Raw genomic sequence first — 54,653 nt, 5'->3', positions numbered from 1 at the left:
CGGCGTAGGCCGAGCCGTGACCGCGGTGGTGTTCGGGCTCCAACGAGAGTTGGGCCAGGTGGCGCACGGGGGTCGGGGTGCTGACCAGGGCTTCGCAGACCTCGAAGAGGGCATCAGCGCGTGTGGTCAGGCAGGCGTGGAACTGCGCTCGGAAGCGGGACAATTCCGGCAGTGGCTCGACAGGGGCGTGGTGGTGCAGCAGACTCATGGTGACGGTCTTCGTTGTGATCAGGTGTGTTCGTGGTTGAAGCACATGATCACGCGAAGACCGTTGTTGTGTACGGGAAACGACGAAGCCCGTGACCAGGCCGGTATCCGGTCACGGGCTCCAGGTTAAACGCCAAGCTAGGCTGTCGGTCCCTTCGCCCGCCGGGGCCGCGGACCGGTCGCGGCGGGGCCGCGGGGGCTTGGTCCCCCCGGAACCGGCTTCGTCTCCGGCCTTCGGGCGACCGGCGCGCAAGGTACGATGAGGTCGCCATGTGAACGACAAGAACACATCACGTCAAGGAGCGCCGGGGTGGACATCCAAGCGGTAGACCGGGTGGGAATGATCCTCGCACTGTTCGGCCCCCATCGTGAAGCGGTGACCTCCTCGGAGGCCGCCGACCTCATCGGGCTCAACCGCACGACGACCTACCGCTACCTGACCTCGCTGGTCAACGCCAACGTGCTCGCGCTGCGCGAGGACCGCACGTACGCCCCGGGACCGGCGCTCGTCCAGCTCGGCGCCTTCGCCCTCGGCCGGCGCGACATCCTGCGCCTGGCCGTGGAGCCCATGCAGACCCTGGCCCGCGACACCGAGATCACGGCGGTGCTGTCGCTCTGGGGCGCCTCGTCCCCGGTCGTCGCCCACGTCGAGGAGCCCCCGCGCCGGGAGATCGTCGTCTCCGTGCGGGTGGGCATGCAGCTGTCGACCGCCGCCGCCCAGACCGGCATCTTCCACACCTTCATGGCCGACGCCCCCAGCGTGGCGCGCGCCGCGCGCCAGCTCCCGTCCGAGGAGCGCGAGCGGATCGCACGGCTGGTGCGCGAGACGGCCGAGCGCGGGTACGCCGCGCAGGTCAGCACCCGGGGCATCGCCGTGCTCGCCACCCCCGTGTGGGACGAGCACGGCCTCGCGGCCTCCCTGGCGCTGCTGAGCACCCGCGACGTCCTGGACGTGCACGCCGAGAGCGCGGAGCTGGCCTCACTCCGCGGGGCCGCCACGACCATCTCACGGTCGCTCGGCGCCGCGGAGTGAGGCGGTCAGGCGTCCCGCGGTGACGCCGCCCGGGCCGGCCCCGGGGCGGCGGCGCCCTCGACCCGCTCGATGCCGCCCAGCCGCGCGTAGGTCGGTCCGGCCAGGCGCGACGCCGGGTCGATCGCCGCGGTGTCGATCTTGAGGCCGTCCAGCGCCGACGAGAGCACGTGGAACCGCACGACCTCGCCCACCGTGAACTGCGCCCCGGCCCGCCCGAACTCCACCACGCGCGCCAGCCTGCACTCCAGGCTCACCCGCGCGGCGGCCAGCCGGGGCACGCCCACCACGTCGGCCGGGACCGTGGCCAGGCCCAGGAGCGCGGCCTCGTCGACCTCCGGGGGGTGGACCTCCCCCGACCGGTGCACGTCGCGCCACAGCTCCCATCCGGGGATGTTCACGACGTACTCCCCCCGCTCGGCGATGTTGCGGGCCGTGTCCTTGAACCCGCCGTCCCGGCGGCCGATGTTGATGCCCACCATGGGCGGATCGTTGGACACCATCGTGAAGGCGCTGAACGGCGCCAGGTTGGCCGTGCCGTCGCCGGCCACGGAGGTCACCCAGGCGATCGGGCGCGGAACGACGCAGCCGGTGAGCAGCCGGTAGTTCTCCGGCCCGCTCAACCCCGCGGGGTCGATCGCCGTCATCTCACCGGGCACCGTCTCCTCAGGCATGGTCGGCGGCCTCCTGGCGGACGGCCTCGCGGTCGAAGTCGTTGATGTCGGAGATCAGCGAGTCGTCGTACAGGTCGTCGGGGTCGACCTCCTCGGTGAGCTCGCCCGCGTCGAGCAGGAAGTCCACGTTGGCCTGGAGCGCCGCCGGGTCGATCGCCCCGTACGGGTCGTCCTCGGCGCCGAGGTTGGCCAGCCGCGCCTCCAGGACGGAGACCGACGAGGCCACGGCGGCGTCGTCCTCCAGCCCGGAGGGCCGCGCCTCGGGGTGGGCCGCGAAGAGCAGCTCGATGGCGGCCTCGGGGTTGGCCTGGCTGAAGACCACGCCCTTGGCGATCGCGCGGCCGAGCTTGACGTACAGCTCGCGGTCCGCCTCCAGGTCGGAGGTCCGCGCCGCGAGCCCGCCGCTGGTGAGGGCGTCGGTGCCCGGGACCTCGATCTCCCGCAGCTCGATGCCCTGGTTCTCCAGGACCTGGAACGACGTGTCCAGCAGGGCGAGCGCGTCGACCTGGCCGTTCTCCACCGCCGCCGCCTGCTGGCCCCCCGTGCCGATCGCGACGAACGTCACCGAGTCCTCCGGGACGCCGGCCTCGCGCAGGCCCACCTGGGCCTGCGTCACCGAGGCGCTCGCGAGGCTGATGGCGCCGACCGTCTTGCCCTGGAGGTCCTCGATCGAGGTGATGTCGCTGTCGGCGGGCACGCGCAGGCCGTAGATGTTGTCCTTGTAGTACGACATGAAATAGGTCAGGTCGAGGTTGCGGTCGGGCTGGTGCCCGAGGATCACCGGCTCGGGGCTGACCGCCCCGGTCACGACCTGGCCGGTCGCGATCTGCTGGGCCTGGGTCGTCGCGGAGTCCGCGAGGATGACCTCGACCTCCAGGCCCTCGTCCTCGAAGTAGCCCATCTCCTGGGAGACGGCGATCGACGCGATCCCGGCGTTCCAGGTCGGCGTCGCCAGCGTCATCGCGACCTCGCGGGTGTCGCCGTCTCCGGTGTCCGACCCGCCGCAGGCCGCGAGCGGGAGGGCCAGGGCCAGGACCGCGCCGCCCTGCAAGACCTTACGAAAAGCATATGAAACGGACATGGGTTCACCTTCGGTTCGGGAAATCAGTTGGCAACGGAGCGGGCGCGGTTCTCTTCGGACCAGAACGCGAGCCGCCTGCCCCCGAGGACGACCGCGTAGTGCAGGACGAGGCCGATGACCGACAGCACGACCAGGGCCGCGAACATCGTGGCCACGTCCAGCGAGGTGTTGCTGGCGATGATCAGGTAGCCGAGTCCGGCCTGGGAGCCCACGAACTCCGCGACGATGGCGCCGATGACCGACAGCACGACCGCCACGTCCAGGCCGGCGATGATGCTGGGGACGGCCGTGGGCAGGCGCAGCCGGGTGAGGATCTGCAGGCGCGTCGCCCCGAAGGAGCGCATCATGTTCACCTGGTCGCCGCTGGTGGAGTTGAAGCCGAGCGTGGCGTTGACCAGGATCGGGAAGAACGCGATCAGGGCCGTCGTGAGGATCTTCGACTCGATGCCGAAGCCGAACCAGACCAGGAACAGGGGCGCGAGCGCCACCTTGGGCACGGTCTGCAGCACCACCACGATCGGCAGGACGATCTTCTCGGCCAGCCGCGAGGAGCTGACCCACACCGCGACCAGCAGACCGGCCACGACGGCGATGCCGAAGCCGTAGATGATCTCCTGGAGCGTGACCCACGTGTGGCGCAGGAACGGCCCCTGGGTGAAGCCCTCCACGAGCGCCTCGACGATGCGGGTGGGCGCCGGGAACAGGATCACCGAGACGTCGAACGTGCGGACCGACACCTCCCAGATCGTCAGCAGGATGAGCACCGTGGTGCTCGACAGCAGCCATCCCGGCAGGTCGGAGAGGCGGCGCCGGTTGACGGTGTCGCCCGCCTCGCGGCGTACCGTCAGGGTCCGCCCGGGCGGCGGGGAATGGGGCGACGGGGCGGTCATGGAGCGGTCACCACTTCGGCGTTGTCGAGAACGGATCGGATGCGACGCGTGTACTCGCCGAACGCGGCGGTGCTCACGACGTCGAGGGTGCGGGGCCGGGGCAGGGTGATGTCGACGACGTCGCCGACCCGGCCCGGACGCGGCGTCATCACGACGACGCGGTCGGAGAGGAGCACCGCCTCGGAGATGCTGTGCGTGATGAACACGACGGTCTTGCGGTCCCGCTCCCAGATCTCCAGCAGGTCCAGCGTCAGCTGGTCGCGGGTCATCGCGTCCAGCGCGCCGAACGGCTCGTCCATGAGCAGGATCCGCGGGTCGTGCAGGAGCGCCCGGGCGATGCCGACGCGCTGCTGCATCCCGCCGGACAGCTCGTAGGGGTGGCTGCCGGCGAAGTCGGTCAGCCCGAGCATGTCGAGGAGTTCGCGCGCCCGGCCCTCGTCGCGGCGCCGCTGCGCGCGGCCCTGGAGCGTGGAGGGGACGAGCACGTTGTCCAGGACGGTGTTCCAGGGCAGCAGCAGGGGCTGCTGGAACACCATGCCGGTCATCGCCGACTCCTTGCGGGCCTGGGCCCGGTACTCGATGCGGCCCCCGGTCAGCGGCTCCAGGCCCATGATGAGCTTGAGCAGGGTGCTCTTGCCGCATCCGCTGGGCCCGACGATGGAGACGAACTCCCCGTCGGCGATGTCGAGGTGGAAGTCCTCGACCGCCACCGTCCCGCCGCGGTAGTGCTTGCTGACGTGGTCGAAGCTCATGACCGGCTCATGCATGGATCGGCGCCTTTCCTGTGGGGTCCTGTGCCCGCATGCGCTCGACGGCGCCGACGGCCGCGTTGGCGAGCAGGGTGGTGTCGGCGGCACCGACGAAGAAGTCCAGTGCCAGTTCGCGGGCGCGGGCGGCGCCGCCGGGGCCCCCGGCCGCGCCCGCGGCGATCCCGTGCGCACGCGCGGCGGCGGCGACGGCGGCGTCGGCGTCCGCGACGGCGCCCCCGGCGTCGAGCGCGAGGTCCGCGGCCCCCAGGAGCAGCCCGGTGACCCCGTCGACCGCGGCGATCTCCGCCACGGACTCCAGCGCGGCCAGGGACTCGATCTGGGCGATGACCTCGACCGGCCGGGCCAGGTAGTCGGCCCGGGGGCGCCGCCCCCACGCCCCGGCGCGCGAGGTGGCGCCGGAACCGCGCCGCCCCTCGGGGGCGAAGCGGGTCGCGGACACGGCCTCGGTCGCGTCGGAGGGGCCGTCGACGTGGGGGACGACGATCCCGTCGGCCCCCGCGTCCAGGACGCGCTGGACGAAGGAGGCCCCCCGGTCGGGGACCCGCACCAGCGCCCGCATGCCGTGCGCCTGGCCGACGGCGATGTGCCGGGCGATCGCCGACGGGTCGAGCATGGTGTGCTCGGCGTCGATGACGATCACCTCGATGCCGGCGTGGGCGAGGATCGCGGTGGACTCCCAGGAGTCGAGCTTGACCCAGGCGGCCCACCGGGGGCCGCCGGTGCCGTCCGTGCCGGTCATCGGGCCTCCTCCCACGGCGGCGCCGGGTAGTCGTCGGCGTTGAGGACCCAGCCCGGCCGGCGGGAGAAGTCCTCGCGCGGTCCGGCGAAGATGTCGATCATGCGGTTCTCGCCGTCCCCGACCGCCTCGCTCGTGTGGACCAGCGGCGGCGGGATGACGGTCAGCGACGGGCCGCCGATCTCCCGGTGCTGGTCGGGGCGCCAGGCGGTGCGGTCGTTGCCCCACTCGCGCCGGATGTGGTGCACGTAGCGGCCGGCGTCGACGAAGCTCAGCTGCTCGAAGTCGTCGTGGGTGTGCGGGGACAGCGTGCGCGGGTCGCGCGGGCCCGAGCGCGGGTAGAGCAGGTTCACCATGGCGTGGCGCCCGCGGAAGATGCGCCCCAGGCGGCCCTGCCGCGGGGCGATGTCCCCGATGGCGCCGTAGACGCGGATCGCGGCGTCGCCGACGGGGGGCGGCCACGGGACGGCGGGGGCGCTGAGCCCGGGGCCGTCGGCATAGGCCGCGGTGTTGGCCGCGCGGTCGAGCACGTCGGAGGTGGCCGCCGTGTGCAGGCGCAGCAGCCGCGGCGCCCCCTCGGCCTCGTACCGCCAGGGGCCGGGCCGGACGGTCACGAGGGCCGTCGGCTCGACGGTGGCCGACTCCCCGCCCGCGTGGACGGTGAGGCGGCCCTCGGACGGCAGGACCACGAGCATCGTCTCGTCCGCGTCCTCGCGGTCGAGGGTGTCGCCGTCGGCGTGTTCGGCGTAGACGACCGCGGCGTTGGCGGACCGCACCGTCCACAGGCGTCCGCCGTTTCCGGTGGTGTCGGTGGGGTCCAGGGCGCCGAACTCGAAGTACTGCGGTTCGAGCGCGGCGTCGGCGTCGGGCCCGGTACGCGCGGCCAGCTGGCTGCGCGGGTCGCTCGCGAGGTAGGCCATGGTTCAGCGCCCTTCGACCGGGGCGGGCCGCTCGTCGTCCAGACCGAGCAGGAAGGCGGCGTTGTTCTGGGTGACCTGGCGCAGCTCGGCGACCGACAGGCCGCGTTCGAGCAGGGCCTCGCCGACGCGCATGTAGGCGTCGACGGGCATGGGGCGCCCGCGCTGTCCGAGGTCGGAGGAGAGCACCGTGCGGTCGGGGCCGATGGCGCGGATCCACTCCATCAGCAGTCCCGGGTCCCACTTGCGAAAGCCCTGCGGGTCGTACATGCCGACCTCGTGCTCGATGTAGCCGCCGAGGGCGGCCAGCTGGCGGCAGCGCTCCACGTCGGCGTCGACGACGAAGTTGGGGTGGCTGAGGATCATGCGCCGCACGCCGCGCTCGGAGGCCGCGGCGAAGAGCAGGGCGGACTGGGCCGGCTCCAGGTGTCCCGCGGAGAGGAGCACGTCCGCCTCCGCCACCAGGTCGATGACCTCGTGGGCGGCGTCCAGGAGCCGGCCCTCGCCGTCGACCACGTCGACGATCCGGTTGGGGATGTCGTAGTCGGACTCGGGGAAGCCGTGGTGCTCGTTCTCGCAGTGGCAGCGGCTGGAGAAGGTGGGGAACCACACCGCGCGGCCGCCCATCTGCAGCGACATCGCGACGGCGTACGGGTTGAGGCCGCCCACCTGGGCGTTGAGGGCGACCCCGCCGAAGATCGGCGTCGCGATGCCGTCCAGCTCGCGGTGCATCGCGAGCAGGTCCATGACGGTGTTGTGGTGGTGCGACTTGACCAGGATCCCCCGCATGTTCAGGCGCTCGCCGTCGCGGGCCGCCTCCGCGTGGTCGAACTCCCGGGAGAAGGGATTCGGGCCCGAGTGGCAATGCAGGTCGACGGCTCCGTCGAGAGCCTCCGCGACGGGCGGGAGGGACGTGACAGTCATAGGGAGCACCTCTGAGATCAGGGTCACATGTTCGGATTGAATCATCCATGTTCATATTGCGACTGTCAAGTCCGACCGCGATCACGGCCCGGACACGGCCCTTCCACCCCCCGCGAGGTGGTCCGCGACCGCGTCGTCGCAGCGTGGAGCACACGCGGCGACCGGACCGGCACTCTCGGCACGGGACGGGTCCCCCGGCGGTCGCAGCGCGCGGCCCGTTCGCCCGGGGGCGCACGCCGCACGCCCCCGACACGGCACACGGAACCGGACCGATCCCACGGGCCGCCCTCGGCCGGACCAACGCTCCACCAAGACCGGCGCGTCACTTTTGTCGGTTATGCGCATTCGGATGTGGTCGGGGTCCGGGCATTCGGACGAGGAGGTCGCATGGTGGTGGCACAGGAGACGGCTTCCGGGCGGGCCGCACCGCGCTGGATCGCGGTCGGGATCGCGGTCGCGATGATCGCCCTGGTGACGGTGGGGTGGTCGCTGGTGAACGCGCTGGTCCCCGGCAGGACGGCGCTGACCGCCGGGGAGGAGCTGGCCCTGGGCGGCGACGGGACGACCCGCGCCGTGCTCGTCCTGCCCGACGACGGGTGGGAGGCGGACGTGGCCGCCTCCCACCCCGACCGGTCCTACCGGCTCCACCGCGGCCCCCTGGTGCTCGACGTCGAGCGCCCCGGGGAGGCGGGGGACGAAAGCCCCGGCACCGACCTGCGGTGGGAGGGGACCCGCCGGGTCCTGCTGTCCCAGGACCCGTCCACCCGGGTCGGCGAGCCCTCGCCCGTCGTCTCCGCCGACGGCACCGAGGGGCTGGCGGCGGACGTGAACCGCGCACGCGGACCGGGGACCGTGGTCCTGCTCCCCTCGCCCGACGGCGGCTACGCGGTCCGGATGCTCCTCCAGGGCACGGACGGCGGCCCCGGCACGGCGCCGGAGGACCTGGCGCGCATGATCACTTTCTCCGAGGAGGCAGAACATGGGTAGACCGCGGCACGAACCCGGGTCCTCCGCGACCGCGGCGGACGGGGTCCCCGCACCGAGGGGCGGCGCGGCCGGGGCCCCGGCCCCCGTCGACCGGGGACGGGGCCGGCCGGCGGGGCCCGTGCCGGCCGCGCGCGTCCTCATCGTCGCGGGGTGCGCGGTCGCCCTCGTGTACGTGGCGCTGCTCATGGCCGGCGTCGTCGCGGCCTTCCCCGCGGTGTGGGCGGGCGCGTTCCTCATCGGCGCGGCCACCCTGGTGTTCGGGTACTGGCTGCTGCGGCGCATCCGGCCCGTGCGGGCTCCCGGAAGGGCCGCGTCGTCGGCGGCCGTCGCCTGGGGGCTGTTCGCCGTGACCGGGGCGGCCCTGGTCGCCAACGCCGCGCTGGACGGGGTCCTCGCCGTGGCGATGGGGCCGCGGACGGCCGACCTGTGGGGCGCGGCCGTCTCGGGGCCGGTCGACGAGGAGCTGCTCAAACTGGCGGGTGTCGTCCTCGTCGCCGTCGCGTTCCCCTACGCGGTCCGTGGTCCCGTGGACGGGTTCGTCATCGGGGCGCTCGTGGGCCTGGGCTTCCAGGTGATGGAGAACCTCTTCATGGCCGTGCAGGAGGTGACCGGCCGCGGCGGCCTGGGCGGAGTCGAGATGGTGGTCCAGTCGGGGCTCACACGGGTCCTGCTCACGGGGCTGGGGACCCACTGGGCGCTGTCGGCGGTGGCGGGCACGGCGGTGGGCCTGGTCGCGGCGGCGGCCTGGCGCCCGCGGCCGCGCACCGTCGCGGCGGCCGTGCTCCTGGTGGTGCTCGCCATGGCGATGCACGCGTTCATCAACCTGCCGGTCCTCCAGGGGATCGGGGTCGTGGTCAAGGCCCTGGTCAACTTCGCGGTCGCGATGGCGCTCTACTTCGCCCTGCGCCGCGCCCACCTGCGGCGCTTGCGCGACGCCCTGGAGGAGACGGGGGCCGAGAGCGGGATGGACCGCGCCACCTCCCTCGCGCAGGCCACCCGGGGCGGACGCCGCAGGGCCCTGCGCGGCGTCCCCGCGGACGAGCGGGCCGCGCTGGGCGCCGAACAGGACCGGCTGGTGGGCGAGGCGGAGTCGCGGGCCTTCGAGCGGGGGTCCCGGGCCGGCGGATAGCCGGGGGCGGCGGTCGGCACGACGGGCCTGTACGGCCGCGTCCGACCGCCGCGGCGCGCCCTGGGCGGACCGGCCCCCGGCACGGGCGGCGACCCGCGGGAGGCGGACGCCCCCGCCGGCAGGCCGGGAGCACAACGGCGCGGTACAGCGCAGGCGCCCCCGCCGGCCCCCGCCAGTATCCGGGTGCGACCGGTGGACCCCGCCGGGCGCACCCCGTCTCCGACGGGTCAGCGCTGCTTCCTGTCGTAGTCGGTCCGCATGGCCTGGAAGACGATCCCCTCGACGAACTCGGGCAGGTTGTGGAACCGCCTGTTCCGGTCCATCAGCGCGATCCGGTCCATCTCCTCGGACGTCAGCGCGAAGTCGAACAGCGCGGCGTTGGACCGGATGTGGTCCGGGTCGGTGGACCCCGGGATCACGATGCCGCCGTCCTGGACGTGCCACCGCAGGATCACCTGGACGGGCGACTTCCCGTACTTGCGCCCGAGTTCGGCGAAGAGGGGCTCCGCGAGCAGTCCCGCGTCACCGTGCCCGAGCGGGAACCAGGCCTCCACGGCGGTGCCGAGCGGTTCGAGGAAGGCCCTGAGCTCCCGCTGCTGGAAGTAGGGGTGGCGCTCCACCTGCACCACCGCGGGCACGGTCCGCGCTCGGCCGATGAGGTCGGCCAGCCTCCTGGGGTTGAAGTTGCTGACGCCGATCGAGCGCACCTTGCCCGCCGCGACGGCCTCCTGGAACGCCCTCCAGGCGCCGTTGTAGTCGCCGTACTGCTGGTGCAGCAGCAGGAGGTCCAGGTAGTCGGTGCCGATCCGCTTCAGTGTGCGGTCGATCGCGGCCCGGGCCCTGGTGTACCCGGAGTCGGTCGACCACAGCTTGGTCGTCAGGAAGACCTCCTCCCGTGCGAGCCCGCTGTCGCGGACGGCCCGCCCGACGGCGCGCTCGTTGAGGTAGGTGTTGGCGGTGTCGACGGAGCGGTAGCCGGCCTCGAACGCGTGGGCCAGCGCGGGACCGACCTCGGCGGACGGCACGTGGTTGACGCCGATGCCGAGTACGGGCATCCGGAGGCCGTTGTTCAGGGTGAGGGTCTCCACGGTTCTTCCTCTCGGGTCGTCTCTCGCGGAAGGTGCGCCGCGCTGGACGCCGCCCCGGTCCCGGGCCCCCGCTCCGGGACCGGGGGGAGCGCCCGCCGCGGCACGGCCGGGCGCGGGGTCACCGGGTGTGCGCGGCACCGGAGGCGTGGGCGGCCGGGTCGGCGGCCATGCGCCGCATCACGCCGGAGAGGACGAGCGGCGGCAGCCGGCCCAGGCCCGGCCGCGCGCGCCGGGTCCCCCGCCAGGTGATGGCCGTGCCGCCCCCGGTCTCCGGCTCCACCTCGATCACCGCCCGGTAGTCCTTCAGCGCGGGGTTGAACACGTCCTCGTACGCCGGCCGCCGGTTCTCCGCGAGCCCGGTGATGCGCTCGCCGGTGACGGTGCGGCCCGAGCGGAAGGCGCGGACCGCCCCCACCCCGTCGCTCCCGCCCGGGTCGAGCCCGGCCGGGCGGTCCTCCACGAGTTCGTCCAGGCCGGAAGCCCACCGGGGCCGGGAGCGGCCGTCGGCCGGCAGGCGCCGGACGGCGTCCGGCGGGGCGGATGTCGTGGCGCGGACGGCATAACGGGGCATGGGCGGGGCCTTCTCCAGAGGTGTGCGGAACGGGCTGAAGGGGTGGGGATGGAGGAGCGGGGCAGGGGTGGGGCGCGGGACCGCCGGGAGCGGCCCGCCGGTGGGGCGGGGGCTCAGGCGGCGGGGATGGCGGTCCCGGTGAGCCGCTCGGAGACCTCCCAGACGCGCCGGGCCTCCTCGGCGCTGTCCAGGCGGGAGTAGAGCCTCTGCTCGGCGGGCGGACCGCCGACGCGCCCGGGCCAGGCCGGCCCGTAGAACCCGCCGGGCCTGGCCGCGGGGTCGGTGGCCGCCATGAGCGCGGGCAGCTTGGCGGTCTCGACGGTCCCGACGAGCACGCCCTTCTCGGACAGGACGCGGATCATCCTCCGGCCCGTGACCTCCTCGCCCCGGCCCAGCTCGGGGCGGGCCGCGAGCAGGTTCGTCGGGGCGAGGCCGGGGTGGGACAGGTTGCTGGTGACACCCCAGCCGCCGTCCCGGCTGCGCCGGTCGAGTTCGAGGCCGAAGAGCCCGAACGCGATCTTGGACTGGCTGTAGGCGCCCTGCCCGGAGTAGCGGCGCTCCCAGTTCAGGTCGTCCCAGTTGATGGACCCCCGGTTCGCGGCGATGCTGACCTGCGAGGTCACGCGCGCCCGGCCGGCGCGCAGGAGGGGCAGCAGATGCGCGACGAGGGCGAAGTGGCCGAGGTGGTTGGTGCCGAACTGCAGCTCGAACCCGTCGGCGGTGGTCTGCCGGTCGGGGGGCATCATGACGCCGGCGTTGTTGATGAGGAGGTGGATCGGGTCGCCCTCCTCGCGCAGGGTCTCGCCGAGGGCCGCGACGGAGGCCAGCGAGGACAGGTCGAGGCTGCGCAGGGAGACCTTCGCACCGGGCACGGAGCGCCTGATCTCGGTGGCCGCGGCCTCGCCCTTGGCCGGGTTGCGCACGGGCATGACCACCTCCGCGCCGGCCCCGGCCAGCCGGGCGGCCATCCCCAGGCCCATCCCGTCGCTCGCGCCGGTGACGAGCGCTCGTTTTCCGGACAGGTCGGGGATGCTGATGTCGATCGGGCGGCGCGCCATGGTGTCCGTTCCTCGTGGTGGTGCGGGGTGACGGCAACGATCATCCGCGCACGGCGCATCCCCATCCAGGACCTCCCGATCCGAGGATCACCGGGCCGCCCGTGCGCCCCCGTCGGGGGCCACACGGCGAACCGGACTCCGGCCCCGGGGCCGGTACCGGCCGCACGGCCGTCCGGCGCACCGGTCCCGCCTCCGGAACCGACACGGCGCCCGACGCCCCGCGCGGGTCGGGTCCCGGCGCACCGGACGGACCGGGTCTCGATCCCAGGTGCCGCACAGACCCCTGGCCCCGGACCGGCCGGGTCCTGCCCCGGGGCCGACACCGGCCTCCGGCACCCCGCGCGGACCGGATCGCGGACTCCGGCTCGGACCGCCCGCACGTGCCGAGGGGCGCCCGTCTCGGGCGCCCCTCGGCCGACCACGGTGCGCGGGCCCGCCCGTCCCCCGGGCGGGCCCGGCGCGTCAGGCCTCGAACTCGGTGATCGAGGTGGCGATGCCGTCGACCATCTCGACCGAGGCGAGGATGACCGTGCCGTTGGCCAGGGTGGCGTCGAACTCGTCGAAGTCACAGGTGACGTTCCCCGTGTCGGGGTCCTGGACGCCGTCGGCGCAGGCGTAGATGCCCGCGGTGATCACCGTGTCCTCGGCGACGTAGAACGCCGTGCCGTCGACGATGTACTCGCCGGGCGCCACGTACTCCAGCTCGCCCGAGGCGGTGCCGGTGAACCCGCCGGGCTCCTCCGCGGCCCCGTCATCGCCCCCGGGCCCGTCCTGGTCCCCGTCGTCAGGGATGCCCGGGCCCTCCGGGTCGTGCTCGGTGATCCAGGTGGCGATGCCGTCGTCGTTCACCTCGGCGCCGGCCAGGATGACCGTGCCGTCCTGGAGCGCCTCCTCGACCGTTTCGAGGTCGCACTCCACCGTGCCCTGGCCGTTCTCGTCCATGCCGTCCTCGGCGGGACAGGCGTAGATGCCGGCGAGGATCTGCGTCTCCTCGGAGACGAAGAAGGCCTGGTCGCCGATGGCGAGCTCACCCGGGGCGATGTACTGCAGCTCACCCGACAAGGTCTGCGGCTCCGCCGCGGAGGCGCTGCTCACGTTCTCCGCCCCGGGTTCGGGTGAGGCCCCCGCGCACGCCGCAGAGCCGACGACCACCACGCCCGAGGTGGCCAGGGCCAGGAGGGTGGAACGGATGTCGCGCTTCATGATGTTCCTTTCTTTCCGCGGTCGGGAGGGAGGGGGGATGTCGGGGGAGGTTCGGTGTGGTCACGGCCGGTCGGTGGACCGCCCGCGTTCCCGGGGACCCCGCGGAGAACCGGGGCGGGGTCCGCGGAAGGTCTGCGAGGACGATCCCTGGGAACTCTTCGTGTGCTCTCGGCTCCTTTACGTAGGGTCCGATGGCGGATGGGGCTCCCGGGTTCTCCGGGACGGAGGATTTTTTCCGGGAACGCCCCGGGAGCCGCCGCGGGGCACTCCGCGGACCGCAGGGCGGGGAGAACGGCCGCACCGCTCCCGGCGCGGTCCGGGATCCGGATCCCGATGCGCGTCCTCACCGCCTCCCTGCGCTCCGCCCTCCCCCCGCGGGGAGGGACACCGCCGCCCTACCCTCCTCGGAGCGGTTCACCCGCCCCGGGTGACGGAACGCCCCGGAGGGCCCGGTCCGAGCCTGCGGCCCCGGGGGCACCCGAACAGGCCCTGCGGCGCTCCCGCTCCGCGCTGGGGGCCGGGACACGCCTGCCGCCGAAAGGGAACGGCTTCGAGAATGGCCGGCTGGGTATCGTTCGCCCATGAACCTGACCGACCACCTGCTGGAATCGGCTCGGCGATGGGCCGCCGGTTCGCTTGAATCGCACATTTCAACCCCGCCCGACCACGCCTTTTCCGTTCACCACATGGGGGTGGCCGCAGAGCACGCGTCCAAGGCCTACCTGGCCTCCATCTCCCCCGTACTCCTCGCTCCGGCGATACCGACGACCGACGACCTCCTGGTCCTCAGCGGGAACGGCGAAAGGGCCTCGAAGCAGATCTCCGACATTCGTACCGCCGCCGGGGAGACCGCGGCCGCCAGGGTCGCCGAGCTGCTCGGGAGGCCCGGTGCGGCGTCGGGCTCCACACGGATGCTCAGGGAGGCCCGCAACGGCATCACCCACCTGGGAATGTGGGACCGGGAGGCGGACCCGAAAGAGATACTGGCTTCGGGGATCGGGTACATCAACGAAATCCTGGACGAACTCTCGAAGGAAAGAGAAGGGTTCTGGGGCGATCACGCGGCCCTTTCCCGCCTCATTCTCGAAGAGGCGGAGGCGGAAATCGTCCTTCGCTACGAGGAGAAGGTCCGCAACGCCGCGAGGGACTTCGAGGAGAAGGTCTCCGGGCTCACCCGGGAGCAGAGGAGCCGGACGATCGCCTCCCTGGAGGCGCTCCCCGTCTCCGGGCACGGGCCCGTGTCCGCCGCGGCCCGCTGCCCGGCCTGTGGTTCCCTGGGTGTGGCCGGCGGGCGCGACCGCCGGGACGGGTCCGGCTCCTGGTTCGATCCCCGGCACTTCGGCTGCCGTGTGTGCGACCTGGCCCTGGACGGCTTCGAGCTGGATCTCGCGGGCTTCACGGGCCGCCCGCTGGACGGCGCCGGGGACACCCCGGGCAGGTGACGGCCCCGGGCCCGCGCGGGCACCCGGGGCACCGGCCCGGGGCGCCCGGCCACCTCCCGACCCCCTGAGATCCACAACACATCCCTTCCCGATCGGAAAAACATGGAATAGGACCGGGCCCGGGCGGGTTCCCTCTGGCCACGCGGCGTATCCACGCCGACCGTTCGCCACGACCGCAGCACGCTCCCCGGAGGAATCCATGACAGCCCGCACCATCGGCTACATCGTCGGCAGCATCTCCTCGACGTCGATCAACAGGCGCCTGGCCCGGGCCCTGGAGCGCCTGGCCCCCGAGGACGTGACCCTCGTCGAGATCCCCATCCGGGACCTGCCGCACTACTCCCCCGACCACGACGCGGACTTCCCGCAGGTCGCCCGTGATTTCAAGCAGGGCATCGCCGACGTCGACGGCGTCGTCATCGTCACCCCCGAGTACAGCCGGTCCATCCCCGGCGTGCTGAAGAACGCCCTGGACTGGTCCTCGCGCCCCTACGGCCAGAACTCCTTCAACGGAAAGCCGACCGCGGTGATCGGCACCTCCGGCGGCGCCATCGGGACCGCTCTCGCCCAGCAGCACCTCAAGGCCGTCCTGAGCCACTTCAACGCGCCGACCCTCGGCCAGCCCGAGGGCTTCATCCAGTCCACCCCCGGGCTGTTCACCGAGGAGGGGGAGGTCACCGACGAGACGACGGCGGCGTTCCTGCGCGGCTACCTCGACGCGTTCACCGCGCTCGTCGACCGCTACGCCGAGAAGGCGAAGGTCACCGTGTGACCCGTCCGGCGCCGCGGTGACCCCGCCCGGGTGCACCGGGCCGGCCCCGGCGGCCGGGGCCGGCCTGCTTCCCGCGTACCTAACCTCTCAGGTCAATACACCTAGGCCGGGTTGTCGTCCAGCCTGCGCCGTTCCTTGCGGTCGGGGTGGCGGATCTCCACCCCTCCCAGGCCGCCGGACCCGGTGAGCCGGATCAGCGGGGTCCCCGGGAGGCGGTCGGGGGTGGTGCCGTTCCTGAGCCCGCCGGTGCCGGGGTCCATGCCCGCGGTGTCAGCGGCCCAGCCGTCGGGGATGACGACCGTGACACCGGAGGTCTCCCCGTAGGCCTCCACCAGGACCTCCGGCAGCCGGGTCCGGACCCGGCTGAAGTCGATCTTCACGCCGCCCACGCCGCCGCGGGCGATCACGTGGGCCGGGGTCTCCCACTGCCCGGGGCCGCGCGTGGCACCGCTCAGCCCGCCCTTGAGCACCAGCGGCGGCAGCGCCGGCCCCGAGTCCGGCGGCGCGGGCAGGTCGACGGTCAGTGCGGCCAGCTCGGCGCGGGTCCTGGACGTCAGCGCCCGCTCCAGGCGTTCGTCCAGCTCCTCGTGGTCGATGCGTCCTTCGGCCGCCGCGTCGCGGAGGAGGTCCACCACCGCGTCCCGGTCGTGGTGGGAGGCGCGCATCCCTGCGGCCGGAGCGGGGTGCGCGGGGAGAGGGGCTTCGCTGTCGTTCACACCGGCAAGCGTATCCGGGCGGGCGCGGGGGCCGGGGCCGGGCGGAGGGAGGCGACCTTCGGGACATAGGCGGCGGGTATCGGCGTTCCCCGGGCGGACCCGCCCCGGTTTCCCTAGGCTCGCTCGCAAGGAGCCCGGGGGCCGCGGTGCCCGCTCCCCGGGGGCGGCGGATCCCAGGCCCGCGACCGGGCCTCTCCCGCTCCGCCTCGCGCGAACGGTGGACACCGCGCACCCGTGTGCGGTGGACGGGATCCGACACCCGACCTCCGGAGGGTCCGCTGGTGAACTGGGACGGGGGACGCATGGGCCGTGCGTTTCGACGGCGCCGTCGGGACGGAGCCGACGAGGGCGGACCCGAGCCGAACCTGTGCGATGAGAGCGGGGTCCGGGCGGCCTACAGCGCGCACGGCCCCGAGCTGTACCGGTTCGCACTGCGCCAGCTGAACGACCCCGTGGCGGCGCAGGACGCCGTGCAGGAGGTGTTCCTGCGCGCTTGGCGCGCGGCGGACCGGTTCGATCCCGAACTCGCCGGCCTGCGGGTCTGGTTGTTCGCCATCGCCCGGAACGTCCTGGTCGACGAGCTCCGCCGTGCCGCCAGGCGCCCGCTGCCCATGGCGCCGACCGGGAACGGGGGGCTCCCGGACCGGCCGCCCGCCGGGGACGGCCTCGACGAACAGGTGACGCGGTCCTGGCTCGTGGAGGAGGCGCTCCAGCGGATCAGCCGCGAGCACCGGTCCGCCCTGGTGGAGACCTACCTGCGGGGCCGCCCCCACGCCGAGGTCGCCGCCGAGCAGGGCATCCCGGTCGGCACGCTGCGCAGCAGGCTCTTCTACGGGCTCAGGGCCCTGCGCACGGTCATGGACGAGATGGGGGTGGACCGATGAGCGGCGACTCTCACGGCGGGATGCGCGACCTCCTGGGCGCGTACGCCCTGGACATGCTCGAACCCGGCCGGCGTGCGGCCGTCTCCGCCCACCTGGACGGCTGTGCCGCCTGCCGGGCCGAACTCGGCTTCGTCGCCCCCGCGGCCGAACTCCTGCCCCTGGCCGACCCCGACCGGGCTTCCGCGCTCCCGGAGCCACCGCCGGAGCTGGGTGAACGCATCCTGGCGGGCGTGCGCGCCGAACGCCCGGCGCGAGCGCGCGCCTGGCGGATCCGCGGCCCCGTGGCCGCCTGCGCCGCCGCCCTGCTCGTGGGGTTCGGTGCCGGCGCCGCCGCCTGGCACGCCGCGTTCGTCCCGGCCCCGGTACCGCTGGAGGGGGTGGCCACCACGGCGCACGACGACGGGATCAGCGCGGAGGCGGAGCTGGTCCCGCACACGTGGGGCGTGGAGATCCGGCTGACCGGCACCGGTTTCCGGGAGGGGCGGACCTACCGGGCCACCCTCTTCGACGGGTCGGGGACCGCCCACCCCGCGGGCGAGTTCGTGGGGGTGGGGGGCGACCGGATGGTGTGCAACCTCAACAGCGCCCTGCTCCGGCAGGACGCGGTGGGCTTCGAGATCACCGACGAGAGCGGCGAACCCGTGGTCAGCTCCTCGTTCTGAAGGATTCGGCGCACCGGCCGGGGGCGGGGAGGCGCCGCGGCGACCCCGCCCCCGAGGGGCCGCCGCGGCACCGCCATCGTCATCCGGCCGTTCTACCAGGGCTTGGCGTACCCGCGGTCCGCGTCCACGAGCTGGCCGCGGATCGCCCCGGCCGGGAAGGCGGCGGTGTGGGTGTCGGCGTAGAAGCTCGACGGGTCGTCCTCGATCTGGGCCACGGTGAAGCCCGTGCCGGTGTCGTTGCCGTCGGGACCCGTCAGACCGGTGGTGAACGGCCCCTGCATGCAGCCGGAGCTGCGCAGGGTTCCGCGGCCGTCGTCCCGGGGGTCCGGGAACGCCAGGCGCGGCGGACCGAACTCGCCGCCGCCGGCCTGGTGGATGTGCGTGGCGGTCCTGGCGGGGCTCTGGTAGGGCGGGGTGACACCGGTGAACGCGATGTCGTAGCAGATGACGTCCTTGTGGCTGTTGAGCCGGAACTCGAACGTGCCCGACGCTCCGCGCTCGCCGGGGACGGGGTTCCCCTGGCCGTCGATCACCATGTCGGGGGTGGCCTCGACCCAGAACTCACTGGTGAACGCGCGCGGTTCGGGGACCCCCTCACCGGCGTGCGCGGCCGTCCCGGGCACCGCGGCCAGTAGCCCGGCGACCGCCACCGCGTACGCTCCGGCCGTGATCCGCCTCGTCGCTGTCCTCATGTACTGGAATCCCCCCGTGTCACCGGCCGCGAACCGTTCGCGGACGACCGTCCATACGTCCACCCGCGCCCCCGCGTTCACCCGGAGTCACCAAGTCCGGGTAAAATCGCGACCGGCCGCCGCCCCGGCGGTGCCGCCGACGGACGGACCCGGCCCGGCGGGGCCGGAGACGCGCCGACGGTCCTGTCGTCCCCCGACAGCGGGAACAGCACCGCACGCCATGGGGGTCCGCCGTGGCGCAGCGCGAGTCCCTCCCTGTGCGGGGAGGACACCACCGCGGCGGTGGTCGCCTTCCGTGACCACCGGGAGGGTTCCCTTCCGAGGTCTCCGTTCTCGTGGGGAGACCGGGAGCGGCGGGTGGTCCGAAGCCGTGGAGCGGGTGCCGGGAGACACCGGTCTCCCATCCCCCGGTGGGAGATTTCTGGGAGACGGGAACCTCCCGGGACGGCTCCGAACGGCTTCGAACCGCGCCGGAACGCTCTCGGCGGAACCTCCCGACCGCGAAGTCCAGCGGGCGCCGGACGCCCGTCGCGGCGCCCTCCCGGGGATCCACCGGTTCGCCGGGGTCCGGGCAGCCCGGCCGCAGGGCCGGGAACGCCTGGTGGAGGGGACTTTCGGGACATAGGGGGCGGGTATCGGCGTTCGCCGGGTGAACCCGCCCCGGTTTCCCTAGGCTCGCTCGGAAAGATCCCCGAGGAGCCACGATGCCCACTCCCCAGGCACACCCCCTCCCCCGCGACCCGTACCGCAACCTCGTGCTGCTGGCCCTGCTCACGCTGTCCGGCCGCCCGCCCGTCCACGACCTGCTCCAGAGCGCGCACCGCCTGGTGTCCGGAGCGCTGCCGTGGGGGCGGCGCAGCCCGCGCGCGCACGAGTACCCGCGGGTGCGCCTGCGGGTGCTGCGGCGGGCGCTGCGGACCGGACGGCCGCGGCCCCGGCGGGGCTCCGCCGGGCTGCGGGTCTCCCCCGTGGACGGGCCGGGCCCCTTCGAGCGGGCGCTGGAGCCCCTGGACGGGCTCGACCCGGCGGCGCGCGCCGCGTACGCCCTGCTGCGGGTGGAGGCGCTGGCCCCCGAGGAGGCCGCCGCCCTGCTGCGGCGGGCCGGGGCCGCCGACCCGGAGGCGGCGCTCGGCCGGGCGGCCTCGGTGCCCGGCGGCTACCGCCCGCCCGACCCCACCGTGGTGCGGGTCAGCGGACGCGGCGCGCCGCCCGCCCGCGGCGCCCTCACGGCGGCCGGCGCGGGACTGCTGGTCCTGGCGCTGGCCGCGCTGGCGCTGACCTCCTCGGAGTCGCGGCCGGAGCGTTCCGCGCCCGTGGCCGCGCCCGTTTCGGTGACCTACGCCGACGACCCGCAGGCCTGGCGGGAGAGCTTCCGGCTCGACCTGACCGCCTGGCCCGCCCGGGGCGGCGCCGTGGGCGACGGGGAGCTGGCCGACGCCGCGCTCGCGGCCTGGACCGCCCACGACGGGCGTCCGCCGCGCGATCCGCGCCTGGTGTTCGCGGGACGGGTGGACGGCGCCGACGTCGTGCTGCTGCACGACACCCCCTGGACCGCCCGGTACACCCGGAGCGGGGACTCCGAGGAGGTGGAGGTGTTCTCCGAGCCGGAGAACGGGGTGGCGAACTGGCCCGCGGTACGCCTGTCCGAGAGCGCCGAGGGGGTGCGCTACCTGCTGCCGCCGTGGGTCACCGAGGCGGCGTCGGCGTCCCTGAGCGCACCGGAGCAGGGGTGGTCCGAGGTGGCGCGGGACGAGGACGGCGTGACCGCCCCCCTGGCCGGGGACGTGCACTGCGGCACCGGTCCGGTCCTGCGGCTGCGCGCGCCGGAGGTGGCGCACGGACAGCCGTACACGGTGATCGACCTGGGCGGCCCGGCCACCGCCCACCTGGGCTACATGCCCCCGCCGCCCGCCGAGATCCGCCGCCTGGGCCCGCACGAGGTGCTGGACCCCGGCAACGGGTTCGAGCTGTGGGGCGAGGCCGCCTGCGCGGGCGGCCCCCCGCGCGAGCAGGTCGTCACCGCGACGGCGTGGGAGTTCGCCGTGCAGGACCTGCCCGGCGGCGGTTCGGGCCGGTGGGTGTGCCTGCGCTACGGCACCGGCGACGGCGGCGGGCTGGCCCGCGCGCTGCTGGTGGCGACCACCGACGAGGGCACGGAGACCGTGGTGGCCGGGGAGGGCGGGGGCGGCTGGGAGTGCAGCAACCTGGACCGCCAGATCGTGGCGGGCACCTGGTGGCAGGACACCGACGAGCGGTGGCACTACCTGGCGGCGGCGTCCCGGGAGGCCGCCGAGGTCCGGGTTTCGGGCGCGGTCGAGGAGGACGGCGAGGGCCCCGTGCTGGCGGTCCCCGGCCCGCGGCGCGGCGACGGACCGCCCGCGTCCCCGGTCGAGGTGGGTGCCGTCGACGTCCACGGGAACGACATGACCCCGCTCACCGGCTGATACCCGGGGACCGCGCCCCGGCCCGCCCCCGAACCGTCCCGGAACGCCTGCCATTGGCCGATTCCGGACAAGGGCGAGAATACGGACCGGGTGTGTACGCCGGGTGCGCGGGTGGTATCACTGGGGTTGTCGGCCCGTCCGGACGGGAACCGCGTCGCCGTGTGCACCCGCCCGCGACGGCCCCGGGCCGTAGTGAGGGTTGAACCATGTCGATCTGGTCGCGCGGCGACCGCAGGGGAAGGGTCGAAGAGGCCCTTCTCATGCTGAAGGGGCAGGGGATCATCGACGGCCTGGAGATCCTCCCCGCCCACGAGCCCCGGCCCTACCGGGTGCTGCTCCCGGCGGGCCTGGTCCACATGGACGAGGACGAGGCGTCGATGTTCGCCCTGGGCGCCGTCGTCGGCGCGTTCGGCGACATCGCCCGCCACCGGGCCTGAGCCGTACGGCGCCCCGCCCCGGTCAGCCGCGGCCGAGGGTGCGCAGCACCGCGTCCAGCAGCAGGTCGCGCACGAGCGCGCGGTGCTCCTCGGTGTGCGGGACGGTCAGCTCGGCGGTGAACGTGGACAGGCACAGGTTCACCGCCATCTCGGCGAGCGGCCGGGCGGGCCGCCCGTCCCGGGGCAGCTCCTCCACGAACCGGGCGACCTCGACCGCCTCGCGCACCGCCTCGGTCCACGGTTCGACGCGGGCCCGCCACCAGTCGCGCTCGGGTCCGGGCTCGGCGCCCAGGCCGGAGGCGGCGGCCAGCAGGGGGCCGGATTCGAGCCACAGCCCGATCCAGGCGTCGACGAGGCGCCCGAGGTAGCCGTCGACGGTCTCCATGCGGCCGAAGGTGAGGTCCAGCCGGGAGGCGAAGGCGGTGAGCCGCACGTCCACGGCGGCCTGGAGCACCTGGTTCTTGTGGTTGTAGTAGCGGTAGACGGTGGAGCGGTCGATCGCCACGCCCTCGGTGATCTCCTTGTAGGTGATCCTGCTGAAGGGCTTGGTGCGCAGGAGTTCCACGAGGCTGTTCTGCAGCTGGAGCATCCGCTGGGCCGCCCGCAGGCTGCCGCTGGTCCCCCGGCCCGATTCCAGCGGCGCAGTCATGCCCCGCCTCCGTTCGTCTCCGCTCCCCGCGCACCGCGCGCGGACACCGACAGCCTGCCGCAGATCGGGGCGTTTTCCAACACGGTGCGGCCGGCGCCGGAGCCGCCGCCGGGGCCCGCCGCCGGGGGGACGGCGGGCCCCGGCGGGGGTCAGTCCCGGTCGGCGCCGCGGCGGGCGCGGTGGGCGTCCAGGAGGCCGCGGTACCAGTGGTAACTGTCCTTGGGATGGCGGGTCAGCGCGTCGTAGTCCACCCGCACCAGCCCGAAGCGGCGGTCGTAGCCGTAGGCCCACTCGAAGTTGTCGAGCAGGGACCACACGAAGTACCCGCGCACGTCCACGCCGGCGTCGATGGCCGCGCCCAGGGCGGTGAGGTGGTCGTGGAGGTAGGAGATGCGGTCGGTGTCGCGGACCCGGCCGTCCTCGTCGGGGCGGTCCTCCTCGGCGGAGCCGTTCTCGGTGATGTAGATCGGCGGCAGGCCGGGGTAGCGCCGGTCCAGGTCGACGAGCATCTCGGTGAAGGTCTCCGGGACCACGGGCCAGCCCATGGTGGTGTGCCGGACGCCCTCGTAGGCGACCTGCTCGGTGCCGATGTCGACGGCGGTGCGGGCGGCCGGGTCGGGCTCGGTGTGCGGGGCGTCGCGCAGCTTGATGGGCCGGTAGTAGTTGACGCCGACGAAGTCCAGGGGCCGGCCGATGACGTCGAGGTCGCCGTCCCGGCGGTAGGAGTGGTCCGCGAGGTCGCCCCACACCTCCTTCTCGTTGTCGGGGTAGGCCCCGGTGAAGAGGGGGTCCAGCCAGACGCGGTTGTGGAGGGTCCGGGCGCGCTCGACGGCGGCCAGGTCGGCCGCGGAGCCGGTGGCGGGCACGAGGTGGTCCGGGTTGAGGGTGATCCCGACGTCCCCGGCGCCGGCCGCGCGCAGCTCGCCGACCGCCAGGCCGTGGGCCAGCAGCAGGTGGTGGGCGGCGGCCAGGGCGGGGGTGCCCTCGCGGGTGCCGGGTGCGTGGCGGCCGACCGCGTGGCCGACGAAGGCGGTGCAGAAGGGCTCGTTGAGGGTGATCCAGCGGCCGACGCGGTCGCCGAGCCGGTCGGCGACGATGCGCGCGTACTCGGCGAAGCGGTGGGCCGTGTCGCGGACGCGCCAGCCCCCGGTGTCCTCCAGCGCCTGGGGCAGGTCCCAGTGGTAGAGCGTGAGGGCGGGCTCGATCCCCGCGGCGAGCACGGTGTCGACGAGCCGGTCGTAGAAGTCCAGGCCCTCGGGGTTGGGGGTGCCCGCACCGGTGGGCTGGACGCGCGGCCAGGCGACGGAGAACCGGTACAGGTCCACGCCCAGGTCGGCCAGGAGGCCGATGTCCTCGGGGTAGCGGTGGTAGTGGTCGCAGGCCACGTCGCCGCTCTCACCGCGGGCGACCCGGCCCGGGGTGCGGCTGTACGTGTCCCAGATGGAGGGGCCGCGGCCCCCCTCGTGCACCCCGCCCTCGATCTGGTAGGCGGCGGTGGCGGTGCCGAAGAGCAGGTGCGGGGGGAGTTCGGGGTGTTCCATCGGTGGCCTTCCAAGAGCGGGAGCGCTCCCATGCTAGGCCCGGCGATTCGTATTACCAATCCCTTTTCCGTTACAACGAAGAAACACACAGTGACGATCCCCGCGGCTGCGGCCCTCCCGGGTCACCGAACCCTCACATTCGCGCCCGATGCGGAACCCGCGGCCCCTCCCGCACATCGAACCCTCGGCGCACACCTTCCCCCGGACACCTGGAAAGAGACGACGGGCATGGACTGGATCGACTACTCGCAGAACCGGCGTATCAGGGAGCTCCAGGACGACGTCAGCTCCGCCCACTCGATGCTGAACTCCGAGCGCAGGCGGATGCGGTCGGAGCTGTCCAGCCTGCGCGGCAGCCTCGAACAGCGGCTCGACCGCGTCTCGGCCACCCTGGACGCCTTCATCGAGCTCAGCGACCTGCGCGCCACCCTGGCCGTGTTCTCCCCGCACGCCCTGGCCAGGCACCGCACCCTGGCCATGCTCGACGGCGCGGTCCCCGCCGCGCTGGAGCTGGAGGACGTCCCCGACTACTGGCTCCCGCCCGCCGCCCACGGCCTGCACGCGCTGCTGGCCGGCTCCCCCGGCAAGGCGCTGCCGCACTTCGACGAGGCGGCGCGGCGCGACCCCGAGCGGGCCGCGGCCTTCTCCGTCCTGGCCGCCGCGCTGACCCGCGCCGAGTACGCCCGCACCCTGGGCGGGCCCGGCGACCTGCTCCCCCACCTGCCCGCCCCCGACGAGCAGGTCACCCGGGGCAGGCGCGCCCTGTGGATGCTCACCGCGGACGGGTCCCTGGGCGAGGAGGCCCGCGAGCACCTGCTGCTGTCCACCCTGCGCCACTGGGACCGGGCCGGGGCCGAACCCCCCTCGCTCGCCCCGCGCGCCGCCCCCTCCGAGCGGTCCGCCCCCCGCGGGCGCGGGGGCGGCGGCCGCACGGCCGCGGACGGGCAGCTGGCCGTCCGCACCCGGGCCGTGGAGGGGCTCACCGCCCTGCACGCGGACATCGCCCGCATCACCGCGGTGGGCGGGCAGGACGACCACGTGGAGGGGGTGGCCCCCGACGAGGGCAGCGCCGACTTCCTGTCCGAGGCGCTGGTCGCCCTGGTCGGTGAGGGCACCCCCGAGGAGGCCCCGCTCATCGCCCGCGCCAACGAGCTGCGCGCCGTCATCGAGAACGGCGGGGGCGGGCGCACACCCGGCTGGGACGACGGGGTCGGCACCACCGCCGCCCTGCTGGAGCAGGACCTGCACGGCTCCGGGACCGCCCCGCACCGGAGCACGTTCGCGCTGGTGCTGCAGCGGCCGGCCGTGCTGCGGGCCGTGGAGGACCTGGTGGAGCAGGCCTCGGCCCCGCTGCCGGAGACCACCTCCGTCACCGCGCAGGGGGTCCGGGTCACCGTCACCGAGCACGGCGCCACCTCCGAGGAGGCGCTGCGGGCCGAACGGCAGCTGGAGGCCCGCCACACCGCGGAGCACCGGGGCCGCGTCTACATGTGGGGGTTCGCGGTCCTGGCCGGTCTCCTGGTGGTCCTGGGGCTGGTGACCACCGGATCGGCGGTCTGGGTGGTCTGGGTCCTGGCCGCGGGCAGCGCGGCCGGCGCCGTGTGGGCCCACCTGTACGACCGGCGGGAGGCCGAGGCCGTCGCCGAGACGCGCGTGGCCCGGCTGCGGCGGCTGCGCCAGGAGACCGAGCAGGCCGGTCAGACGTGGCGGGCGCGGCTGGACGAGGCCCGGGCCCGGGAGGCCACCGCGCGGTCGCTGGCGGACGACATCAGGGCGCTGATCGACCCGCGTTAGGCTGTGTCCCCCGATCCCGCGCCCCGCACCCGCCCGCCGCCCTCCCCGGGGCACGGGCCGGGGCGGACCCGCGCCGCCCGCCCCGGCCCCCGGCGGACCCGCGCCGCGGGAGCGGGCATCCGGAGGACGGGGCGCCGGGGCGGGGACCCCGGGGCCCGCACGAGTGTGCGAGGGGGGACGGGCATGGGTCTGTTCACGAAGAGGCCGCGGCTGCGCAGCGACCCCGAGGGGGTCTTCCAGGGACCGCTGGCGCACGCGTTCGCCAGCGGCGCGCACATGCCCGTGGCCAACGGCGGGGTCTGGAACGCCGTCCACTCGTCCTGCTCGTGCTGCGACGCGCGGGACGAGCGCGAGAAGCTGAGCTCGGCGTGGGGCATCGACGACGCCGCCGGATGGGAGCGGGCCCTGGCCTCCCTGACGGCGGAGACCGCCCCGCCCACCGCGCTGTCCACCGTGCTGGAGCTGCGTGCGCAGGCGTCGGCGGCGCGCCCCGGGGCGCCCTTCGACGCCGGGTCCTGGCCCGACCTCATCGGGTACTGGTGCGGGGCGCGCAACGCGGCGCGGGAGACCTACGACGCGATGGTGTCCGAGGCCGCCCGGGTGTGGGAGTACGAGGAGCGCATGGTCGCCGACGGGGTGCTGCCCCGGGGGGCGGCGGTGCGCACGGTGCGCGCCTACGACTTCGGCCGGGCGGTCAACCTCGCCCGGTGGGGCGTCAACGCCGGGTACGCCGCCCCCGAGGCCGCCCTGCCCCACATCGTCCGGGCGGGGGCCGTGTCGATGCGCTTCCACGGGTCGTGGGAGGAGATGTCGGCCGGGTTCACCCTGGGCAGGGCGATGGGGTTCGACGACGGCGCCTTCGGGGCGTACTACACGGACTCGGTGAGGGCCCACCGGGTGCTGGTCACGGAACCGGAGAGCCCGTGGCGCAACCTCCCCTGGCGGATGTGAGGGGCGGCGCGGCCTCTCACAGCCAGCCGTTGCGGCGGAAGACCAGGTAGAGGCCGAGACTGGAGAGTCCCATAAGGGCCAGGGTGAGCGGCCAGCTGAACGTCCAGCCGAACCCGGGCGAGGGCGGGATGTTCATGCCGTAGACCGAGGCGATGAGGGTGGGCACCACGAGGATGCCGCCCCAGGAGGACACCTTCTTCATCGCCTCGTTCTGTGCCTGGCCCACCAGGGTGCCGTTGACCGCCATGATGTTCTGCAGCAGCTGGCCGAGCGCGTCGACGCGCTCGCGCACCGCCGCCTGGTGGTCGGCGATGTCGCGCAGGTGGCCGTACAGGCGCTCCCGGTCCGCGGCGTCCCCGTGCGGGCCGGGGCCGCCGTCCCGGTGCTCCCCGGGGGACCGCAGCGGGGCCATGAGCTCCTCCAGGACCCCGCCGAGGGGGTCCACCGCGCGCTGGAGGAGGATGACCTCGCGGGCCAGCCGGTAGGTGCGCCGGGAGGAGCCCCTCGCGCCGGCGAACACCTCGCCCTCGACGTCGTCGATGTCGTCCTGGAGGGCGGCCACGGTCGGGGCGTAGGCGTCCACGACGTGGTCCAGGACGGAGTAGAGGACGGCCAGGGGGCCGCGGGCCAGCAGCCGGGGCCGGTCCTCCAGGCGCCCGCGCAGGGCGTCCAGGTCCAGCTGCTCCGTGTGGGCGATGGTGACGACGAAGTCCGCGCCGGCGAAGACGTGGACCTCCCCCACGCGCACCGCCTCCGCCTCCTCGTCGTATCCGGCGGGGCGCAGCACGGTGAACAGGACGTCCCGGTACAGCTCGGCCTTGGGCCGCTGGTGGGCCACGACGGCGTCCTCCAGGGCCAGCGGGGGCAGCCCGAAGGCGTGGGCGAGGTCCTTGAGCTGGTCCCGGCCGGGGTCGGTCAGGGCGATCCAGGCCATACGGCCCCCGCCCGCGGCGACGGCCTCGCGCGCCCGGGCGGGGGTGTCGGCCGAGCCGTCGGGGCGGCCCTCCCGGTAGAGGCGTATCCACATGCGGCCGGGCGGGGTGTCGGCGGGCACGGCGGCGCCGTCCCTGCCCAGGGCCAGGGTGCGCTCCGGCGCGGGCAGGCCGCTGCCGAAGTGTTCGTGGGGTCCCGTCGCTCCCGTGGTCACGGAGGTCCCTCCCGTCGTCGGTGGCGTCGCCGTGCACGATCCTGGCCGCCCGCGGGCGGCGGGCGCACCCCGACACGCCAGCGGACGGCGCCGGCGTGCCCGCGCCGGCCCCGGGCGCCGGGGGCACCCGGCCGGGCCCGCGCGCAAGGCCCACGGGATCGCGCACGCAAGGACACCCGCACGGCCCTCTCCGTGCGGCGGGCCGACGTCGTCGCATGCGCGGGGGAACCGCCCCCGGCCCTACCCGGACGAAGGGCCGACGGGATCGCGCACGCAAGGGGCCGGGACCCCGGCACCCGGCCGGGCCCGCGCGGCGTCGCCCGCGTGCTCACGGCCCGTCGGCGGGCAGGCCGGAGGCGCGCAGGGTGATGTTGAGGCGCCCTTCCAGGCCGGCCCCGGGCGGGGCGGTGCCGGGCCGGGTGCGGGGCACTCCGTGGTACGCCAGGCGGGAGGGGCCGCCGAACACGAACAGGTCGCCGCTGCGCAGCTCCACGTCCGTGTAGGGGCGGGTGCGCGTCTCGGTGTTGCCGAAGCGGAAGACGCAGGTGTCGCCCAGGCTGAGCGAGACCACCGGCTCCAGGGCCGCCTCGTCGCGGTCCTGGTGCATGCCCATGCGGGCGTCGGCGCCGTAGAAGTTGACCAGGGCGATGTCGTAGGGCGGGGCCCCGTCCGCGGGAGGGGCTCCGTAGGCGGCCTCCACCGCGCGGGCGGCCAGCTCCCCCAGCTCGTCGGGGAAGGGCGGCACGGGGCCGCCGCCGGGCAGGGTGCGCGCGTAGGAGAACGGTTCCCAGAACCAGCCGAGCGAGGTCATGGCCACCGACATGCGGCCCCCGCGCGGCATGGCGTGGTGCCGCATCCCGCCGGGGCCGGACGCCCACGCCCGGCAGCGCCCGACGAGGGCGGCCTGGCGCTCCGGCGGCAGCCACCCGGGCAGGTGGACGGCGCCCGGGGCGACCTGCACCGGGGGTCCTGCGAACAGCGCGTCGCTCATGCCCCCATGCTGGCGGACCGCGACGACGAACGCACCCCCGCCGGGGCGGGGGTGCGTCGGGGCGGAGCGGGTGTCAGCGGCGCATGAGGTCGCGGATGTTGACCACGAGCAGCAGCACCACGATCGCCACGACCGGGACCGTGATGGCGATACGCCAGTTGACGACGAACGCCACGACGACGCCCACCACCAGGCCGACCACCACCGCCAGGACCGCCAGCCCGGTCAGGTACTGGAGGAACTTGCGCCGGGCGATCGAGTCGACCGCGGCGAAGGCGACGACGACGCCGATCATCGCGTAGAAGGTGAACTGCCCCTCCAGGAGGAACAGCGGCAGCGCGAGCGCGATCAGCAGCAGCGGGGTGCTCAGCGCCACCCACAGGTGCAGGAAGCGGGTGGTGCGCTGCTGCCCCGACGAGTAGGGCAGGTGCGGGGCCTTGAGGTGCTCGGTGGGCCGGGGCACCAGGGGGGTGTCCGAGGCCAGGGCGCGCTGGTGGGCGTCGCGCTCGTCGGCGGTGAGGACGCGCTGCTCGTAGACGCCCGCCAGCTCCTTCTCCAGGGCGGCGATCTCCTCGGCGTAGGCGCGGGCGCGGGGCCGGGTGTTGGCCTCGCGGGCCAGGACCATGCGGGCGGAGTCGAGCTGGCGCAGGTGGTCGCGGCGCTTGACGATGTCGGCGTCGAACTCGCGGATGCGCTCCTCCAGTCCCATGACGTGGGAGCGCAGCTCGGCGCGGGCGGCCGTCTCGGTGGGGGCGACCTTCTGCAGGCCCACCCAGGCCAGGGGGTCGGCCCAGGAGCGGCGGATGGTGCCGTCGCGCTCGTAGCGGGGGCCGCTGGGGGCGCGCTCGCCGTCGAAGAAGTCGCGGGTGTCGCGGCCCCACAGGCCGCGGAAGCCCTCCACCCAGGGGGTGTCGTCGTCGATGACGACGGCGTTCCAGGCGCGGTCGCCGCCCGGGCCCAGGCGTTCGCCGTCGCCGCGGGCGTAGTCGACGAAGGGGACGCCGATGCCGTGGCGGTTGATGGCGCTGTCGGCCCGGAAGATGCGGTGGGTGATCCACTTCCAGATGTTGAGCACGCCGCGCAGGACGGAGGGGTCGACCTGGATGAGGTAGTCGCCCGGGAGCATCTGGTGGGAGTGCGAGCCCGCGCCGACGTAGATGAGGGGGTGGTGTCCGTCGCGGTGCAGGTCGGGGTCGTTCCAGCTGCGGCGCAGGTCGTCGCCGTGGTACTCGTGCGAGGAGGCGCCGACCCAGACCGGCCGGGTGGTGCCGTCGGGGTTCTCCACGACGTAGACGGTGACGCGCTCCCAGTCGGCCTCGTGGTCGTTGACGCCGCCGTAGATGGTCCTCCAGTCGTTCATCGCGTAGAAGAACCAGTACTGGAGGATGATGTAGCCGCCCTCGCGGGTGACCCGGCCGTAGTAGGTGGCGTTTCCGTCGTCGACGCGCTCGCGGTAGCGGGTCACGGCGGCGAAGGTGACCCCGCCGGGGACCGCGCCGCGGATGAGCAGGGAGAGCTTCATCAGGATGTCGAGGATGCGGCCCAGGACGCCGACGGCGGCCAGGCGGCCGCTCTTGGGGATGACGGTGCGCGCGATGCCCTTGAAGCGGCGGGCCTCCTCGCGCAGGGTCTCCTCCTGGACGAACCGCAGGTGCTTGTGGCGTCCGGGCCACTCCTCCTCCGCGGTGGCCAGGCGGTCGAGGTCGAGCTCTCCGGCGGGGACGATGACGCGCTCTCCGCCGCCGGGCTCCTCGATCCACAGGCTGCAGTTGCGTACGTAGGCGTCCACATCGGCGGGGAAGAAGAGTTCTCCCTCGGTGCACATGAGCACCGGTTCGTGGGCGCGGAGGAGTTCGAGATCAGTTTTCGCAGCCATGGTCGCGCCAGATTAGTGCATGTGGCAGGGCCGTTAGTCACTCTGCGGCGGGCGGGCCGGGGCCCGCCCGGACGGCCGCCGGCCATCATCGCAGCTCGGAGCGGAACCGGGCCCCCGGGGCCCGTCCGGACGGCCCCGCGGCCGCCGCGCAAGGGCCGCGCACTGTGGCGCGGATCACCACCGGGGTCCGGGGGCGACCGCGCCGGGCGAGGGTGGGTGCGCCCCACCCACCCTCGCCCCTGTCGGCCCGGGCCGCGGCCGCCTAGCCTGGGGCCATGGGCACTGACGAAACCGCCGGGCCCCGGTCCCGGACCACCCTGGAGGGGTTCCTGCGGGCGCGCCGGGACCGGGTGCGCCCCGAGGAGGTCGGGCTGGCGGGCACCGAGCGCCGCCGGGTGCCCGGCCTGCGCCGCGAGGAGGTGGCGGTGCTGGCCGGGGTCAGCACCGACTACTACACGCGCCTGGAGCAGGGCCGGGAGCGCCACCCCTCGGCCCAGGTGCTGGACGCGCTGGCCCGGGCGCTGCTGCTGGACGAGGAGGCGGCGGGCCACCTGCGGCGCCTCGCCGACGCCCGCGGGGGCCGGCCGCGGGGCCCGCGCCGCTCCGAGCGGGTGGACCCGCACCTGCTCCGGCTGCTCGGCCGCTGGGCCGACACCCCCGCCTTCGTACTGGGCGGCACGCTGGACCTGCTGGCCCTCAACGGCCTCGCCCGGGCGCTGTACTCCGGGTTCGCGTCCACCGGCAACCTGGCGCGCATGACCTTCCTCGACCCGGCCGCACGCGTGTTCCACCGCGACTGGGACCGGGCCGCCGCCTCGGTCGTGGCGGAGCTGCACAAGGCCGCCGGGACGCGTCCGGACGACCCGCGGCTGGGCGCCCTGGTCGGGGAGCTGTCCCTGCGCAGCACGGAGTTCCGGGTCCTGTGGTCGCGGCACGAGGTGCGCGGCAAGGGCCGGGGCACCAAGGCGCTGCACCACGCGGCGGTGGGCGACCTGGAGGTGCACTACCAGGGCTTCACGGTCAACGGCGCCGACGCCGGGGGGCAGCAGCTGATCGTCTACCAGGCCGAGCCGGGGAGCCCCTCCGAGGAGGCGCTGGCCCTGCTCGGCTCCCTGCACACCGCCTACCGCGCGGACGAGGGGTCGGAGCGGGACACCGGAGCGGCCTCCGGCCGGGCCTGAACCCCGGGCGGACAGGGCCGCGCCGGGCGCGTTCACGCGCCGTCCCGCGGGCGCCGCCGGGGGGTGCGGAACTCCGCGCCGGGCACGGACCCCCGGCTATTCCCCGGTTCCCGAAAGAGTGTTAACGTCTTGCTCCCGAGTGACCGCGGTCCCCCGCCCCGTGCGCCTCCGCGGCCGAGACGGGCGGTACAGCGCGGCCGAGGGCCCCGTGACGGTGAAGGGGATGGCCCGTGCCCACACAGGACGCCAGGAACCTCCTCTACGGCCTGACCGGCATCCAGTACCCCACCGCCGACCCGGCCGCGATGCGCGCCCTGGGCGAGCACTACGCCGACATGGCCCGCAGGCTCGACGAGCTCGGCCCGATGATCGCCGCGTCCCGCCGCCGCGTCCAGGACACCTTCGACGGACGCACCTCGGAGTACTACGCACAGGCGCTGGACCAGTTCACCACCGGGCGCAACGACTACGTGGGCCAGTCCTCGGACCTGGCCTCGACCCTGTCGCGCAGCATGCGCGAGGGCGCCGCCACCGCCGAGTACACGGTCATGATGATCTGGGGCCAGCTCGTCGCCCTGCTCGCCGAGATCGCGTTCGCGATCGCCATGGCCAAGTGGACCTTCGGCGCCTCGCTGAACTGGATCCCGATGTTCCAGCGGCTCCGGTCGCTCATGATCGGCCGGATCCTGCTGTGGGCCGTCTCCACCGCCGTGCCGCACCAGATCATCGCCCAGCTGTTCGCCTCGCTGGACTCCATCATCCAGCGCATCCAGATCGGCAACGGCACCCGCGACCACCACGACGGCGACCTCACTTCCGGCGCACACGTGGGGGCCGCCATCAGCGGCATCGTCTCCGCGTTCCTGTCCACCGGCCTGTCGGCCCTGCTCAGCCGCCAGTTCCGCACGTTCCTCACCACCGCCCTGCGCAACCTCCGCGACCTGCCGCCGCCCCCGCGCACCGCGGCGCCCGCGCCCGCCCCGGTCCGCGACACCCCCGTGCCGCCCCCGGCCCGGAGCACGCCCGACCCCGATGCGCCCCCCGGCACAACGCGCCCGCCCGGACGCGACGCCGCTCCGCCCCCGGCCCGCGAGGCGTGGGACGCCGTCAACCGGGACCTGGCCGAGGTGCTGACCCGCAACGGCGACTCCCTCGCCGTCCCCTTCGACCCCGACCGCGGGCTGGGACAACTGCCCTGGCAGGCCACCGGTTCGGCCGCGGCGTTCCGCGACGACCTGGCGGGGGTGTTCCAGCGCAATTTCGGATCCGAGGTCGGCGAACAGGCCGCGCGGGACCTGGGCCGCGGCTACGCCGACGCCTTCATGCGCCACTGGGGCACCCCCGACCTGGTCCCCGCCCTCCACCGCGCGCTCGCCGACTCCGGGCTGCCGCCGACCGTGAACCGGCACCTCGCCGAAACCGTGCCCGGAACGCTGACGAGCGGCGTCGCCCGGTTCGGGGAGCACTGGACCACCCGGCTCAACACCGTCGGCGGCGACGCCGCCGTCAACGGTGCCCTGGCCGGCTACACCGGCGACCTGCTCGCCAACGGCATCACCACGGGCGAGTGGAAGGCCGACCCGTCCTCCGCGTTCACCGGCGCCGTCGAGAGCGTGCTGTCCAACACGGTCACCTCCGCCATGATCAGCGGCATCGACCGGCTCGACCGGCCCGACCTCGCCGACGAACTCGACGGCGTGCGCGACCGCCTCGACTCCGCCCCGGTCCCCGCGCACCCCGCCGACGGCCCGCCACCCGCGTCCGGGGAGGACGTGCCCGTCGCGGACCCGGGGCTGGACGGGGGCACCGGAGGCGGATCCCCCCGCCCCGGCGACGGCATCGCGCCCCCCGCCACGGAGTCGGACGGCGGCGGACGCCCCGCGGACCGGGACGGCGAGGGCCCCGCCCCGGAGAACGCCCCCGCGCCGCCCCCCGTCGCCGCCACAGGCGCGGGGACGGGCACGGCCACCGCCCCGGCGGGCCAGGGCACCGCCCCCGCCCCCGGCACCGAGCGCGGTAGCGGTCCGCGGCCCGCGTCCCCGGACGCCGGCCGCGACACCGGGGCCAGGGACGGCACGATCCGCGAGCGCGGCGACGACCGTCCCCGGCCCGAGGCCCGCCGACGCGCCGATGGGGACACCGCCCCGCCCCCCGCCGTGCACGACGACGGGGGCGGGGCCGCCGACAGACCCGCGGGGGGCGGGCGGACCGCGTTCGACGAGGCCTTCTTCTCGCTCCTCGCCGACGGCGAGACCGCGCCCCGGTTCTCCGGCGACGGCCCGCCGCCACCCGCCGCCGACGGCGTGGGCACGGCCGCGGACGGCGTCCGCACCGCCCGCACCGAGAGTTCGCCCGGCACCGGCACCGCCCCGGCGGCATCCGGGAGCGCCGCACCGCCACGCGGTGACGCGTCCGGCCAGGACGGCCCCGCGCCGGCCGAGGCCCCCGAGGCCGACGGGCCGGACCGGGAGGGGCGCGCCCCGGCGGCGGACGGCCCCCGCACCGGCTCCGAGGCCGCGGGCGGCGCCTCCGGACGGCGGGACGAGCCGCCCGTGCCGCCGCCGTCCCCCGTCGCGGGGGACGGCGGGCGCACCGCGCCGGCGGACGCCTCCCGGCTCCTGCCCGCCCGGGTACGGCTGGACGCCGCCCAGCGGTTGCAGCGCGGCATCTTCGCGGCCCTCCAGGACTCCCTCGCCCACCTCCGGGAGGCCCAGCGGCTCGACGCCGACGTGCGGCGTCTGCCCCCCGACCACCCCGACGCGGCCCGGCTGCACGAGGAGGTCACCGGGCACCACCGGCTCCGGGAACGGGCCGACCGGAACTTCGCGACGCTCAAGGCCATGCAGGCACGGCTCCTCGACCCCGCGGAGCCGGTCCCGACCATGACGGCGACCGCCGCCTCCCCGGGCACGGACACACCGCGCGACCGGCCCGTCTCGTCGGCCGAGGCGCCCGGGGAGCTCCCCCGGGAACCGGAGCGGCGGGCATCCCCGGCCCCGGAGGACACCGGCCCGCCGCCCGCCGGCGGACCGGGCGGCGACCGGGACGGCGCCGGCGGGGACCCGGACGGGGACCGCGGGGCGAGCACCCCGGTCCAGGCGTACCGGGCCGTGTCCGGCGGCGCGTTCCGCCCCGACACGGACACCGCACGCGCTCTCCTGGCCGAGGTGCGCGAGGCCCGCGCCCGGGCCGGGCTGCACTTCGCCCGGGCTCTGGACCTGCGGCACGAGGCCGGCCGGCAGGGCACGGACACACCCTGGACGGCGACGCTGTACACGGCGATGGCCGAGGACGCCCGCGAGCACGGGCTGGCCGCCGAGAGGCACGCGGACGACCTCCACGACCGGCTGCGCGCGGTGCTGGACGACGGCACCCCCGTCCAGGTCAACATGATGCGTTTTCAGGGGGTGGACGCCCCGGGGCCGAGCGTCCAGGGACACGGCGGCGGGGACTCCGGCGGAGCCGCGGGCCGCGCCACGGGCGGGGGCGGCGAGGGCGGCCCCCCGCCGCCCGGGGACGGCGCGGGCACCCCCCGTCCCGAAACGGTCTACGAGCTGGACTACCTGCTGGACGCCCCGCGCCTGGTGGGCCCGCGGCTGGTGTTCGCCGACCACCTGTCCTCGGCGGTCGGCACCGACCGGTCCACGGGACGCACCGCGCTGACGGACGCCGAGAACACCGCGCTCCTGCGGGCCCTGGACGCGGAGATCGCGCGCGTGGGCGTGCCCCCCTTCCTCCGGGAGCCGGGGCACCGCGTCTCCTTCACCCTCGACGGGCTGGAGTGGACGGCCGACGTGCGCCTTCGCTCCGACCGCAACGCCTACCGCCTGCTCCCCGCGGACACCGACGGGGAATCCCCCCAGTACCTGCTCAGCCGCGGCCACGAGCGCGGTCACACCACCGGCGCCTCCACGGCGAATTCCACCGGTTCGGGCCGCACCGTGAACCTCAAGTTCAGCGCCAACCCGGTGTTCCTGGGCGTCGACGCCCTGACAGGCGCCTCCATCGGACCCAACTTCAGCCTGGGCGGGAAGTTCTCCCAGGGGGCGCGCTCCACCGCCACCTCGGCGTCCGTCAAGACCACCGCGGCCACCGCGATCGAGAACGCGTCCCCGGTCTTCCTGTACACGGCGGACCTGCGGCTGGACACCACCGTGACACCGCCCGCCGGGCACCCGACCCTGACCGGGCCTTTCGGGGAGGTCGCCCTCGTGCGCGAGGGCATGGCCCTGGCCCTGCAGGGCGAGGTCTCCGACTCCTCGTCCCGGGCCCCGCGCCACATCGTCTTCCCCGCCGACGGCGCCCCGCGGACCGAGCACGGCGGGCTGCCGCTCACGCTCGGCGAGGTCGTCCACGAGACCGTCCGGGACGGCACTCCCACCAGGACCGCGCTCGGCGACTGGGTGGCCGAGCGGCTGGTGCCGCGCGGGAACGACGGCGGCAACGCCCGGAAGGCGCAGGAACGCGAGACGCTGCGCGCGTCCATCCGCGAGGCCCTGTCCCGGGAGAGGCTCCAGGACCTCCTGCCCGGCATGAGCGCCGGCTCGGTCACCCTGACCCTGTCCGGCCCCGGCGGGGGCGACCGCATGGTCCGGCTGTCGAGCAGGCCGCTGGAGGCCACGGCCCGCAGGCACACGCCCAAGGTCTCCGAGTTCAGCAGGTTCGACACCGTGGACCGCTCCTCCGGGCACTCCGGCACCCGGTCCCGGTCCCGGGGGTTCAGCATCGGCGCCGGCTTCGGCGCGGCGTTCGAGCTTCCCAGCGGGCACACGCTGCGCATGGACGCACCGACGCTGGAGTACAGCTACAACCGGTCCCGGAGCAAGACCCACGACCAGAGGCAGAGCGGGTCCAGGCGCACCATGACCCGCGCGGTCGCGGAGGGCGAGGACGTCGTCCCCTATGACGTGCGGCGCGAGTTCAGCGTGCGGGTGGAGGGCGACGCGGAGCCCACCCTGTTCCGGGGGGAGGGCACCGAGCTGGTCCCGGTGTCCGACGCGCTCCAGTGGGAGCGGGCGGCCACCGGGACGGACGGCGCGGTGCCGGCCCCGGACCCGGACGCCCCGCGACCGCCGTTCCTCAACCTGCGCCGGGACCGCGTCACCGACTTCACCGGGGCGACCGTGACGGGGTACACCCGCACCGGCGCCGACCCCGACGGGTTCACGGTCTACGAGCGGTTGGCGTACAACGTGCTCCAGGAGATCGCGGCCGTCCACCCCGGCATGGTCATCCCGGACCTGGCCCGGACCGGCACGGACTACGCGCGCCGGCGGGCGGACGGCACGTTCCTCCAGCGGACCCTGCGCGAGCGGTGGGGGTTCCGCCGCAGCCGGGACATCGCCCGGGACAACACGATGCGGGTGCTGGAGGCGCTGTCGGAGGCGTCCCTGCGGTCCCGGCCGGGCGAGCTGGCCTCCCCCGGGGGACTGGCGATCCACCTGACCGAGGACGCCACCGTGGACCCGGGGCTGATGCTGCGCCGGGGGGAGCTGCTGCGCCCGGACACGGTGACCGTGCGGGTCCACGCCGACTTCGGCGCGCTCCGGCACCACCGGGAGGTCCGCACCCAGACGGGGGCGCGCTCGGGGGGTTCCGCCGGGGCCTCCTCCTCCCGGGGCAAGGGGTCCACGCACAGCCTCTCGCTGGGCGCGGGGTTCGGCCAGCTGCGCCCCCCGACGGAGGACGCACGCGGCCTGCCCTCCCGGTTCGGCTCGGTGTCGGCCTCCCTGACCGGCACCCTGGGCCGGTCGGTCAGCCGGTCGCTGGGGCTGTCCCACACCAGTGACGAGTACCTCTTCTTCCCCGGCGGATCGGACCGCTGGGAGGGCGACGTGGCCTTCAGTGCGCGCCTGCACGAGTACGACGCCGACGACCTGACCCGCGGGGGCGGGGGCGTGCCCCTGCCCAGCGCCGCCCTGGACGCGCACGTCTCCCTGAGCACGGCGCGCGCACGTACGGCCCCGGTGGAGCCCCGGCCCCCGGGGACCGCCGGACGGCCCGCGCTGCCCACGATCGCGGAGGAGGCCGGGGCGGAGACGGCCGACGGCGGAACGGCCGCGACCGACGGGGGGACCGTGCCGGGCACCGGGCAGGCGCCCGGGGTCGAACCGCTCGACACCGACCGGGCCAGGCGGATGGTCGGCGGCCACCTCTTCCGCGAGGCCGAGCCCCCCGAACCCGCCCCGACGCCCGAACGCGAGCGCGCCCGGCGGCTGCTGCGGGCCGGCGGGACCCCGACCCGCGTGGCCACCGACCTGCCCGGGCGGGGCGGCGGCGACGTGCTGCGGAACACGTACCGGACGATCATCGGACCGCGGCGCGGCCCGTTCGCGGTCTTCGACGGCTTCGGCCGCAAGCTCCGCAGGTTCCTGGAGACGGGGAGTTCGGGCCGCTCCTCCCTGGAGAACCTGCTCTCGTCCGACACGCTGTCCTCCGGCCCGGGACTGACCTCGCGCACCGGCGTGCGCTCGCGCGAGGAGATGAGCGGCGGCCTCTTCTCCCCGCACGACGTCCGCTTCACCACCGCCACCCGGGTCGAGCCCGAGGCGGTCGAGGACCTCCAGCAGGTCCGCGCCCAGATGATCATGGCCGGCGAGACCACCCTGAACATGAGTTCCGCCGCCACCCGTTCCCGCAGCGTGGACGCCCGGGTGGGCGGCGGGGCGGCCGGGACGACCAACCGCCACGTGGACAGGGAGGTCCAGGAGAACGACCCCGTCAACCGGCTCACCCCCGGCGCCGCGGTCGGCCCGATCCCCCTGGGCGCGCCCGGCCACACCTGGAACCTCTTCTCCTCCCGGCTCACCGACACCGTGACCGCGTCGTTCTCCTCGACGGTGATCCTGGTGCCCAAGCACATGACGGCGTACGCCTACCGGGTCTCGGGGCGGATCACGCAGGCCGCGGAGCTGATGAAGAACTGGGGGATCCTGGCCCCGGGCACCTGGTACACGAGGTTCCGGGGGTGGACGGCGCAGGTCCCCGACCTGCTCTCGGGGTACGTGTCGGCGCGGGACGCCCAGGAGGCGGGCGTGGTCCTGGACCGGGTCACCGAGCGCGAGGACGGCGGCCTGGACCTGGACGGCCAGCCGAACCCGGACAAGCCCGCCCACGCGCGGGTCCGTCCCGGCTTCGAGTCCTCGGGCCGGCGCGCCCAGCCGGCGGACCCGACCGCGGCGCTGCACGACCTCGCGACCCGCCTGGCCGACCAGGGCCTGGAGCTGACCGCCCAGAGCCGGGAACGGCTGCTCCAGGCGCTGACCACCCAGCTCGGCAACGCCACCGACGACACCACGCCGGTTCCGGTGCGCGTCCGCGCGCTGGGCCCGGACCCGGTGGAGGACGCCGCCCTCCCCCGGCCGATGCGCCGGGCCCGCGACGCACGCGTGCACCTGAGCACCCTCGTGGACGCCCGGAGCACCACCGTGGACCACATGGCCTCCTCCGACGCCATGATCGAGTCGCACTCCTGGAAGACCGGAGGCTCCCACACCGACACCCGGGCCACCGGCGGCTCCTCCTCCGTCGAGGCGGTCCTGCTCCAGCCCACCCCGTTCACGGGCGACGAGAGCGGGCCCGACGACCAGCCCGGGCAGCGGCCCCTGTTCGTCACCCCCGCCGCCGGGCGGAGCGCGGGCCACACCGACAGCCGGACGCAGAAGCGGACGAGCGGGGAGGAGCACAGGGTCCGCCTGGACATCTTCGGTCCCTACGTCAAGCTGGAGCAGGACACGACCGTCTCCCTGCGGCTGGTCGACGGCGCCGGGCTGGACGTCACCGGCACCGGCACCGGCGGCACGGTCCGGACCACCTACCCCTACCCCTACATCGACTTCTCCGGTCCGGCGACGGCCGCCGCCGCGGGCGGGGCCGCCGCCGCGGGCGGTGCGGTCCCCGAGCGCCCCGAGCAGCCGGACCCGGACGCCCACGACGCGGAGCAGGGGTCGCCCGCCGAGGTGCTGGCGGAGTGGACGCGGCGGACCACCGCCTCCCGGCGCGCGGCCGACGCCGGAGCCCTGCCCGACGTGCCCGCCGACCTCCTGCTGCTGCCCGCCTCCGTGGGGACGGACACGGACGCCCTGAGGGACACGGCGATCGTGGTGGTCGCCCGCTCCCTGAACTGGAACCCCGGACCGGACGGCGTCCGCGACGGCGCCTATACCCCCGGGGCGGTGGCCCGGGCCCGCGCGTTCCTCGCGGACCGGCTGCTGCTCGACCCGCTGTACACACCCGTCGACCAGAGCACCGCCTCCCTCTCCCTCAAGGCCCTGTTCCACCAGGCGATGCACCGCCCCGAGGGGACGCCCATCCTCACCATCGGCGACACCGAGTGGCGGCTCAAGGCGCTGCCGGACTTCCACGGGGCCCGCATCCTGGACACCGTCCCGGGTTCGCGGCTGAGCCGGGAGGCGGTCACCGAGGAGGCCTCCGGCACCTCCGCCGGGTACACCGCCTCCACCGGCCAGGAGGGCTCGGTCCGCCCCGCCATGGTGAACACCGAGTCCACGGTCTACGAGGACCACGCCGCGGTCATGGGCCTGACCCCCGGACCGGCCACCGCGCGCGGCGCGTCCTCCGGCGCCGAGGGCGAGGCCGCCAAGAGCTCCCACCTGCCCGAGTCCGAGGACGACCGGTCGGGCCCCGCGTACCTGGTCGAGTTCGACGTGACCTGGGCGGTGGCCGCCCAGAGCAGGGTCGGGACGCCGTTCTGGAAACGCGGGGGCGGCACCCTGCGCGCGTCCGGGGAGACCGCCGACACGGTCAGCGGCTGGGTGACCCAGAACGACGCGATCCGCCTGGGCGTCCTCCCGCGGGACCTGGCCCCCGAGCTGCGCACCCTCAACAACGGCGTCCACGCCGCCCGCGCCGCACTCGCCGACGCGGAGGGCGACTACATGCGCGACCGGACGGACCTGGAGGGCCCGGTCCGGGACCTCGTCCGCGCGCACCGGGACCACCGGCGGTCCCTGGCCGCCCCGGCCGCCGACGATGACGGCGCGCCCCCGCGGCCCGGGCCGCGGAGCGTCCTGCACACCCGGCGGGTCCTGGACCTGGCTCGGAAGGCGTACCGGGACCAGGTCCAGCGGTACCGGACCTCCCTGGCCGGCTACAACACGCGCACCGGGGAGTGGACCGCCGCCCTGAACCGCACCCGGAGCGCGCTGGCCTCGTACGGCACCGCGGCGCCCGCGACCGTCCGGCCCACGCCGGCCCCGGCCGCGCCGACGGTCCCGGACCACGGGCCCACGGTGTCGGACCACCTGAGGGAGCGGTTCGCCGCCGAACTCCACCTGGTGCCGACCGGGTCGGACCCCGCTGGTCCGGCCGCCGCGACCGCGGCGCGCGACGCGGCGTCCGAGGCGGCCGAACGGGTCCGGGAGTTCGCCGAGGCGGTCCGCGGCACCCGGAACGGCATCGAGGGGGTCCGCAGGGACGTGGCCGGGGCCCGCGAGCGGACGGAGGGCCTGATGTCGGAGGCCACCGGCGGGACGGGGCGGACCGCCGGGGGCGCCGCCTCCCTCCGGGAACGGCTGGAACCCCTGGACGACGGGGCGCGGCGGCTCGGAGAGGACGCGGACCGCGCCCTGGCCGACACGACCGACCGGCGCGCAGCCCGGATCGCCGGCGTCCTGGAACGCGTGGACGCCCTGGCCGCGAACGCCGCCGCACTGCGACGGGACGCCGGGGAGCACCTCGACCGGGTGGAACACCTGGCCGCGCGGGCGCGCGAGCACGCCGACGCGTCGCGGAACCTGCTGGACAGCGCCCGTACCGCCGCCGCGAGCGCCCGGGACGGCGTGGACCGCGGACGCGGCCTCGAACCGCTCCTGCGCAGTGACGTGACCGGGGCGGAGCGGACCCTGCGGCTCGCCGGGCTGGACCCGCACGCCCCGGGGAACCCGCTGGCCGAGGCGCGCACCCGGTTGGAGGAGGGCGAGCAGGGCATGCGGGACGCCCTGCGGAGCGCTCGGGACACCGTCACCGCGGCGGATGGCGCGGAACAGGCCCTGACCGCGCTCACCGCCGCCGCCGGGACGGCGCGCCGGGAGGCGGGAGAACTGCTCCGGGCCGCGGAGGAACGGGCCGAAGCCGCGGCACGGCTGCGCGCGCGCCTGGACCCCGACGGCACGGTGCGGAACGTCCTCCCGCACCGTGGGGAGGACGGGGGCTCCGGTGCTCCGGCGGAGCGGCGCGCGGGCGGACAGCCGCCCCTCACCGTGCTCACGGCGCTGACCGACACCCCCGACCTCTCGTCCCGCCTGGAGGAGGCCAGGGCCATCGTCCGGGAGGCCGGTGCCCTCCACCGGGCCGCGGCCGGGCACTTCACCGCCGCCCGGGACCTGCGGGAGTCGGCCGAGCGGTATCGGGCGTCCTCCCCCCGGCTCGCCGACGTCGTCGCCCTGCTGGCCGGGGCCGAGGCGGCCAGGGGATGGGCCGCGCACCGGCACGCCGCGGAGCTGGACGGCCCCCTGGAGGCACTCCTGCGCCCCGAGCGGACCGTGCGGGCGTTCCCCGTCCTGGACGGGGACGGCGACCCGCCCAGGCGGTCCCTGCCGGTACCCCCGGGGTCCGGCGGCGCCCCCGCCCCCGGCCGCCCCGCCGGTCCGCGCCGGCCCGCGCAGCGGCTTCCGGTGCCCCCCGGCGGCCCGGTGCCCGGGGCGGGCTCCCGGCCTCCGCAGCCCGTACCGGCCGCCCCCGTCCCCGCCACCGGCGCGAACGATCCCTCCCTGGCCGGATACCTGGTCCTGGACACCGCGGAGGCCATCGGCGCGTACGCCGACGGGCCGCTGGACGACCCGGCCCACAACCCGCACGCGTTCGCCGCCCTGCCTCCCGAGCAGCAGCGGGCGGTGTACACCTACACCCGGACTCCGTGGATCTTCAACGACGTCCTGCGCTCCCCCGGCGGACCGGCCGGGGCCCAGGGCATCCTGGACGGCTGGCTGGCCGGCGGGGGCGCGGCCACCGAACTGCTGCGGCTGAACGGCATGCGCTGGCCCACCGTGGACGAGCTGCGCGGCCACGCCGCGGCCGGGGCCGGCCGTGAGGACCTGATCCGGCCCATCCTGGCGGCGGACTCCCCCGAGGAGGCGCTGAACAGGGTCAGAATGAGCGGCGGCAGGACCGGCCAGGTCCTCCAGGCCTTCGGCAACGTCTACCCGACGGCCGCCGACTACGCCGCCGAACTCGCCCGCCTGGACGCCGCCACCCGGCGACCGCTGCCCGAGCGCCTCGTGGTCACCCGCGGGGTGCGCGAACTCGGTTTCCTGGAGGGGTTCGACCCCGCGCGTCCGGAGGCGCTGGAGGGGACCTCCCACACGGAGCCGGGACTCCTGTCGACCTCGCTCGGCACGCTCCCGGTGCCCGGTCCGATGTTCCCCGTCATCATGCGCATCCGTCTCGGGCACGGTGCCCGCGGCCTGTGGGTGGGCCCCCACGCCGCGATCGGCATCCAGCGCGAGCTGCTGCTGCCCCCGGGGGTCGTGTACCGGATCACCGGGGTGCGGGTGGAGGGCGCGGTGCTGCGTCTGGAGGTGGTCGTCGAACAGCCCCCGCCGCGGGCGTCCGCGTCCGGCCCGCGGCCGAGGCCGCCGGGTCCGCGGCCACCAGGGCCGCGGCCCCCGAGGGGCCGCCCGAGCGAACCGTCCGGCTCCGGGTGAAGGGCCTCGCGTCCCCCCGCCCGGACGGGGCACGGGACCGCCGTGTCCACCCGGCGGCCCCCGCGCGCCGCCGGACCGGCGGGGGCCGAGCCGTCCGACCGGGCCCGGTCGGGGAACGGGCCCGCGCCCGCCCCTGCCGGTCCGGGTCCGGGAGAAGGAAGGCGTTCGCGGGGCGGTCGCACCACGGCGGCCGTCACCGGTCGCACGCCGTGGTCGGCGACCCTCCCGCCCTCCCGAGCACACCACCCCTCAGGGCGGCACACCCGGTACGCTGGGCGCTCGCCGCGTCCGGCCGCCCCCTCACCTCCCGGATGGAGTCCATGGATCACCCCCGCGCACCCCACGGAGGGGGCCGGCGCCGCGTGCTGGCCTGCGGCGCGACCGCGCTGGCCCTGGTCCTGGCACCGGTGGCCGCCGCCGCCCAGCCGGCCGACCCCTCCCCGGCACCGCCCGCGGCCGACGACACCGCGGTGCCGCAGGTCCTCGACGTCTCCGACGCGTCCTGCGCGCAGGACGCCGACCGGGTCATCGAAGACGCGCCCTGGACGCACGGGGCCCTGGGCCTGGACGAGGCCCACGCCCTGGCGCGGGGCGAGGGGGTGACGGTCGCGGTCCTGGCCTCGGGCCTGGACGCCGGGACCCCCGCCCTGGAGGGCGCCGTGACCGGCGGCGCGACGGACGAGGACTGCCGCGGGTACGGGACCTTCCTGGCCGGGGTCGTCGCCGCCCGCCCCCGCCCGGACAGCGGGTTCGTGGGCGTGGCACCCGCCGCCCGGATCGTGGGCGTGGCCACGGGGGACCCGCGGACCGGCGAGGTGACGGCCGCCGGGCTGGCGGCCTCGCTCCGGTCGGCCGCCGAGTCCGGCGCCCGTGTGGCGGTGGTCGGCACGGCGGTCACGGAGGGGTCGGCGGAACTGAGCGAAGCGGCCTCCGCCGCCGAGGAGGCGGGGGTGCTGGTGGTGGCGCCCGCCTCGGTGTGGAGCGGCGACGGCGCCCGGCCCGGGCACCCCGCCCGCGAGTCCACGGTGCTCTCCGTGGCCTCCCACTCCCCGGACGGGCGACCGGTGGTGCAGGAGGTTCTGCTGGTTCCGGGCGAGGCCGAACCCGCCCGGGTGGACCTGATCGCGCCGGGCTCACAGGTCCTGGGCATCGGCCCGGGCGGCGAGGGGCACCGGACCGGGCAGGGCGACGGGGTGGCCGCCGCGTTCGCCGCCGGGACGGCCGCCCTGCTGCTGTCCCGCGAACCCGGGCTGACCCCGCGGCTGCTGCGCGAGCGCCTGGTGGCCACCGCCTATCCGTCGGCCCTGGGGCCGGCGGACCCGGTGACCGGGAGCGGGCGGATCGACCCGGTGGGCGCGATGGTCGCGGCCCCGGGCGGACCGGGTGAGGCGGTGGAGGGCTCGGAGTTCGTCCCCGACCCCTCGGACCGGGGGTCGATGGAGTCCCTGCCGGTGCTCCTCACCGCGGGAGGGGCGGTGCTGCTGCTGGCCCTGGCCGCGGTGGCCCGCCCGGTGCTCGCCGGCGGGCGCGCCCGCGGGTGGCGCCCGGCCCGGACCGGCGGGCGGGACGGCCGGCGGGACTGAGCGGTCCGCGAAGCCGTCGGGGCCCGGGGGCGCACACCCCCGGGCCTCTCGGCGTCAGGCTCCCCCGGTCCCCTCCTCCCCGGGCATGCGGGCGAGCTGCACCTCGACCGGGTCGCGCCGCGAGACCCACATGGCGCGCCCGGGGGGCAGCACGCGGGGGCGGAGGCCGAACACCGTGCCCTCCGACGGCGGGCAGGACAGCAGGATGCCCGGGGTGTTCATGTCGATGAGCGAGCGGATCACCGGGTCGCCGGAGACCCTGCGGGCGAAACCGCCCGCGGCGTGCGCCAGGACCAGGTGCAGGCCGATGTCGGCGCCCTGGGCGAACACGGGGGCCAGCGGGGCGAGCGGGTTGGGCCCGCCGCCGGAGACCATGTCGAGGTCGTCGATCACGATGTACAGCTCGGGCCCGTGCCACCAGTCGCGGCGCCGGATGCGGTCGGGGGTGACCTCCGGGCCGGGCAGCCGCTGCTGCATGGCCTGCGCCGACGCGGCCAGCAGCTCCCGGGCCTTGTCGGCGGAGACCGCGTAGCCGAGCTGCATCTCCCGGGGCACCGCGTCGAACAGCCCGCGCCGCTGGTCCACCAGGACCACACGGGCCCCGTCGGGGTCGGCGTCGCGGGTGACGGCGTCCAGGACGCGGCGCAGGACGTTGGTCTTGCCCGACTCGGTGTCGCCGACCACGAGCAGGTGCGGCGTGGCGGAGAAGTCGTGGACGAACGGCTTCATCCGGCGTCCCTCCACCCCCAGCGGAACGCGCAGGGCCCCGTTGTCGGTGGTCTCCACCGGCGGCATCTCCTCCACGCGCACCAGCGGGGGCAGGGTGCGCACCTGCGGCGCCCGGGGCCCGTCCCAGGCCGCCTCGACGCGCCGGATCAGCTCGGCGGACCCGTCGGTGACGGTGAGGGGGTCGGCGATCCCGTCGGCCCGGGGCAACCCGGTCAGGAAGTGGGACCTGTCCTCCGTGATGCCCCGGCCGGGGACGCGCGGAACGGTCTGCGCCGCGCGCATGTGGACGGCGGAGTCCACCGGGTCGCCCAGGCGCAGCTCGAAGCGGGTGCCCAGCAGGTCGCGGATGCCGGTGTGGAAGTCGGCCCAGCGCGGCGAGGCGACCATCAGGTGCAGTCCGTAGGTGAGCCCCCGCTGTGCGAGCTGGATGAGCGAGGCCACCGAGTCCATGAAGTCCTGGCGGACGGTGCCCCAGCCGTCGATGACCAGGAAGACGTCTCCGTGCGGGTCGTCTGAGAACTCCCCCGCGGCCCGCCTGCGCCGGTAGGTCGCCATGGAGTCGATGCCGTGCTCGGCGAAGAGCGTCTCCCTGCGGGTGATCAGCTCCTGCATCTCGAAGACGGTGCGGATGATGCGGCGCTCGTCGGTGCGCGAGGCGACGCTGCCCACGTGGGGGAGCCCGCGCAGGGACTGCAGGACGCCGCCGCCCAGGTCGATGCCGTAGAACTGCACCTGGGCGGGGGTGTTGGTCAGGGCCAGCGCCAGGATGAGCGAGGCGAGCAGCGTGCTCTTGCCGCTCTGGGGGCCGCCGGCGATGCCGACGTGGCCGCCCTGTCCCGCCAGGTCGGCCACCAGCGGCGGGCGGGCCTGCTCGAACGGCCTGTCGATGAGCCCGACCGGGACGCGCAGGAGGGTGTGCTCCCCCCAGGCCAGGCCACCGGGAGCGACCCCGCGGCCGACCAGGGCCAGCAGCTCGTCCAGCAGGGGCGGGGTGCCCAGCGGGGGCAGCCACACCTCCCGCGCGGCCGGCCCCTTGTCCCGGAGGCGTTCCAGGGCCGCGGCCAGCAGGGTCGGGGCCTCGCCCTCGTCCCGCTCCTGCGGTTCGGGCTCGACGGAGGGGGCCGGGACCCGCGGCATCCGGTACAGCTCGGTGAAGGGGACGGCCTCTCCCCCGGTGGCCGCCCGCCGGGCGGTGCGGGCCGCCACGCGGTGCGGGCCCGAGACGTAGGCCGCCTTGAACCGGGTGAGGGTGTCGGTGTCCCACTTGAGGAACCCGTTGCCGGGTGCGGAGGGCAGCTGGTGGGCGTCGGGGACGCCGAGCACGCCGCGGCTCTCGATGGCGGAGAAGGTCCGCAGGCCGATCCGGTAGGAGAGGTGGCTCTCCAGCTGGTGCATGCGGCCCTCGTCCAGGCGCTGGGAGGCCAGCAGCAGGTGCACGCCCAGGCTGCGCCCCAGGCGGCCGATCATGACGAACAGGTCCATGAAGTCGCGGTGCGCGGCCAGCAATTCGCTGAACTCGTCCACGACCACGAACAATGTGGGCATCGGATCGAGGTTCGGGTCGGTATCCCGTGCCTTCTGGTACTCGTGCACGGAACTGAAATTGCCCGCCGTGCGCAATTGCTCCTGCCTGCGGACGAGTTCGCCGTGCAGGGCGTCCTGCATTCTCTCGACGAGAACGGCCTCGTCGGCGAGGTTGGTGATCAGCGCGGAGGTGTGTTTCAGCCCGTCCAGGCCGATGAAGGTCGCGCCGCCCTTGAAGTCCACCAGGACGAAGTTCAGGGTCTCCGGGGAGTGGGTCAGGGCCAGGGAGAGGACCAGGGTGCGCAGCAGCTCGCTCTTGCCCGAGCCGGTCGCGCCGATCAGCATGCCGTGCGGGCCCATGCCGCCCAGCGCCGACTCCTTGAGGTCCAGCTCCAGGGGGGACCCGTCCTCGGAGATGCCCACGGGGACGCGCAGCCGGCGCGCCGGCCCCAGGGCCTTCCACGCGCGCTCCACGTCGTGCTGGTGGACGTTGGGGATCCCCAGCAGCGTGGTCAGCTCGAAGTCGGTGGTCAGCGGCTCGGTGATCTCGGCGGAGAGGCTGATCCGGTACGGGGCCAGCATCCTGGCCAGGGCGGTCGCCTCGACCACGCCGAGGGCGTCGGGGCGGCCGACGCGGGTCTCCACGGGACGGCCGTTGTTGTCCCGGTCCAGGATGGCCAGCGAGGAGGGCGTGGCACGCAGGTTGAGCACGCCCGGGTCGTCCAGGAGCGGTTCCCCGTCGTCCACGGTGATGACGACGGCGTTGCGGTACCCGCCGCCCGTCAGGCGCGAGCCGGCCGGGACCCGGCCGCCGTCCACGATGACGACGAAGAACGGCTCCTCGCGGTCCGGGGAGGCGAGGGGGTCGAAGCCGGGCCGGTCCGTGAGCCCGTCCCCGGCCAGCGCCTCCAGGTCGTCGGCGTCTCCGGCGAAGTAGCGCACGCTGCCGGCGGCGTCGGTCTCCGAGGGGTGCTGGAGGTGGGGCAGCCACTTGGCCCACGACCACTGCGGGCGGGCGTCGTCGGAGGCGCATACGGCGATCCGCAGTTCGTCGGGGGCGTGCACGACCGCGAGCTGGGCCGCCAGGGCGCGCACCAGGCCGCGGCAGGCCCGCGCCTCACCGCGCACGGAGATCCGCGCGTAGCCCCGCAGGTACAGGGAGACGGGCTGGTCCTCGACCATGCTGTACGCCCGGATGAACCGGCGCAGCGCGTGGGCGCTGAGGGGTTCGAGGTCCTCGACGGGCTTGGAGGACAGCGGGGAGATCTTCATCGCCAGCGCCTGCTCGCCGACCGCGACGCGCGCCTCCGCGAAGTCGTCGTCCCCGGCGCGCCGCTCCCACAGGCGCGAGGTGCGCACCAGGGACCACAGCGTCTCGGGGTGGGGCGCCCGCCAGAGCATGGCGTCGCGCTGCTCGGTGACCACCTCCCGGAGCCGGGTGCGCATCTGCGCGAGGTAGCGCAGGTAGTCGCGCCGGTCGCCGTTGAGCTTGCGGCGCCGCTCCAGCGCCGTGCGGACGAACTGGCCGCCGAGCATCACCAGGGCGCCCAGGAGCATCATGCCTCCCGCGACGTAGGGCATGACGCCGGCGTTGCCGCCCCCGCCGAAGGATCCGGGGCGGATGAACAGCATCATCATGGCCAGCGACGTGAGCGCCATCGGCAGGTACATGAACACGGACGAGCCGCTGGACTGCGGCTCTGACAGCTCGGGGGGCTCCTGGAGGCTGATGTCGCCCGAGGGCATGTCCGGGCCCGGCCTGCGCGGCGGGCGCCGGACGAGGATGGTGCTCAAAACCTGTACCTCCGGAACGGCTGCTGAACCTTAAGGATTTTTTAAGGTAATTCGGCTCTAGGCGCCAGAAAGGCGTTCTGCCGACATTCATTCGACCAGGCCTGATACTCTTACCAGTGTCAAGTTCTTCACACAAGGCCGAAAAATCGGCTCATCCAGTTCCACAGTCACCGATACCCTGTTAATGTTCCGCCAGGCCCGTGACTTTTCAGGCATTAAGCGACACTTCCTCCATGCTTGGAGACCGGATGAGCGACCCCTCTGGGGCGGAGCCCTGTCGTCTCGTGGTGCGAGCGCCCCACCGCACATTCGAGATCGCCGTGCCCACGGACGTGCCCGTGGCCGAGCTGCTGCCCACCCTCGTGCTGTACGCGGAGGACGAGGACGGCGAGGACCTCGACGAGAGCGGGCTCGACCACGACGGCTGGGTCCTGCAACAGCTCGGCGACGAGCCCGTACCGACGAGCGAGACCCTGGCCTCCCTGGGGCTCTACCACGGCGAGACCCTCTACCTGCGGCCCCGCCGGGACCAGCTGCCCCCCATCCACTTCGACGACCTCGTGGCCGGGGTGGCGGTCGGCAGCGCGGACCGCCCCGACCGCTGGTCGCCCCCGCACACCCGGGCGACGCTCCAGGCGCTGGCCCTGGTCGCCCTGCTGCTCGGCGCCCTGGTGCTGTTCCTGGGAGACCGCCAGCAGCTGACGGTGATCGCCGGCGCGGGCGGCGCGGTGCTGATGCTGCTGGGCGCCTGGGCCGCCTCGCGGGCCATGGGCGACCCGATCGCCTCGACCGGGCTCGCGGCCTGCGCCGTGCTGTACATGGCCCTGGCGGGCACGGCCCTGACCGCCGGGGAGCCGGGCACGCTGCTGACCGGCGCCCGGGTCCTGACCGGCGCCATGGCCGGGGCCGGCGCCACGACCCTGGGGGTCGCCGCCGTCGCCGGCTCGGTGCCCTTCTTCACCGGAGTGTTCGCGTTCCACCTGCTGGTGGCGCTGGGCGCCCTCATGGTGATGTTCGTCCCCGGGGCCACGGTCGGCGCCGCCGCGGGCGGCACGGCGGCCCTCGCCCTGCTGGTGGCGACGTTCTCCCCGCAGCTGTCCTTCCGGCTGTCGGGGATGCGGCTGCCGTCCCTGCCCGCCAACCCCGAACAGCTCCAGGAGGAGATCGACCCCTACCCGGCGCGCCAGGTCCTGGAGCGCGGCACCCTGGCGGACCACTTCCAGACCGCCCTGCTGGCCGCCACCGGGAGCGTCCTGACGGTCAGCCTGGTCGTCCTGGCCTGGACCGGGGGCTGGGTCGCGGTCTCCCTGTGCGTCGTGACGGCCCTGGTCACCCTGCTCCAGACGCGCGGGATGTCCTCGGCACGCCAGCGCCTCTCCCACCTCGCACCGCCGGTGGCCGCCGCCGTCGCACTCGTGCTGTACCTCACCCGCGGCCCGGAGGGGACCCCCCTCCTGGTCGCGGTGATGGTCCTGGCGGCGACCGCCGGGGCACTGGCCGTCCTGTCCTGGTCCGTACCGGGCAAGCGCCTGCTGCCCCACTGGGGCAGGGCCGCCGAACTCCTCCAGGCGGTCCTGGGCGTGGCGATCGTCCCCCTGGTCCTCGGGCTGTTCGGGGTGTACGGCCTCCTGCGCGCGGTCGGGGGCTGAGCCGTGCAGTCACGACGCGACAGGGCCCAGGCGCACGACTTCATGATGGGCCGGCTGGGCACCGCGATGCTGGAGGCCGACCCCAACGCGGTGGACGCGCCCCTGCGCCGCACCCGCAACACCCTGTACACCGGCCTGGCGGTGGGCGCCGTCCTGTGCGTGGGGTTCCTGGTGTTCGGCCTGCTCTTCCCCGGGGGCGCCGCCTCCTGGCGCCAGGAGGGGAGGCTCATCCTGGTCCGCGACACCGGCGCCTCCTACCTCTACTCCCAGGGGGTGCTGCGCCCGGTGGACAACTACGCCTCGGCCCGGCTCATCCAGGGGGAGGGCATGACGGTGAGCCTGGTCCGGGAGGCCTCCCTGGAGGGGGTGCCGCGCGGCGGCCCCGTCGGCATCCCCGCGGCACCCGACTCCCTGCCCACCGGCGAGGTCGGCACCGTGTGGCGGCTGTGCGCGGTGACCCCCGCCGGGGAGGCCGCCCACCGCACCTCCCTGACGCTGGACGGCGCCGAGGGCACGGTCGTGCCGCCCCCCGAGTACGCCGTCGCGGTGGTCGGTCCCGACGAGCGCCACCACCTGCTGTGGGCCGACCGGCGCCTGGAACTCGACGTGGCGGGCGGCGCCGTGGAGGCCCTGGGCTACGGCACGGTCCCCGCCCTGCCGGTGTCGGACTCCTTCCTGGCCGCGGTGCCCGAGGGGCCCCGGCTGGCCGCCCCGGAGGTGCCCGGCCTGGGCGAGACCTCCGACGCCGCGGGGCTGGAGGAGCACCGGGTGGGAACGCTGTTCACCGTCCCCTCCGGCAACGGCGCCGCCCAGGACTACCTGCTGGGCGACCGGGGCCTGGTCCCGCTCACCGTGACCGAGGCCGCGCTCCTGCTGGCCTCCCCCGCCGTCCGCGAGGAGGTGTACACGGGGTCCGAGCCCGAGGCGGTCCCGCTGGCCGCCGGAGAGGTCCGGGGGCTGCTGGCCCCCGGCGCCGGTGCCGGAGAGGCGCTGGCTCCCGGGCTGCCGGCCGTCCCGCCCGAGGCCGTCCCCGAGGGTTCGGGCAACCCCTGCCTGGTCGTCGGGCCCTCCGGGGAGCGGTCGCTGGCCCTGTCCCCCGACGCCTCGATCACGGCCCTGCCGGTCCAACAGGTCCCCGGCATCTCCCCGGGGTGCCCGACCCCCGACCTGGTGGGCGTGCCCGCGGGCGGCGGAGCGCTGGTCCGGGCCAGCCCCGAGGCGGGGGCGAGCGACGCTCCGACCTACTACCTGGTCACCGAGGACGCCGCCAAGTTCCCGCTGCTGGACGCGGACACGGTCGCCGCCCTCGGCTACACGGAGGAGGGGGCGGTGACGACCCCCAACTCGATCCTCAGGCTGCTGCCCACCGGGCCGGTGCTGCACCCGGGCCTGGCGGCCCAGCCCCTCACCCCACCCCAGGACCCCGCGGCGCAGCCGTGCCCGGGGCAAGCGCAGGAAGCGGTCTGAGGGACCGCGGAGAAAGGAGCGCCGTCATGAGCACGATGCGCAATACCGACGAAGCCAACAGGATCGCCAGCGAGGCCATGACCGAGGCGCACGGCAGGTGCGACTCCGTCTACGTCCGCGTCGACGCCGCCCGCGACGCCCTGCGCGCGGGCTGGCAGGGCGGTGCGTCCAACACCTACAGCGAGGCGCTGGTGCTGTGGCTGGAGGAGCTGCGGCTCATCACCAACGGCATGAGCCGGATGGTCGAGACCTTCGGCGGCACCGTCCAGTCCATGCACGCCGTGGAGGACACCAACACCCTGGAGGGCTCGGCCCTGATCAGCCAGCTCAACCCCAACCAGGCGAGCAGCTGAGGCCCACGCGCCGCAGCCCGCCCCACCCCGGAACGGAGCGAGAACATGTCGGGTTTCCACGTCAACTTCAACGCCATGGGCCAGGGGGCGATCGACCTCCAGCAGGAGACCACGGAGGTCTCCAACGCCCTGAACGACCTCCAGCAGCAGATGGCCGCCGTGCGCAGCGACCTCGAAGGCGCCACCGCCGAGTCCTACGACGTGGCCATGCAGAACTGGGCGCTCAACCTCGAAGACATGCGCACGCTGCTGAACGGCGCGCAGGTCGCCCTCGGCAACATGGGCGACAACTACGGCACGACCGACAACCGCGAGGCCAACGAGTGGCGGAACCTGGCCTGAGCCCGGGCCCCGCCCGGCGGGCCCGCCACCCGGTAGGGCGGGCCCGCCACCCTCCCCGAACCACCGTCGCGCGCAGGAGCCGCCATGCCCCCCGACCCGATCACCTCGATCGACCTGGAGACCGTCCGGTCGTTCGTCACCACCTACCTGGCGCCCTTCTCCACGGGCCTCAACACCCACATCTCCGAGTTCGAGTACTACGGGGAGGGCCAGGACGGACCGCACGTGCGCATCGGCAACCCCTCCCACCTTCCGGAGGCGGGCATCCTCGGCGGGCGTTTCGACACGAGCCTGCTGGCCGTCCACACCGAGCTGATCGGGCTCCAGGAGGAGGTGGGGCGCATCACCGACCGGCTCAACAGCAACATGCTGGTCTTCCTCGGGCTGGAGGAGGACGAGGAGCTGACGGCGGCCCAGCTGCTCTCGATCATCGGATCGCCTTCGGCGACGGGCGACCGGCCGCCGCCCGCGAGCCCGCCGCCCGCGACCGGGGCCTGACCCGGAACGTCCGCACGCACAGGGGCCGGGGAGGACCATGCCCGATCGAGTCGTCAGATACCTGAACATCTTCGCCGACCGCGAGGAGGGCGGGAACCACCCGCCGATGCCCGCACTGAGCACCGTCACGGGCGAGAACTGGTTCTCCCAGGGCGTGTACGACATCCGCAACCACATCGCGCCCGGGAGCTTCGCCTCCCACGAGTGGGACATCGTGTGGTGGCAGCCCAGCCACCGCTGGCGGAACGGGCTCCGGCAGAACCACGCCTGGGGGTACCGGTTCAACCGGAGCCTGTGGGAGGGGCGCGAGTCCGCCGAGTCGGTGTTCCGGGAGCGGCTGCACCGGCTCACCGGTGTCATGCAGGCGAGCGCGGACTCCACGGGGTACAGCGTGCTGTCCCAGACCGACGCGGCCACCCGGCTCGGCAACCTCAACACCTTCCTCACCACCACGACCGGGATCAGCGACGGGACGGCGAACGACAGCGGCCTGTTCTCCCTCTACCGGCGGATCGACGAGCCCGAGGGCGGTTTCCAGGGGAACGCGGCCGGCATGTTCGCCGCCCGGGTGTACGACCTGGCGATGCGGCTGACCAACATGCAGATCCAGCTGGAGGACATCCGCCAGGGCATCAGCGACACCCGCACCGGCATCGTGGAGGCCGTCGCCGGCTTCGTCGCCGCCTACGAGAGCTGGAACGCCGACCCCCGCGCCTCGTTCCTGGGGTCCATCCGGCACTGGTACCAGAACACCACCCTCAGCGCCCAGCCCCAGTGGACGACCGCCTTCCACCCGCACGGCCGCTACCAGATACCGCTGACCGCCGACGGCGTCTGGGGGGCGCCGACGCTGGGCGGCAGCGACACCCACGCCAACGACGCGGTCCAGCAGGTCTGGCTGGACCACCTGTCCACCCTGGGGACCGCCGCGGAGAACCTGTACAACGCCCTCGGCACGACCTACTCCGCGGTGTCCGGGCGGGTCGACCCGTTCCGCTCCCCCCAGGGCGGGCTGCCGCCCGGTTTCACCCCGAACCCGGCCATCGGCGGGGGTGACGGCGACGGGACCGGGGGAGGGACCGGAGGCGGCGACGACGGGTTCGACATCGAGGACCTGCTCGGCGGGAACAGGCCCCCCGGCGACGACGGGGGCAGCGGCTTCAACGTGGAGGACCTGTTCGGCGAGAACGGGCCCCTGGGCGGCGGTCCCGACGGGGGCGGTCCCGGGGGAGGCGGTCCCGACGGGGGAGGCAGCGCCTTCGACCCGGACCGGCTGGCGGGCGCGGGTCCCGAGGTCACCACGGTCAGCGACCTCGCCGGCGGCCCCGGCGGGGGCGGCGGCGCCTTCGACCCGGACCTCCCGCCGGGCGGGGTCCCCGAGGGCGGCAGCACCATCAGCGACCTCGCCGGCGGCGGGGGCGGCCTCCCCTTCCCCGGCGGTCCGCTGCCACCGGGCGGCAGCACCATCAGCGGTGGCGGCAGCCGCTCCCGCCGACTGGAGACGGACCCCGCCACCGGCCTGCCCATCGACCCCGGAACGGGCGAACCCTTCCCCGTCGACGACAACGGAATCCCCTTCAACCCCGACACCGGCCTCCCCATCGCCC

The 54,653-nt window shown here is 75.1% G+C and carries 38 protein-coding genes and 2 pseudogenes; 20 read left to right on the top strand and 20 right to left on the bottom strand.

Annotated elements, in window-relative coordinates; all coding sequences use genetic code 11:
* Positions 1–208, bottom strand: a pseudogene (locus BUE45_RS33025) (NF041680 family putative transposase); the annotation flags it as partial.
* Positions 209–466: 258 nt separating this feature from the next.
* Here BUE45_RS33025 and BUE45_RS28490 point away from each other — a divergent pair.
* Complete coding sequence (locus tag BUE45_RS28490; RefSeq protein WP_073384010.1) at positions 467–1,240, top strand: IclR family transcriptional regulator; 774 nt, start codon at positions 467–469, stop codon at positions 1,238–1,240.
* A 5-nt stretch (positions 1,241–1,245) separates the two neighbouring features.
* Here BUE45_RS28490 and BUE45_RS28485 read toward each other — a convergent pair whose 3' ends face one another.
* Genes BUE45_RS28485 through BUE45_RS28455 form a run of 7 tightly spaced genes read right to left on the bottom strand, consistent with a single transcriptional unit; the run spans position 1,246 to position 7,229 of the window.
* On the bottom strand, positions 1,246–1,911 hold the full coding sequence (locus BUE45_RS28485; RefSeq protein WP_245833519.1) for a flavin reductase family protein: 666 nt from the start codon (positions 1,909–1,911) through the stop codon (positions 1,246–1,248).
* Positions 1,904–2,992: an ABC transporter substrate-binding protein gene (locus BUE45_RS28480; protein ID WP_073384009.1), complete on the bottom strand. Its 1,089-nt coding sequence runs from the start codon at positions 2,990–2,992 to the stop codon at positions 1,904–1,906. The genes BUE45_RS28485 and BUE45_RS28480 overlap by 8 nt, the downstream gene beginning before the upstream one ends.
* A gap of 23 nt (positions 2,993–3,015) precedes the next feature.
* A complete protein-coding gene (locus tag BUE45_RS28475) occupies positions 3,016–3,882 on the bottom strand; it encodes an ABC transporter permease (RefSeq protein ID WP_073384008.1) in 867 nt (288 codons plus the stop codon).
* Positions 3,879–4,649, bottom strand: coding sequence for an ABC transporter ATP-binding protein (locus BUE45_RS28470; RefSeq protein ID WP_245833517.1), 771 nt, complete (start codon positions 4,647–4,649; stop codon positions 3,879–3,881). Before BUE45_RS28470 ends, BUE45_RS28475 begins: the two co-directional genes overlap by 4 nt.
* Positions 4,642–5,391, bottom strand: a complete 750-nt coding sequence (locus tag BUE45_RS28465; RefSeq protein WP_073384006.1) for an HpcH/HpaI aldolase family protein — start codon at positions 5,389–5,391, stop codon at positions 4,642–4,644. Before BUE45_RS28465 ends, BUE45_RS28470 begins: the two co-directional genes overlap by 8 nt.
* Entirely contained in the window at positions 5,388–6,308 is a 921-nt protein-coding gene (locus tag BUE45_RS28460; RefSeq protein WP_073384005.1) for a cupin domain-containing protein, read from the bottom strand. The genes BUE45_RS28465 and BUE45_RS28460 overlap by 4 nt, the downstream gene beginning before the upstream one ends.
* Positions 6,309–6,311: 3 nt before the next feature.
* Positions 6,312–7,229, bottom strand: a complete 918-nt coding sequence (locus tag BUE45_RS28455) for a DUF6282 family protein (RefSeq protein WP_073384004.1) — start codon at positions 7,227–7,229, stop codon at positions 6,312–6,314.
* Positions 7,230–7,616: 387 nt separating this feature from the next.
* Here BUE45_RS28455 and BUE45_RS28450 point away from each other — a divergent pair, with 387 nt between their 5' ends.
* Together BUE45_RS28450 and BUE45_RS28445 are read left to right on the top strand one after the other, a co-directional pair.
* Positions 7,617–8,216 (top strand): hypothetical protein, encoded by a 600-nt coding sequence (locus BUE45_RS28450; protein ID WP_073384003.1) that lies wholly within the window; start codon positions 7,617–7,619, stop codon positions 8,214–8,216.
* Positions 8,209–9,345, top strand: a complete 1,137-nt coding sequence (locus BUE45_RS28445; RefSeq protein ID WP_073384002.1) for a PrsW family intramembrane metalloprotease — start codon at positions 8,209–8,211, stop codon at positions 9,343–9,345. The genes BUE45_RS28450 and BUE45_RS28445 overlap by 8 nt, the downstream gene beginning before the upstream one ends.
* A gap of 227 nt (positions 9,346–9,572) precedes the next feature.
* On the opposite strand, the gene BUE45_RS28440 is transcribed toward BUE45_RS28445, so the two are convergent.
* The 4 genes from BUE45_RS28440 to BUE45_RS28425 form a co-directional block, all read right to left on the bottom strand.
* Complete coding sequence (locus tag BUE45_RS28440; RefSeq protein WP_073384001.1) at positions 9,573–10,433, bottom strand: aldo/keto reductase; 861 nt, start codon at positions 10,431–10,433, stop codon at positions 9,573–9,575.
* Positions 10,434–10,551: 118 nt separating this feature from the next.
* On the bottom strand, positions 10,552–11,004 hold the full coding sequence (locus tag BUE45_RS28435) for an SRPBCC family protein (RefSeq protein ID WP_073384000.1): 453 nt from the start codon (positions 11,002–11,004) through the stop codon (positions 10,552–10,554).
* 113 nt (positions 11,005–11,117) lie between these two features.
* On the bottom strand, positions 11,118–12,062 hold the full coding sequence (locus BUE45_RS28430) for an SDR family oxidoreductase (RefSeq protein ID WP_073383999.1): 945 nt from the start codon (positions 12,060–12,062) through the stop codon (positions 11,118–11,120).
* A gap of 462 nt (positions 12,063–12,524) precedes the next feature.
* Positions 12,525–13,265 carry a hypothetical protein gene (locus BUE45_RS28425; protein WP_073383998.1) on the bottom strand — a complete coding sequence of 247 codons (741 nt, stop codon included), beginning with the start codon at positions 13,263–13,265 and terminating at the stop codon, positions 12,525–12,527.
* Between the two features lie 686 nt (positions 13,266–13,951).
* Between BUE45_RS28425 and BUE45_RS28420 the strand changes: the two genes are divergently transcribed.
* Positions 13,952–14,707: a hypothetical protein gene (locus tag BUE45_RS28420; protein WP_143173510.1), complete on the top strand. Its 756-nt coding sequence runs from the start codon at positions 13,952–13,954 to the stop codon at positions 14,705–14,707.
* Positions 14,708–14,906: 199 nt separating this feature from the next.
* A complete protein-coding gene (locus BUE45_RS28415) occupies positions 14,907–15,479 on the top strand; it encodes an NADPH-dependent FMN reductase (RefSeq protein ID WP_073383996.1) in 573 nt (190 codons plus the stop codon).
* A 101-nt stretch (positions 15,480–15,580) separates the two neighbouring features.
* On the opposite strand, the gene BUE45_RS28410 is transcribed toward BUE45_RS28415, so the two are convergent.
* Entirely contained in the window at positions 15,581–16,195 is a 615-nt protein-coding gene (locus BUE45_RS28410; protein WP_245833515.1) for a DUF1707 SHOCT-like domain-containing protein, read from the bottom strand.
* 281 nt (positions 16,196–16,476) lie between these two features.
* Between BUE45_RS28410 and BUE45_RS28405 the strand changes: the two genes are divergently transcribed.
* On the top strand, positions 16,477–17,079 hold the full coding sequence (locus tag BUE45_RS28405) for a sigma-70 family RNA polymerase sigma factor (protein ID WP_245833514.1): 603 nt from the start codon (positions 16,477–16,479) through the stop codon (positions 17,077–17,079).
* On the top strand, positions 17,076–17,741 hold the full coding sequence (locus tag BUE45_RS28400) for an anti-sigma factor family protein (RefSeq protein WP_073383994.1): 666 nt from the start codon (positions 17,076–17,078) through the stop codon (positions 17,739–17,741). The genes BUE45_RS28405 and BUE45_RS28400 overlap by 4 nt, the downstream gene beginning before the upstream one ends.
* Positions 17,742–17,833: 92 nt before the next feature.
* Here the strand turns inward: BUE45_RS28400 and BUE45_RS28395 are convergent, their stop codons facing one another.
* Complete coding sequence (locus tag BUE45_RS28395; protein WP_084738039.1) at positions 17,834–18,433, bottom strand: CHRD domain-containing protein; 600 nt, start codon at positions 18,431–18,433, stop codon at positions 17,834–17,836.
* 704 nt (positions 18,434–19,137) lie between these two features.
* Between BUE45_RS28395 and BUE45_RS28390 the strand changes: the two genes are divergently transcribed.
* Both BUE45_RS28390 and BUE45_RS28385 read left to right on the top strand, forming a co-directional pair.
* Positions 19,138–20,877, top strand: coding sequence for a hypothetical protein (locus BUE45_RS28390; protein WP_073383993.1), 1,740 nt, complete (start codon positions 19,138–19,140; stop codon positions 20,875–20,877).
* A gap of 206 nt (positions 20,878–21,083) precedes the next feature.
* Positions 21,084–21,314, top strand: a complete 231-nt coding sequence (locus BUE45_RS28385; RefSeq protein WP_073383992.1) for a hypothetical protein — start codon at positions 21,084–21,086, stop codon at positions 21,312–21,314.
* 22 nt (positions 21,315–21,336) lie between these two features.
* On the opposite strand, the gene BUE45_RS28380 is transcribed toward BUE45_RS28385, so the two are convergent.
* Positions 21,337–21,903 carry a TetR/AcrR family transcriptional regulator gene (locus BUE45_RS28380; protein ID WP_073384012.1) on the bottom strand — a complete coding sequence of 189 codons (567 nt, stop codon included), beginning with the start codon at positions 21,901–21,903 and terminating at the stop codon, positions 21,337–21,339.
* Positions 21,904–22,112: 209 nt separating this feature from the next.
* Positions 22,113–23,504, bottom strand: coding sequence for a GH1 family beta-glucosidase (locus BUE45_RS28375; RefSeq protein ID WP_073383991.1), 1,392 nt, complete (start codon positions 23,502–23,504; stop codon positions 22,113–22,115).
* 228 nt (positions 23,505–23,732) lie between these two features.
* Here BUE45_RS28375 and BUE45_RS28370 point away from each other — a divergent pair, with 228 nt between their 5' ends.
* Positions 23,733–25,298 carry a hypothetical protein gene (locus BUE45_RS28370; RefSeq protein WP_073383990.1) on the top strand — a complete coding sequence of 522 codons (1,566 nt, stop codon included), beginning with the start codon at positions 23,733–23,735 and terminating at the stop codon, positions 25,296–25,298.
* Between the two features lie 183 nt (positions 25,299–25,481).
* Positions 25,482–26,249: a DUF1266 domain-containing protein gene (locus BUE45_RS28365; protein WP_073383989.1), complete on the top strand. Its 768-nt coding sequence runs from the start codon at positions 25,482–25,484 to the stop codon at positions 26,247–26,249.
* 16 nt (positions 26,250–26,265) lie between these two features.
* Here BUE45_RS28365 and BUE45_RS28360 read toward each other — a convergent pair whose 3' ends face one another.
* From BUE45_RS28360 to BUE45_RS28350, 3 genes are all read right to left on the bottom strand, one after another.
* On the bottom strand, positions 26,266–27,396 hold the full coding sequence (locus BUE45_RS28360; protein ID WP_245833510.1) for a magnesium and cobalt transport protein CorA: 1,131 nt from the start codon (positions 27,394–27,396) through the stop codon (positions 26,266–26,268).
* 328 nt (positions 27,397–27,724) lie between these two features.
* A complete protein-coding gene (locus tag BUE45_RS28355) occupies positions 27,725–28,387 on the bottom strand; it encodes an alpha-ketoglutarate-dependent dioxygenase AlkB family protein (RefSeq protein ID WP_073383988.1) in 663 nt (220 codons plus the stop codon).
* 73 nt (positions 28,388–28,460) lie between these two features.
* Positions 28,461–30,263, bottom strand: a complete 1,803-nt coding sequence (locus BUE45_RS28350; protein ID WP_073383987.1) for a hypothetical protein — start codon at positions 30,261–30,263, stop codon at positions 28,461–28,463.
* 275 nt (positions 30,264–30,538) lie between these two features.
* Here BUE45_RS28350 and BUE45_RS28345 point away from each other — a divergent pair, with 275 nt between their 5' ends.
* From BUE45_RS28345 to BUE45_RS28335, 3 genes are all read left to right on the top strand, one after another.
* A complete protein-coding gene (locus BUE45_RS28345) occupies positions 30,539–31,444 on the top strand; it encodes a helix-turn-helix domain-containing protein (RefSeq protein ID WP_073383986.1) in 906 nt (301 codons plus the stop codon).
* 230 nt (positions 31,445–31,674) lie between these two features.
* On the top strand, positions 31,675–43,107 hold the full coding sequence (locus BUE45_RS28340; protein WP_073383985.1) for a WXG100-like domain-containing protein: 11,433 nt from the start codon (positions 31,675–31,677) through the stop codon (positions 43,105–43,107).
* 320 nt (positions 43,108–43,427) lie between these two features.
* Complete coding sequence (locus BUE45_RS28335) at positions 43,428–44,690, top strand: S8 family serine peptidase (RefSeq protein ID WP_073383984.1); 1,263 nt, start codon at positions 43,428–43,430, stop codon at positions 44,688–44,690.
* Positions 44,691–44,744: 54 nt separating this feature from the next.
* On the opposite strand, the gene eccCa is transcribed toward BUE45_RS28335, so the two are convergent.
* Positions 44,745–48,737: a type VII secretion protein EccCa gene (eccCa, locus tag BUE45_RS28330; RefSeq protein ID WP_073383983.1), complete on the bottom strand. Its 3,993-nt coding sequence runs from the start codon at positions 48,735–48,737 to the stop codon at positions 44,745–44,747.
* A gap of 248 nt (positions 48,738–48,985) precedes the next feature.
* On the opposite strand from eccCa, the gene eccD reads away from it, so the two are divergent.
* From eccD to BUE45_RS33945, 6 genes and pseudogenes are all read left to right on the top strand, one after another.
* A complete protein-coding gene (gene eccD / locus BUE45_RS28325) occupies positions 48,986–50,386 on the top strand; it encodes a type VII secretion integral membrane protein EccD (RefSeq protein WP_073383982.1) in 1,401 nt (466 codons plus the stop codon).
* Positions 50,387–50,389: 3 nt separating this feature from the next.
* A complete protein-coding gene (gene eccB, locus BUE45_RS28320; RefSeq protein WP_073383981.1) occupies positions 50,390–51,853 on the top strand; it encodes a type VII secretion protein EccB in 1,464 nt (487 codons plus the stop codon).
* Between the two features lie 26 nt (positions 51,854–51,879).
* A complete protein-coding gene (locus tag BUE45_RS28315; protein ID WP_073383980.1) occupies positions 51,880–52,206 on the top strand; it encodes a hypothetical protein in 327 nt (108 codons plus the stop codon).
* 45 nt (positions 52,207–52,251) lie between these two features.
* Positions 52,252–52,548 (top strand): WXG100 family type VII secretion target, encoded by a 297-nt coding sequence (locus tag BUE45_RS28310; RefSeq protein ID WP_073383978.1) that lies wholly within the window; start codon positions 52,252–52,254, stop codon positions 52,546–52,548.
* An 84-nt stretch (positions 52,549–52,632) separates the two neighbouring features.
* Entirely contained in the window at positions 52,633–53,046 is a 414-nt protein-coding gene (locus tag BUE45_RS28305; RefSeq protein ID WP_073383977.1) for a hypothetical protein, read from the top strand.
* Between the two features lie 37 nt (positions 53,047–53,083).
* Positions 53,084–54,653, top strand: a pseudogene (locus BUE45_RS33945) (hypothetical protein); the annotation flags it as partial.

The organism is Nocardiopsis flavescens (assembly GCF_900141985.1).
In the GTDB taxonomy this organism is placed as follows: Bacteria; Actinomycetota; Actinomycetes; order Streptosporangiales; family Streptosporangiaceae; genus Nocardiopsis; species Nocardiopsis flavescens.
The sequence above is the reverse complement of the archived record's forward strand: the minus strand, read 5'-3'. Positions and strand labels throughout refer to the sequence as shown.

Excerpts from the sequence above, each read along its gene's own strand:
- BUE45_RS28490 (WP_073384010.1), top strand. The coding sequence starts at position 467 with ATGAGGTCGCCATGTGAACGACAAGAACACATCACGTCAAGGAGCGCC.
- BUE45_RS28485 (WP_245833519.1), bottom strand. The coding sequence starts at position 1,911 with ATGCCTGAGGAGACGGTGCCCGGTGAGATGACGGCGATCGACCCCGCG.
- BUE45_RS28480 (WP_073384009.1), bottom strand. The coding sequence starts at position 2,992 with ATGTCCGTTTCATATGCTTTTCGTAAGGTCTTGCAGGGCGGCGCGGTC.
- BUE45_RS28475 (WP_073384008.1), bottom strand. The coding sequence starts at position 3,882 with ATGACCGCCCCGTCGCCCCATTCCCCGCCGCCCGGGCGGACCCTGACG.
- BUE45_RS28470 (WP_245833517.1), bottom strand. The coding sequence starts at position 4,649 with ATGCATGAGCCGGTCATGAGCTTCGACCACGTCAGCAAGCACTACCGC.
- BUE45_RS28465 (WP_073384006.1), bottom strand. The coding sequence starts at position 5,391 with ATGACCGGCACGGACGGCACCGGCGGCCCCCGGTGGGCCGCCTGGGTC.
- BUE45_RS28460 (WP_073384005.1), bottom strand. The coding sequence starts at position 6,308 with ATGGCCTACCTCGCGAGCGACCCGCGCAGCCAGCTGGCCGCGCGTACC.
- BUE45_RS28455 (WP_073384004.1), bottom strand. The coding sequence starts at position 7,229 with ATGACTGTCACGTCCCTCCCGCCCGTCGCGGAGGCTCTCGACGGAGCC.
- BUE45_RS28450 (WP_073384003.1), top strand. The coding sequence starts at position 7,617 with ATGGTGGTGGCACAGGAGACGGCTTCCGGGCGGGCCGCACCGCGCTGG.
- BUE45_RS28445 (WP_073384002.1), top strand. The coding sequence starts at position 8,209 with ATGGGTAGACCGCGGCACGAACCCGGGTCCTCCGCGACCGCGGCGGAC.
- BUE45_RS28435 (WP_073384000.1), bottom strand. The coding sequence starts at position 11,004 with ATGCCCCGTTATGCCGTCCGCGCCACGACATCCGCCCCGCCGGACGCC.
- BUE45_RS28430 (WP_073383999.1), bottom strand. The coding sequence starts at position 12,062 with ATGGCGCGCCGCCCGATCGACATCAGCATCCCCGACCTGTCCGGAAAA.
- BUE45_RS28425 (WP_073383998.1), bottom strand. The coding sequence starts at position 13,265 with ATGAAGCGCGACATCCGTTCCACCCTCCTGGCCCTGGCCACCTCGGGC.
- BUE45_RS28420 (WP_143173510.1), top strand. The coding sequence starts at position 13,952 with ATGGGGGTGGCCGCAGAGCACGCGTCCAAGGCCTACCTGGCCTCCATC.
- BUE45_RS28415 (WP_073383996.1), top strand. The coding sequence starts at position 14,907 with ATGACAGCCCGCACCATCGGCTACATCGTCGGCAGCATCTCCTCGACG.
- BUE45_RS28400 (WP_073383994.1), top strand. The coding sequence starts at position 17,076 with ATGAGCGGCGACTCTCACGGCGGGATGCGCGACCTCCTGGGCGCGTAC.
- BUE45_RS28395 (WP_084738039.1), bottom strand. The coding sequence starts at position 18,433 with ATGAGGACAGCGACGAGGCGGATCACGGCCGGAGCGTACGCGGTGGCG.
- BUE45_RS28390 (WP_073383993.1), top strand. The coding sequence starts at position 19,138 with ATGCCCACTCCCCAGGCACACCCCCTCCCCCGCGACCCGTACCGCAAC.
- BUE45_RS28385 (WP_073383992.1), top strand. The coding sequence starts at position 21,084 with ATGTCGATCTGGTCGCGCGGCGACCGCAGGGGAAGGGTCGAAGAGGCC.
- BUE45_RS28380 (WP_073384012.1), bottom strand. The coding sequence starts at position 21,903 with ATGCTCCAGCTGCAGAACAGCCTCGTGGAACTCCTGCGCACCAAGCCC.
- BUE45_RS28375 (WP_073383991.1), bottom strand. The coding sequence starts at position 23,504 with ATGGAACACCCCGAACTCCCCCCGCACCTGCTCTTCGGCACCGCCACC.
- BUE45_RS28370 (WP_073383990.1), top strand. The coding sequence starts at position 23,733 with ATGGACTGGATCGACTACTCGCAGAACCGGCGTATCAGGGAGCTCCAG.
- BUE45_RS28365 (WP_073383989.1), top strand. The coding sequence starts at position 25,482 with ATGGGTCTGTTCACGAAGAGGCCGCGGCTGCGCAGCGACCCCGAGGGG.
- BUE45_RS28355 (WP_073383988.1), bottom strand. The coding sequence starts at position 28,387 with ATGAGCGACGCGCTGTTCGCAGGACCCCCGGTGCAGGTCGCCCCGGGC.
- BUE45_RS28350 (WP_073383987.1), bottom strand. The coding sequence starts at position 30,263 with ATGGCTGCGAAAACTGATCTCGAACTCCTCCGCGCCCACGAACCGGTG.
- BUE45_RS28345 (WP_073383986.1), top strand. The coding sequence starts at position 30,539 with ATGGGCACTGACGAAACCGCCGGGCCCCGGTCCCGGACCACCCTGGAG.
- BUE45_RS28335 (WP_073383984.1), top strand. The coding sequence starts at position 43,428 with ATGGATCACCCCCGCGCACCCCACGGAGGGGGCCGGCGCCGCGTGCTG.
- eccD (WP_073383982.1), top strand. The coding sequence starts at position 48,986 with ATGAGCGACCCCTCTGGGGCGGAGCCCTGTCGTCTCGTGGTGCGAGCG.
- BUE45_RS28315 (WP_073383980.1), top strand. The coding sequence starts at position 51,880 with ATGAGCACGATGCGCAATACCGACGAAGCCAACAGGATCGCCAGCGAG.
- BUE45_RS28310 (WP_073383978.1), top strand. The coding sequence starts at position 52,252 with ATGTCGGGTTTCCACGTCAACTTCAACGCCATGGGCCAGGGGGCGATC.
- BUE45_RS28305 (WP_073383977.1), top strand. The coding sequence starts at position 52,633 with ATGCCCCCCGACCCGATCACCTCGATCGACCTGGAGACCGTCCGGTCG.